The 43457-nt window shown below is 67.2% G+C and carries 40 protein-coding genes; 21 read left to right on the forward strand and 19 right to left on the reverse strand.

The genetic code is table 11. The features are described 5' to 3' along the window. The first annotated feature begins 57 nt into the window (after positions 1–57). Both recA and recX read left to right on the forward strand, forming a co-directional pair. Positions 58–1098 carry a recombinase RecA gene (recA, locus tag HMPREF2924_RS30355; RefSeq protein WP_003092260.1) on the forward strand — a complete coding sequence of 347 codons (1041 nt, stop codon included), beginning with the start codon at positions 58–60 and terminating at the stop codon, positions 1096–1098. Between the two features lie 5 nt (positions 1099–1103). After that, positions 1104–1565, forward strand: coding sequence for a recombination regulator RecX (recX, locus tag HMPREF2924_RS30360; RefSeq protein ID WP_003098485.1), 462 nt, complete (start codon positions 1104–1106; stop codon positions 1563–1565). A gap of 21 nt (positions 1566–1586) precedes the next feature. Here the strand turns inward: recX and HMPREF2924_RS30365 are convergent, their stop codons facing one another. Together HMPREF2924_RS30365 and HMPREF2924_RS30370 are read right to left on the reverse strand one after the other, a co-directional pair. After that, complete coding sequence (locus tag HMPREF2924_RS30365) at positions 1587–2657, reverse strand: LOG family protein (protein WP_003092255.1); 1071 nt, start codon at positions 2655–2657, stop codon at positions 1587–1589. Positions 2658–2739: 82 nt separating this feature from the next. Continuing rightward, on the reverse strand, positions 2740–4143 hold the full coding sequence (locus HMPREF2924_RS30370; RefSeq protein ID WP_003129952.1) for an MBL fold metallo-hydrolase RNA specificity domain-containing protein: 1404 nt from the start codon (positions 4141–4143) through the stop codon (positions 2740–2742). 179 nt (positions 4144–4322) lie between these two features. Between HMPREF2924_RS30370 and HMPREF2924_RS30375 the strand changes: the two genes are divergently transcribed. Further along, complete coding sequence (locus HMPREF2924_RS30375) at positions 4323–6728, forward strand: phosphoketolase family protein (RefSeq protein ID WP_003129954.1); 2406 nt, start codon at positions 4323–4325, stop codon at positions 6726–6728. A gap of 123 nt (positions 6729–6851) precedes the next feature. Here the strand turns inward: HMPREF2924_RS30375 and HMPREF2924_RS30380 are convergent, their stop codons facing one another. The 6 genes from HMPREF2924_RS30380 to HMPREF2924_RS30405 form a co-directional block, all read right to left on the reverse strand. Then, complete coding sequence (locus HMPREF2924_RS30380) at positions 6852–7073, reverse strand: DUF3820 family protein (RefSeq protein WP_003092249.1); 222 nt, start codon at positions 7071–7073, stop codon at positions 6852–6854. Between the two features lie 18 nt (positions 7074–7091). Further along, complete coding sequence (locus HMPREF2924_RS30385) at positions 7092–7502, reverse strand: quorum-sensing-regulated virulence factor family protein (RefSeq protein ID WP_003092248.1); 411 nt, start codon at positions 7500–7502, stop codon at positions 7092–7094. Between the two features lie 175 nt (positions 7503–7677). After that, the gene (locus tag HMPREF2924_RS30390) at positions 7678–8742 is read right to left on the reverse strand and encodes a polyamine ABC transporter substrate-binding protein (protein ID WP_003129956.1); all 1065 of its coding nucleotides are present in this window, start codon (positions 8740–8742) and stop codon (positions 7678–7680) included. An 88-nt stretch (positions 8743–8830) separates the two neighbouring features. Then, positions 8831–9601, reverse strand: coding sequence for an ABC transporter permease (locus HMPREF2924_RS30395; RefSeq protein ID WP_003129959.1), 771 nt, complete (start codon positions 9599–9601; stop codon positions 8831–8833). After that, positions 9594–10487, reverse strand: a complete 894-nt coding sequence (locus tag HMPREF2924_RS30400) for an ABC transporter permease (RefSeq protein WP_003092241.1) — start codon at positions 10485–10487, stop codon at positions 9594–9596. Before HMPREF2924_RS30400 ends, HMPREF2924_RS30395 begins: the two co-directional genes overlap by 8 nt. Positions 10488–10491: 4 nt before the next feature. Next, entirely contained in the window at positions 10492–11583 is a 1092-nt protein-coding gene (locus tag HMPREF2924_RS30405; RefSeq protein ID WP_003129962.1) for an ABC transporter ATP-binding protein, read from the reverse strand. Positions 11584–11841: 258 nt separating this feature from the next. Between HMPREF2924_RS30405 and HMPREF2924_RS30410 the strand changes: the two genes are divergently transcribed. Next, the gene (locus tag HMPREF2924_RS30410; protein WP_003129964.1) at positions 11842–12558 is read left to right on the forward strand and encodes a tRNA-uridine aminocarboxypropyltransferase; all 717 of its coding nucleotides are present in this window, start codon (positions 11842–11844) and stop codon (positions 12556–12558) included. A gap of 3 nt (positions 12559–12561) precedes the next feature. Here HMPREF2924_RS30410 and HMPREF2924_RS30415 read toward each other — a convergent pair whose 3' ends face one another. Beyond that, positions 12562–13488: a DMT family transporter gene (locus tag HMPREF2924_RS30415; RefSeq protein WP_003119360.1), complete on the reverse strand. Its 927-nt coding sequence runs from the start codon at positions 13486–13488 to the stop codon at positions 12562–12564. A 132-nt stretch (positions 13489–13620) separates the two neighbouring features. Between HMPREF2924_RS30415 and erdR the strand changes: the two genes are divergently transcribed. After that, positions 13621–14274, forward strand: coding sequence for a response regulator transcription factor ErdR (gene erdR, locus HMPREF2924_RS30420; RefSeq protein ID WP_003092229.1), 654 nt, complete (start codon positions 13621–13623; stop codon positions 14272–14274). A gap of 71 nt (positions 14275–14345) precedes the next feature. After that, positions 14346–14717, forward strand: coding sequence for a diacylglycerol kinase (locus HMPREF2924_RS30425; protein ID WP_003092226.1), 372 nt, complete (start codon positions 14346–14348; stop codon positions 14715–14717). Positions 14718–14786: 69 nt separating this feature from the next. Here the strand turns inward: HMPREF2924_RS30425 and HMPREF2924_RS30430 are convergent, their stop codons facing one another. Further along, positions 14787–16397 carry an FMN-binding glutamate synthase family protein gene (locus HMPREF2924_RS30430; RefSeq protein ID WP_003092223.1) on the reverse strand — a complete coding sequence of 537 codons (1611 nt, stop codon included), beginning with the start codon at positions 16395–16397 and terminating at the stop codon, positions 14787–14789. Positions 16398–16640: 243 nt separating this feature from the next. Here HMPREF2924_RS30430 and HMPREF2924_RS30435 point away from each other — a divergent pair, with 243 nt between their 5' ends. Together HMPREF2924_RS30435 and ykgO are read left to right on the forward strand one after the other, a co-directional pair. Then, positions 16641–16904 (forward strand): type B 50S ribosomal protein L31, encoded by a 264-nt coding sequence (locus HMPREF2924_RS30435; RefSeq protein WP_003092213.1) that lies wholly within the window; start codon positions 16641–16643, stop codon positions 16902–16904. Then, the gene (gene ykgO / locus HMPREF2924_RS30440) at positions 16904–17056 is read left to right on the forward strand and encodes a type B 50S ribosomal protein L36 (RefSeq protein ID WP_003092209.1); all 153 of its coding nucleotides are present in this window, start codon (positions 16904–16906) and stop codon (positions 17054–17056) included. Before HMPREF2924_RS30435 ends, ykgO begins: the two co-directional genes overlap by 1 nt. A 27-nt stretch (positions 17057–17083) precedes the next feature. Here ykgO and HMPREF2924_RS30445 read toward each other — a convergent pair whose 3' ends face one another. Further along, positions 17084–17869 carry a helix-turn-helix transcriptional regulator gene (locus HMPREF2924_RS30445; RefSeq protein ID WP_003092207.1) on the reverse strand — a complete coding sequence of 262 codons (786 nt, stop codon included), beginning with the start codon at positions 17867–17869 and terminating at the stop codon, positions 17084–17086. Between the two features lie 127 nt (positions 17870–17996). Here HMPREF2924_RS30445 and HMPREF2924_RS30450 point away from each other — a divergent pair, with 127 nt between their 5' ends. From HMPREF2924_RS30450 to HMPREF2924_RS30460, 3 genes are all read left to right on the forward strand, one after another. After that, entirely contained in the window at positions 17997–18812 is an 816-nt protein-coding gene (locus tag HMPREF2924_RS30450) for a carbon-nitrogen hydrolase family protein (protein WP_003092205.1), read from the forward strand. Between the two features lie 199 nt (positions 18813–19011). Continuing rightward, positions 19012–20334 (forward strand): APC family permease, encoded by a 1323-nt coding sequence (locus tag HMPREF2924_RS30455; protein ID WP_003129967.1) that lies wholly within the window; start codon positions 19012–19014, stop codon positions 20332–20334. An 89-nt stretch (positions 20335–20423) separates the two neighbouring features. After that, on the forward strand, positions 20424–21497 hold the full coding sequence (locus tag HMPREF2924_RS30460) for a bifunctional transcriptional activator/DNA repair enzyme AdaA (RefSeq protein WP_003119362.1): 1074 nt from the start codon (positions 20424–20426) through the stop codon (positions 21495–21497). Here the strand turns inward: HMPREF2924_RS30460 and HMPREF2924_RS30465 are convergent. Next, the gene (locus tag HMPREF2924_RS30465; RefSeq protein WP_003109708.1) at positions 21494–22903 is read right to left on the reverse strand and encodes an MFS transporter; all 1410 of its coding nucleotides are present in this window, start codon (positions 22901–22903) and stop codon (positions 21494–21496) included. The genes HMPREF2924_RS30460 and HMPREF2924_RS30465 overlap by 4 nt on opposite strands. A 218-nt stretch (positions 22904–23121) precedes the next feature. After that, positions 23122–24009, reverse strand: coding sequence for a LysR family transcriptional regulator (locus tag HMPREF2924_RS30470; RefSeq protein ID WP_003092195.1), 888 nt, complete (start codon positions 24007–24009; stop codon positions 23122–23124). A 113-nt stretch (positions 24010–24122) separates the two neighbouring features. Here HMPREF2924_RS30470 and HMPREF2924_RS30475 point away from each other — a divergent pair, with 113 nt between their 5' ends. From HMPREF2924_RS30475 to HMPREF2924_RS30500, 6 genes are read left to right on the forward strand one after another with little or no spacing between them, the layout of a single operon-like run. Further along, entirely contained in the window at positions 24123–25850 is a 1728-nt protein-coding gene (locus tag HMPREF2924_RS30475; RefSeq protein WP_003129969.1) for an acyl-CoA dehydrogenase family protein, read from the forward strand. Between the two features lie 38 nt (positions 25851–25888). Beyond that, entirely contained in the window at positions 25889–27076 is a 1188-nt protein-coding gene (locus tag HMPREF2924_RS30480) for a CaiB/BaiF CoA transferase family protein (RefSeq protein WP_003129971.1), read from the forward strand. A gap of 59 nt (positions 27077–27135) precedes the next feature. After that, positions 27136–27933, forward strand: a complete 798-nt coding sequence (locus HMPREF2924_RS30485; protein ID WP_023094562.1) for an enoyl-CoA hydratase — start codon at positions 27136–27138, stop codon at positions 27931–27933. After that, on the forward strand, positions 27930–29462 hold the full coding sequence (locus HMPREF2924_RS30490; protein ID WP_003129986.1) for a 3-hydroxyacyl-CoA dehydrogenase: 1533 nt from the start codon (positions 27930–27932) through the stop codon (positions 29460–29462). The genes HMPREF2924_RS30485 and HMPREF2924_RS30490 overlap by 4 nt, the downstream gene beginning before the upstream one ends. Positions 29463–29484: 22 nt before the next feature. Beyond that, positions 29485–30690 (forward strand): 3-oxoadipyl-CoA thiolase, encoded by a 1206-nt coding sequence (locus HMPREF2924_RS30495; RefSeq protein WP_003092185.1) that lies wholly within the window; start codon positions 29485–29487, stop codon positions 30688–30690. A 52-nt stretch (positions 30691–30742) separates the two neighbouring features. Beyond that, entirely contained in the window at positions 30743–31993 is a 1251-nt protein-coding gene (locus HMPREF2924_RS30500; protein ID WP_003129988.1) for an OprD family porin, read from the forward strand. 5 nt (positions 31994–31998) lie between these two features. Here HMPREF2924_RS30500 and metR read toward each other — a convergent pair whose 3' ends face one another. Then, the gene (gene metR / locus HMPREF2924_RS30505) at positions 31999–32919 is read right to left on the reverse strand and encodes a transcriptional regulator MetR (RefSeq protein ID WP_003092181.1); all 921 of its coding nucleotides are present in this window, start codon (positions 32917–32919) and stop codon (positions 31999–32001) included. Between the two features lie 298 nt (positions 32920–33217). On the opposite strand from metR, the gene HMPREF2924_RS30510 reads away from it, so the two are divergent. Next, complete coding sequence (locus HMPREF2924_RS30510; protein WP_003098462.1) at positions 33218–34204, forward strand: alpha/beta fold hydrolase; 987 nt, start codon at positions 33218–33220, stop codon at positions 34202–34204. 16 nt (positions 34205–34220) lie between these two features. Here HMPREF2924_RS30510 and HMPREF2924_RS30515 read toward each other — a convergent pair whose 3' ends face one another. From HMPREF2924_RS30515 to glpF, 5 genes are all read right to left on the reverse strand, one after another. After that, positions 34221–34550 carry a GlpM family protein gene (locus HMPREF2924_RS30515; RefSeq protein WP_003119370.1) on the reverse strand — a complete coding sequence of 110 codons (330 nt, stop codon included), beginning with the start codon at positions 34548–34550 and terminating at the stop codon, positions 34221–34223. Between the two features lie 132 nt (positions 34551–34682). Next, complete coding sequence (glpD, locus tag HMPREF2924_RS30520; RefSeq protein WP_003129991.1) at positions 34683–36221, reverse strand: glycerol-3-phosphate dehydrogenase; 1539 nt, start codon at positions 36219–36221, stop codon at positions 34683–34685. 277 nt (positions 36222–36498) lie between these two features. Further along, positions 36499–37254, reverse strand: coding sequence for a DeoR/GlpR family transcriptional regulator (locus HMPREF2924_RS30525; protein ID WP_003092173.1), 756 nt, complete (start codon positions 37252–37254; stop codon positions 36499–36501). Between the two features lie 205 nt (positions 37255–37459). Next, positions 37460–38977 carry a glycerol kinase GlpK gene (glpK, locus tag HMPREF2924_RS30530; protein WP_003092168.1) on the reverse strand — a complete coding sequence of 506 codons (1518 nt, stop codon included), beginning with the start codon at positions 38975–38977 and terminating at the stop codon, positions 37460–37462. 39 nt (positions 38978–39016) lie between these two features. Next, the gene (gene glpF, locus HMPREF2924_RS30535) at positions 39017–39856 is read right to left on the reverse strand and encodes a glycerol uptake facilitator protein GlpF (protein WP_003092166.1); all 840 of its coding nucleotides are present in this window, start codon (positions 39854–39856) and stop codon (positions 39017–39019) included. A 264-nt stretch (positions 39857–40120) separates the two neighbouring features. On the opposite strand from glpF, the gene ybaK reads away from it, so the two are divergent. The 3 genes from ybaK to HMPREF2924_RS30550 all read left to right on the forward strand — a co-directional run bounded on the left by ybaK (position 40121) and on the right by HMPREF2924_RS30550 (position 43120). Next, entirely contained in the window at positions 40121–40591 is a 471-nt protein-coding gene (gene ybaK, locus HMPREF2924_RS30540; RefSeq protein ID WP_003092163.1) for a Cys-tRNA(Pro) deacylase, read from the forward strand. A 63-nt stretch (positions 40592–40654) separates the two neighbouring features. Beyond that, entirely contained in the window at positions 40655–42139 is a 1485-nt protein-coding gene (glpK, locus tag HMPREF2924_RS30545) for a glycerol kinase GlpK (protein WP_003092161.1), read from the forward strand. 195 nt (positions 42140–42334) lie between these two features. After that, positions 42335–43120, forward strand: coding sequence for a PhzF family phenazine biosynthesis protein (locus HMPREF2924_RS30550; RefSeq protein WP_003129994.1), 786 nt, complete (start codon positions 42335–42337; stop codon positions 43118–43120). Positions 43121–43457: the final 337 nt, after the last annotated feature.

Genomic DNA, 43457 nt, shown 5'->3' on the forward strand with positions numbered 1-43457 from the left:
GTCTACTTATACAGTTGTTCGTGGCCGTCCGGCCGCCCTGACTTCGCGAGGACTTCAATGGACGAGAACAAGAAGCGCGCCCTGGCCGCGGCCCTGGGACAGATCGAACGCCAATTCGGCAAAGGCGCGGTCATGCGCATGGGCGACCATGAGCGCCAGGCGATCCCGGCCATCTCCACCGGCTCCCTGGGCCTGGACATCGCCCTCGGCATCGGCGGCCTGCCCAAGGGCCGGATCGTCGAGATCTACGGTCCGGAATCCTCGGGCAAGACCACCCTGACCCTCTCGGTGATCGCCGAGGCCCAGAAACAGGGCGCCACCTGTGCCTTCGTCGACGCCGAGCACGCGCTCGATCCCGACTATGCCGGCAAGCTGGGCGTCAACGTCGACGACCTGCTGGTCTCCCAGCCGGACACCGGCGAGCAGGCCCTGGAAATCACCGACATGCTGGTGCGCTCCAACGCGGTCGACGTGATCATCGTCGACTCCGTGGCCGCGCTGGTACCCAAGGCCGAGATCGAAGGCGAGATGGGCGACGCCCACGTCGGCCTGCAGGCACGCCTGATGTCCCAGGCGCTGCGCAAGATCACCGGCAATATCAAGAACGCCAACTGCCTGGTCATCTTCATCAACCAGATCCGCATGAAGATCGGCGTCATGTTCGGCAACCCGGAAACCACCACCGGCGGTAACGCACTGAAGTTCTACGCCTCGGTCCGCCTGGACATCCGTCGTACCGGTGCGGTGAAGGAAGGCGACGAGGTGGTGGGTAGCGAAACCCGCGTCAAGGTGGTGAAGAACAAGGTTTCCCCGCCGTTCCGCCAGGCCGAGTTCCAGATCCTCTACGGCAAGGGCATCTACCGTACCGGCGAGATCATCGACCTGGGCGTGCAATTGGGCCTGGTCGAGAAGTCCGGCGCCTGGTACAGCTACCAGGGCAGCAAGATCGGCCAGGGCAAGGCGAACGCCGCCAAGTACCTGGAAGACAATCCGGAAATCGGTTCGGTACTGGAGAAGACCATTCGCGACCAGTTGCTGGCCAAGAGCGGCCCGGTGAAGGCCGACGCCGAAGAAGTGGCTGACGCCGAAGCCGATTGAGGCCAATGGCGATCGTGCTCGATACGCCCGTCGCCGTGCGGCGGGCGGCCATGGATCTGCTGGCGCGCCGTGAGCACGGGCGCGCCGAGCTTTCCCGCAAGTTGCGCCAGCGTGGCGCGTCTGCCGAGTTGATCGATCCTGCCCTCGACCGCCTGGCCGAGGAAGGTCTGCTCGACGAATCCCGCTATCTCGAAAGCTTCATCGCCAGTCGCGCCCGTAGCGGCCATGGGCCGTTGCGCATCCGTGAGGAACTGGCGCAACGCGGTCTGCCGCGCGCCGATATCGAAAGGGCGCTGGGTGCCTGCGAGGTCGACTGGAGTGCGCAATTGCGCGAGGTCTGGCGCCGCAAGTTCGCCCGCCTGCCGCAGGACGCCAGGGAAAAGGCCCAGCAGGGCCGCTTCCTGGCGTACCGGGGTTACTCCATGGAGTCGATCAGCCGCCTGTTGAACGGTCGCAGCGACGATTGAGCGCGTGCCGGAGCGGCAGCTTCAGTCCCAGTTTTCCGGCAGGTTGATGTAGTCCAGCAATTCCCGCAGACGCCCCTGGTCGCGCCCGTTGAACACGAAGGCGAGGCGGGTCAGGTTGCGGAACTCCGGTTCGTCCTGTTCCTGCTCGCTGTAGGCCTGCTGCTGGAAGCCGCCGCTCAGGCAGAGGCTGGCGAAGTGTTCGTGCAGGTGCGCCAGCGCGGCTTCGTTCAGGGCGTGGTTCAGGCGAATAACGAAAGTGCCTTTCAGCCAGCGGCTGGAGTGGAAGTTGCGATAGAACTGGGCGATTTCCTTCACCGCGTCTTCGGCCGAATGCACCAGGCGCATCAGGCGCATGTCGGCCGGCAGGATATAGTGATTCTCCAGCAACTGTTCCTGCATGAACTCCAGGGCGTGTTCCCAGTAGCGGCCGCCCGGCTGGTCGAGCAGCACGATCGGCACCAGCGGGCTCTTGCCGGTCTGCACCAGGGTCAGCACTTCCAGCGCCTCGTCGAGGGTGCCGAAGCCGCCGGGGCAGAGCACCAGGGCGTCGGCTTCCTTGACGAAGAACAGCTTGCGCAGGAAGAAGAAGTGGAACGACAGCAGGTTGCCGCTGCCGTCCACCGTATGGTTGGCGTGCTGCTCGAAGGGCAGGGTGATGTTGAAGCCCAGGCTGTTCTCCAGCCCGGCGCCTTCGTGGGCGGCGGCCATGATGCCGCCGCCGGCGCCGGTGATCACCATCAGGTCGTAGCGGGCCAGTTCCTCGCCCAGCTTGCGCGCCAGGGCATAGACCGGATGTTCGACCGGCGTGCGCGCCGAGCCGAACACGGTGACCTTGCGCCGCCGCTTGAACTGCTCGAGGACGCTGAAGGCATGCTCCATCTCGCGCAGGGTCTGCAGCATGATCTTGGCGTCCCAGCGGTTGCGGTCGGCCTGGGCCATGCGCGTCACGGTGAAGAGCATCTCGCGGTAGAGCGCGAGATTGGGGCTGTCGCCGGGAGCCGCAAGGGCCGCCAGTTCGTCGACCTTCCGCGCCAGGTCGGTGCCGCTGGTCTGGAAGTGCCGGGAAAGATAGTCATCGGCTTCGTAGGGCATTCGCATACTCCTTCTACAACCACCCTGGACAGGCGGTCATCCGCATACTGCCACGGACTGCGTGACAGTTGCGGACGGCGGCTCAGATCTCGATGCGTTCGCCGGGTTCCGGTATCTCGGCATCCCAGTCGAGACGCTCGCGGATCGCGCCCTGCAGCGCTTCCATCTTTTCCCGCTCGCCATGTATCAGGTATAGCGCTGGACGGTGGGCGAAGTGAGCGACCCAGTCGAGCAGCTGTGATTGCCCGGCGTGGGCGGAGAAGCCGCCGAGGGTATGGATCTGCGCCTTGACCGCGATGCGCTGGTGGAACACGCGAACCGCGCTGGCGCCGTCGACGATGTTGCGACCCAGGGTGCCGCGCGCCTGGAAGCCGGGGAATACCACATGGCATTCCGGGCGCCAGAGGTTGTGCTTGAAGTGATGGACGATACGGCCGCCGGTGCACATGCCGCTGCCGGCGATGATGACCGCGCCGCTCTTGATCCGGTTGATCGCCATCGACTCGTCGGCGCTGCGGGTGACGCGCAGGACCGGCAGCCATTCCTCCAGGCGGGTGGTGCCGGTGCCGCGAATGTACTCGCGGTCGCGGTCGTCGAACTCGTTGCTGTGGCGCAGGTAGATGCCATTGGCACGGGCGGCCATCGGGCTGTCGAGGAATACCGCCTGTTGAGGCAGGCGGCCCTCCTGGTAGAAGCGGCCGAGGTAGTAGAGCAGGTCCTGGGTGCGACCGACGGCGAACGACGGGATCAGCACGTTGCCGCCGTCGCGATGCGCCTGGTCGAGAATCGCCGCCAGTTCCTCCAGGGTGTCGTTGCTGTCGCGGTGATCGCGATCGCCGTAGGTGGATTCGAGCATCACCACGTCGGCCCGGCTCAGCGGCGAGGGCGCGCGCATCAACGGCGAGCAGGTGTTGCCGAGGTCGCCGGAAAACACCAGGCGGCGCGGTTGCACCTGGTCGTGGAATTGCACTTCGACGATCGACGAGCCGAGGATGTGCCCGGCGTTGTGAAAGGTCACCCGCACGCCGCGAGCGACCGCCACTGTGCTGCCGAGGCTGATCGGCCGGCGCAGCTTGAGCGCGCGTTCGGTGTCGGCCTGGGTATACAGCGGCTTGATGCTCGGCTTGCCGATCCGGTTGCGCCAGCGGTTCTCCCACTCGGCGTCCTTTTCCTGGATGTGCGCGGAGTCCAGCAGCATGAGTTCCAGCAGTTCGCAGGTGGCCTCGGTGGCGAAGATCGGGCCCTTGAAGCCCTCGGCCGCCAGGCGCGGCAGCAGGCCGCTGTGGTCCAGGTGGGCGTGGGAGATGACCACCGCGTCGATGCTCGCGGGATCGAAGGGGAAGGGCGCGCGGTTGCCGTTGTCGGCTTCGCGGCGCCCCTGGCGCATGCCGCATTCGAGCAGGACCTTCACGCCATCGAGGGTTTCCAGCAGATAACAGGAGCCAGTGACCTCCTGGGCGGCGCCTAGAAACGTCAGTGATGCCATCGAGCCTCCTCCGTCAGAGCTCTGTCGACACCCCGATACCTTTCGGGGATCGTGGAATGCCATGGAACCTTCGTACAGGGCCAGGGTGAACGAATCGGGGGCGGGGTGCTTGATGCAGGTCAGCGCCCTTTGCCGTGTGCTGCCTAGACTGCAAGGCACCACTAGGGAGGCTACCCACCATGAGTCAGATTCTGCCCAGTCAGGACGAGTTGCTTGCCCATGCGGCGGCCGAGCCGGCGTTTGCCGCGTGGCTGCAAGGCCATGGTCCGCTCCAGCATAGCGCAGAGACCCGCGCCGCCGTGTTCCGCACCGCTCATCAATTGGTCCAAGCCGGGCTGCAACCGGACCTGGGCAGCGTCTACCAGCTGTTCCGCGCCCTCGACCGGCTGACCGCCAGCGCCCTGCGCATCGTCGTGCACATGACCTACGCCCGGCGCATCCGCCTGGACGGCCAGCCGTTGCAGGCCGAGGATTTCAAGACACAGCCCGAGGGCCACACCGGCGGAGCCCTGAACATGGTCCCGGCCTACGCCGGCTATCTGGCACTCAACGTCCTGACCGGCAAGACTCGCGCCTGGCTGATGGGCCAGGGCCATTGCGTGGCCGCCATCGACGCGCTGAACGTCCTCACCGGCAACCTGCACCCGGAGCAGGAGCGCGCCTATGCCGACGGCGAGGAAGGGCTGAACCGCTTGCTGCAGGACTTCTACGGCTACGCCCAGGCCCCCAACGGCGCACCGGCGGCGCCACTGGGCAGCCACGTGAATCCGCATACCGCCGGCGGTATCGCCGAGGGCGGCTACCTCGGCTTCGCCGAATTGCAGTATGCGCACATGCCGCTGCCCGGCGAGACCCTGGTGGCGTTCCTCTCCGATGGTGCCGCCGAGGAACAGCGCGGCAGCGACTGGATTCCGCGCTGGTGGCGAGCCGAGGATTGCGGGGCGGCGCTGCCGGTGATGATCGCCAATGGCCGGCGCATCGAGCAGCGCACCGAACTGGGCACCCATGAGGGGCTGGAGGGCTTCAAGCTGCATCTGCGCCGCTGCGGCTTCGATCCGATCAGCTTCGATGGGCGCGACCCGGCCGCCTTCGTCTGTACGCTCTGGGAGATGGAGCAGCGCCTGGAGCGGCGCGTGCAGGAGAAGAACAGCGGCATCCTCCGCTACCCGCTGCCGATTCCCTACGGCATCGCCGAGACGGTCAAGGGCTTCGGCTTCTATGGCGCCGGCAGCAACGCCGCGCACAACCTGCCGCTGCCGGGCAATCCGCATAACGACGAACAGGCCCGGCAACTGTTCAACCAGCATGCAAATGAACTCTGGGTCGAGCCTGAGGCTCTCGAATTGGCCCGCCGGCTGTTCGCCGAGCAGCGCGGCGAGCGTCCCCTCGAACGGGACAACCCGCTGGCCCTGCGCCATCCCATCGAACCGATCATCCCGCCGCTTCGCTATCGCGACGACGCGTGCTCGCCGATGGCCGCGCTGGACCGCTTCTATACCGAACTGGTGGAGGCCAACCCCGACCTGCGCGCCCGGGTCGGCAATCCCGACGAATTGGCCAGCAACCGCCTCGGCGGCGTGCTCAAGGCGCTCAAGCATCGGGTCAGCGAGCCGGAGAGCGAACTGGAATCGGTGAGCGGTCGGGTCATCACCGCGCTCAACGAGGAGGCGGTGGTGTCCGCCTGCCTGGCCAACCAGGGCGGACTCAACCTGGTTGCCAGCTACGAGGCGTTCTGCGTGAAGATGCTCGGCGCGGTGCGCCAGACCCTGATCTTCGCCCGCCAGCAGAAGGAAGTCGGGCGTCCGGCCGGCTGGCTGGGCTGGCCGCTGGTCGCTACTTCGCATACCTGGGAGAACGGCAAGAACCAGCAGTCGCACCAAGACACCACCTTCTGCGAGGCCCTGCTTGGCGAGATGAGCGACATGGTCCGGGTGCTCTTCCCGGCCGATCACAACAGTGCCCTGGCGCTGCTACCGACGATCTACCGCAGCCGGGGGCAACTGGCCTGCCTGGTGATCCCCAAGCGCGACCGGCCGATGGCGTTCGACGCCGTCCAGGCCGAGCGCCTGGCCCGCGACGGCGCGATCCTGGTCGAGGAGCGCTGCGGCTCCGATCCGCTGCTGCTGATCGCCAACGGCAGCTACCAGCTCGAACAGATGCGCCGCGCCGCGCAGCGCCTGGCCGAGGCCGGGCAGGCCTACCGGCTGGTCTACCTGCAGGAGCCGGGACGCTTCCGCGCGCCGCGCGATCGCTGGGAGGTCGAGGCGGTGGCCGACGAGGCGTTGGTGGAACGACTGTTCCCGGATAGCCATGAGCGCCGCGTGCTACTCACCCATATGCGCGCGGAAGTGGCGCGCGGTCATCTTTGGCCGATCCTGCCGGATGCCCGGCGCACCTCGGTACTCGGCTATCGCAACCGCGGCGGCACCCTCGACGAGGCGGGCATGCAGTTCGCCAACCGCGCCTGCTGGGGCAACGTGCTGGCGGCTTGCGCCCGCTTGATGGAGGTGCCGCGCACCGCGCTGCTGACCCCGGAGGAAGCGGCGGCGGTGGCCGGCAAGGGCGATCCGGCGTTGTTGCGCTGAGTTCGGCTGCGTATCGGCGGATAGCGTCTGTGGCGTTATTCGCCCTGCCGAACGGGGGCGGGTGTCTGGCGAAGGCAGGGTGTGGGCGGGGTATCGGCGGATAGCGTCGGCGACGTCATTCGCCTACGGAGCGGGGGGACGAAGCGGCTTGAGCAGCCCGTCCAGCCCGTCGATCTTCAGCTCCAGGGTCAACTGCATCAGCCGCCCGAGTTCACCGGGCGGGAAGCCTTTCTTGTAGAACCACAGCAGGTACTCCTCCGGCAGGTCGACCAGCATCCGTCCCTGGTACTTGCCGAACGGCATCGGCGTCCTGGCGATCTTCAGCAGATGCTGCTTGTCCAGCATGGCGACCGCGCGGCGCGCTTACTTCTTGCCCTGGATGCGGCAGCTGCCGGCATCGAAGCGTTCGGTGGCGACCGGCTGGTTGGTCTTGTACTCGGTGAAGCTGTAGGTGAGGATCGCGCCGCGGGCGAGCAACTGGCGATAGCCGGTGTTGCTGCACACGCTATCGCCGAGCTGGCTGCGCACGCTGTCCGGGTTGGAGCGCATGCGCTCGGCGTGGCTGGCGCGTACGCTGAGGTGATTGATCAACTGGTTGCCTTCGACGGTGTAGCCCTGGTCGAGGATGTCTTCGTTGATGGCGCGGGGAGTGCCTACGCTGCTTTCCTTGGCCACTTTCTCCAGCATCTTGCTCAGTTCGAAATCCTTGAGCGAGGCGGCATGGGCGGCGGTGGGCAGGACGAAACAAAGGGCAAGGGCCATGAAGCGCGACATCGAAGATCTCCTGGGGCAATAAGCGGATTCGACCGATGGAGGGGGCGAATTGTTTCCGTCGGCCCATTCCCGGGACGGACGGTGGCGAATGGGCGCCATGTTACCGCGTTCGGGGCGGGGCACGGAAACGCAAAAGGGCGACCGAGGGTCGCCCTTTCGTCGATAGCGGTGCGGATCAGCGCAGCTTGATCTCGGTCCAGAGCTTGTTCAGGGCGCGTCGCTGGCGCGAGTTCAGGTCCTTCAGCGGCTCCAGCCTGGCCTGGGTGGCGGCGTCCGGGAACAGGGCGGCGAGCGTCTTGATTTCCGGCCTGATGAAGGGCAGGGCGGCGGCGTTGGGCGTGCCGGTACCGATCTGGTTGGTCAGCTCGGAAGCGTTCCGACCGTCGAGCATGAAGTCGATGAAGCGGTAGGCCAGGTCGGGGTTCTTCGAGCCCTTGTGGATCACCATGTTGTCGATGGCCAGTACCGCGCCCTGGCGGGGCAGGGCGAAGTCGACCTTGAAGGCGCGGCCGGCAGCCTCCGCGTCGGCCCTGGCCTGGTACATGTCGCTGGAGTAGCCATGGGCGACCCAGATGTTGCCCAGGGTCAGCTCCTTGATATAGCTCGACGAGTTGAATGCGGCCCAGTACGGCTTGGCCGCGAGGATCAGCGCCTGGGCTTCCTTCCAGTGCTGCGGGTCGGTGTCGTTGGCGGAGTGGCCGAGGTACTTCAGGGCGGCGCCGAACAGTTCCTGCGGGTCGTCCATCACCGTGACCCTGCCCTTGATCTTCTCCAGGACCGCCGGGTCGAAGATCACCGACCAGTCGGCGGGGTCGATGCCCAGTTTGTCCAGCTCGGTCTTGTTGTAGCCGACCAGGGTGGTGGTGAAGGCGTAGGGCAGGGAATAGCGGTTGCCCTTGTCGAAATCCTTGTCGAGGTAGCCCGCGGCCTCGTTGCTCAGGTTCGCCAGGCGACTCTTGTCCAGCTCCAGCAGGTCGCCCTTGCGGATCAGCGCCTCGACCGCGTTCTGGGTCGGGATGATCACGTCGTAGCCGCTGGCCCCGGCGGCCAGCTTGGCCATCATTTCCTCGGTGCCGGAATAGAACTCCTGCACCAGCTCGCAGCCACATTGCTGCTCGAAGCGTTTCAGCGTGTCCTCGGCGATGTAGTCGTTCCAGTTGAACAGATACAGCTTCTCGGCGGCGGTGGCCTGGGCGGCTCCTGCCATGAGGGTTGCGACGAGCAACAGCTTTTTCATCATGGTTCCTTGTTACGGGGTGGCAGGGCTCCGGAAACCGGAGCAGGGCAAGGCCGCGGGCCTCTCCGGGAGGCCCGCGGGTTTCGGCGGATCAATGGCCCTTGATGGCGCTGGGGGAGAGTTTCGAGGCGATCACGATCAGCACCAGGGTGAGCAGCATCAGCAGGGTGGAGACTGCGTTCACTTCGGGCGTCACGGCGATCTTGATCATGGTGTAGATCTGCGTCGGCAGGGTGGCGAAGCCGCCGCCGGCGGTGAAGAAGGTGATCACGAAGTCGTCGATGGACAGGGTGAAGGCCATCAGCGCGCCGGCGACGATGCCCGGCATGATCAGCGGCAGGGTCACCAGGCGGAAGCTCTGCCAGGGCGTGGCACCGAGGTCGCGGGCCGCCTCGGTGAGGCTTTCGTCCATGCCCGACATGCGCGCCTGCACCACCAGGGCGACGAAGCCGACCGAGAAGGTGATGTGCGCGAGGGTCACCGAGAGCATGCCCAGGCTCATGTTCAGGCCGATGAAGAAGATCACCAGCGAGACCCCCATCAGGAGTTCCGGAATGGCGATCGGGGTCAGCACCAGCAGGGGCAGCACGCGCAGCTTGAAGCGATGCAGGGCGACCCCGGCGAGGGTGCCGAGCAGGGTCGCCACGCTGGCCGAAACCAGCGCGATGACCAGCGAGTTGGCGGCGGCCTGGAGCATGTCGCGGTTGCCGAACAGCTTGCGGTACCAGTCCAGGGTGAAGCTCACCCACTCGGCGTTCAGCCGCGAGTCGTTGAAGGAGTACAGCACCACGATCACCAGCGGTACGTAGAGGAACAGGTACACCAGCGCGGTGGCGCTCCAGAGCAGGTAGGGCCTACGCATGGGCGCCTCCCTTGCGGGCGCGCGCGGCGCCCATGCCGAGGGCGACCAGCAGCAGGATGCAGCCGGTCAGGGCGATCGACAGCGCGCTGCCGAACGGCCAGTCGCGGGAGTCGAGGAACTGGCTCTTGATCAGGTTGCCGATCATGATGCCGTCGGTACCGCCGACCAGGTCGGGGATGGCGAACATTCCCAGCACCGGGATGAATACCAGTGCCGCGCCGGCGGCCACGCCCGGCAGCGAGAGCGGGAAGGTCACCCGCCAGAAGCGTTGCCAACGACCGGCGCCGAGGTCCTGGGCGGCGTCGAGCAGGGCCGGGTCGTGTTTCTCCAGGTTGGCGTAGAGCGGCAGGATCATGAACGGCAGGTGCACGTAGACCATGCACAGGATCACCGCGAACGGGGTGAACATCAGGCTGATCGGCTGCGCGCCGAACAGGTCCAGCGCGGCGTTGATCCCGCGGGTCAGGGCACCGGACGGCGAGAGGATGATCATCCAGGCGTAGACGCGTACCAGCAGGTTGCTCCAGAACGGCAGGATCACCAGCAGGATCAGCAGGTTGCGCCACTTCGCCGGGGCCCGGGCGAGGGTGGTCGCCACCGGGTAGGCGAGCAGCAGGCAGGCCAGGGTGGTGACCAGGGCGTAGCCGAAGGATTTGACGAACAGTTGCAGGTACACCCAGCTCTCGGTGAGCCGGGTGTAGTTCTCCACGCTGAGGTCGTAGACGGTCTGCCCGTCCTCGCTGTACATCCAGGGCGCCAGGCCGCCGTAGTCGCCGGGAAAGCGGAACGAGGCGAACAGCATGATCAGCGCCGGAACCAGGAAGAAGAACAGCAGATACGCTTGCGGCGGCCAGACCAGCAGCCACTTGCCGAGGTTCTTTCTCATCGTCTCAGGCCCTGACCAGGTGGCCGGCATCGAAGCGCCAGGCGGCTTCCACCGCGTCGCCCACCTCGAAGAACTTGGCCCGGCCGGGCGTGGCGTTGGGCAGCAGGGTTTCCAGGCGCTCGCCGTTCTCCAGCTCGACGATGTACAGGGTCACGTCGCCCAGGTAGAGCAGTTCGGCGACGCGGCCGCGGAAGTGCACCTCGTCGCTGTCGGCGGTGACGCTCTGCGCCAGGCGGATCTTCTCCGGCCGCAGGGTCAGCACGCAGGCCTCGCCGGGCTGGGCGTCGAAGGATTTCAGCGCCTGGACCTCGCCCAGGCCCCGGAGATCGATGCGCACGCGTTCGCCGTCGACCGCCTCGACTGTGGCGTCGAGCAGGTTGCACTGGCCGATGAAGTCGGCGACGAAACGACTGCGCGGGAAGCTGTAGATGGTTTCCGGGGTGTCCAGCTGCTCCACCCGGCCCTGGTTCATCACCGCGATGCGGTGCGACAGCGCCAGGGCTTCGCCCTGATCATGGGTGACATAGACGAAGGTGATGCCGACGTCCTTCTGCAGGTTGATCAGTTCGATCTGCATTTCTTCGCGCAGCTTGGCGTCCAGCGCCGACAGCGGTTCGTCGAGCAGCAGCAGGCGCGGCCGGTTGACCAGCGCGCGGGCGATCGCCACGCGCTGGCGCTGGCCGCCGGAAAGCTGTGTCGGCATGCGCCCGCCCTTGTCCGCCAGGCGCACGTCCTTCAGGGCTTGTTCGACGCGGGCGTCGATCTCGCTCTTCGCCACTCCGGCCATCTTCAGCGGGAAGGCGATGTTCTGCGCCACGCTCATGTGCGGGAACAGCGCGTAGCTCTGGAACACCGTATGCACCGGGCGCTTCTCCGGCTCGACGCCGGCGAGGTCCTGGCCGTTGAGGCGGATCTCGCCGCTGTCCGGCTGGTCGAAGCCGGCGAGCATGCGCAGGAGGGTGGTCTTGCCGCACCCGGAAGGGCCGAGGAGGGTGAAGAATTCGCCGGTGTTGATCGTCAGGCTGACATTGTCGACGGCGGTGAAGTCGCCGAAGCGGCGGGTCACGTTGCGGATCTCGAGCAAGGGGGGCGTCACTCGTCTGGAGAGGCAGTAAGGTCAGCGGGCGGAGCCGGCTGCCCGGTGTCGAAAAAGGGGGCGGATTATAGGGATCGCATCCCGCTCTAACTAGACGTCTGAGGCCCCTGTGAAGAATTTTTTTTCGCGGCCTCGGAAGTTGTCCGACAAAGCAGGAGCCACGCGGGCTCTGATAGAATTTCGCGGTCGCTTTCCAGCCCGTTTCCTCGAGTCTTCGATGTTCCTTCGCCCGTCCTTTCCGTATCGGGAGCCTGCCCGATGAGCCATGCCGTTTCCCGCTTGCGCCAGGAGCGCCTGGCGCGCAGCCTGAAACCCTTCGTCGCGCGCGGTTCGCGCATGCCGCGCTGCGAAGGCTGTCGGCTGCTGCCGAGCTATTGCATGTGCGCCTGGCGGCCGCGGGTCGAGGCGCGCGCAGGCATGTGCCTGGTCATGCACGACATCGAGGCGCTGAAACCGACCAACACCGGCTGGCTGATCGCCGATACCGTGGCCGACACCTTCGCCTTCGGCTGGTCGCGCACCGAGGTCGACCCGCGCTTGCTGGAGTTGCTGGCCGACCCGCAGTGGCAGCCATACCTGGTGTTCCCCGGCGAATACGTGGCGGCGGAGCGGGTGGTGAACGAGGTCGCCCCGCTGGCGGAAGGCAAGCGACCGCTGTTCATCCTGCTCGACGCGACCTGGACCGAGGCGCGCAAGATGTTCCGCAAGAGTCCTTACCTGGAGCCGTTCCCGGTGCTCAGCCTGCTGCCCGAGCAGCTCTCGCGCTATCGCCTGCGTCGCTCGACCCGTGGCGAGCACCTGTGCACCGCCGAAGTGGCGGCGCTGTGCCTGGACCTTGCTGGCGACGAGGCTGCGGGCGAGGCGCTCGGCGCCTACCTGGAGGTGTTCAGCGAGCGCTACCTGGGCGCCAAGCGGCACATTCCGCTGGACGAGGCCAGCCCGGCGCACCGTGCCCTGGCGCCGTTCCGTGGCTGAGTGTCAGGCCGGGCGCGCTTCGGCGGCGAGCTTGCGCGGCCACAACTGCGCCACCAGCATGCCCGCCAGCATCAGCGCGCAACCGAAATAGCCGCGCAGGTGCAGGGTCTCGGCGAGGAACAGGGCGCCGGCGATGGCGGCGAACACCGCTTCCAGGGACAGGATGATCGCCGCATGGGAAGCGATGGCGTGCTTCTGCGCCACCACCTGCAGGGTGAAGCCGGTGCCGACGCCGAGCAGGCCGCCGTATAGCAGGGCGGGACCGGCCTGGACGATGGCGTCCCAGTGGATTTCCTCGAAGACCAGTGCCAGCAGCAGGCTGACCGCCGCGCAGGTGGCGAACTGCAGGAAGGCCAGGCGGATCGGGTCGTAGCGGCTGGCGAACAGGCCTACCAGCAGGACGTGCGCGCCCCAGACCACCGCGCCGGCCAGTTGCAGCCAGTCGCCGGAAGCGACCTGGAAGCCCGGGCCGATGCTCAGCAGGGCCATGCCGAGCACCGCCAGCGACGCCCCCAGCCAGGTGCCCGCGCCGGTGCGCTGGCCGAACAGCAGGCCGAGCAACGGCACGACGATCACGTAGAGCCCGGTGATGAAGCCGGAGTTGGTCACGCTGGTGAACAGCAGGCCGACCTGTTGCAGGTTGATCCCGGTGGTCAGGGCGACGCCGAGGATCACACCGGCGAGCAACTGTCCGCGATTGAAGGGTTGCGCGCCGTCGCGTCGCGAGCGCAGCATCAGCAGTGGCACCAGCACCAGGGCACCGAGGACGAAGCGCAGGCCGGTATAGAGGAACGGTCCGATGGCGTCCATCCCCAGGCGCTGGGCGACGAACGACACCCCCCAGATCATGGCGGTGATCAGCATCAGGACATCGGCACGCAGGGCTTGGCTTCGCATGGCTCGCTCGACGGGGCGGGGAGGGTCCGCCACTCTGCCAGCAAGCCGGGGTGTTTGAAAAGACGAACGCGGTGTACGAGGTATCCCTCATTCGGCTTGACCGGTCCGCCCTCGGTCGGCATCCTGAGCGCCGCCTCGGCTGGGCCGAACAAACTAGGACATGTCATGGCTTCTTACGAGATCCTGATCGCCGACGATCACCCCCTGTTTCGCAGCGCTTTGCACCAGGCCCTCACCCTCGGGCTGGGCCCCGACGTGCGCCTGGTGGAAGCCGCCAGCATCGCCGAACTGGAAGCGCGGCTGAACGAGAAGGCCGATTGGGATCTGGTCCTGCTGGACCTCAACATGCCGGGGGCCTATGGCTTCTCCGGCCTGGTGCTGTTGCGCGGGCAATACCCGCAGGTGCCGGTGGTGATGATCTCGGCACAGGAGGAGGCCGCGGTGGTGCAGCGCTCCCGCGAGTTCGGCGCCAGCGGCTTCATACCCAAGTCCAGTCCGCTGGAAACCCTGCAGCAGGCGGTGCGCGCGGTGCTCGACGGGGACACCTGGTGGCCGCCGCAGGATGCCGCCGCCGAAGCCCTCAGCGAGGAGGCCAAGGCCGCCAGCGCCGGGCTCGCCAGCCTCACCCCGCAACAGTTCAGGGTGCTGACCATGGTCTGCGAAGGGTTGCTGAACAAGCAGATCGCCTACGACCTGAACGTTTCCGAGGCGACGGTGAAGGCCCACGTCACGGCGATCTTCCGCAAGCTCAACGTGCGCACCCGGACCCAGGCCGCGCTGCTGCTGCAACAAATGGAGACGGTTCCCGCTTCTCATTGAGAGACGGCTTAACGCTTTTTTGACCAGCCGGCGGCTAGACTGCCGGCCTTCCGAATCGATGAGAACCCGACGTGTCGCCTTCCCCCTTCAAAGGCCAGACCGGCCTCAAGCGTATCCTCAACGCCACCGGCTATTCCCTCGCAGGTTTCCTCGCCGCCTTCCGCGGTGAAGCCGCCTTCCGCCAACTGGTGCTGCTCAACGTGGTGCTGATCCCGGTGGCCTTCCTCCTCGACGTCAGTCGCGGCGAACGCGCGCTGATGATCGCGGTGTGCCTGCTGGCGCTGATCGTCGAGCTGCTCAACTCGGCGATCGAGGCCACCGTCGACCGCGTCTCGCTGGAACGCCACCCTCTGTCGAAGAATGCCAAGGACATGGGCAGCGCCGCGCAGTTCGTGGCCCTCACCGTGATCACCGTGACCTGGGCGACCATCCTGCTGGGCTGATCTACGCGGACATGAAAAAGCCGGAGGCAGCGATGCCTCCGGCTTTTTCTTGCGTGCGAGGGCGGCGGCTCAGGCCGCCGCGTCGAAGCTGTCGGCCCGCGCCATGTTCCACATGCGCTCGTAGAACTCGCCCTCGATCTTGCCGGAAAGCAGTTCGCCCGGCTTGAGGAAGTAGTGCAGCTGCGAGAACAGGCGGATCTCGGTGTCGGTGATGCGCCGCACCAGGTGCTTGGCTTCGAGCTGCGAGGGATGTTCCAGGCCCGCCGCGGCGAGCATCTCGGCCAGGCCCTTGAGGGTGTTGCGATGGAAGTTGCGCACCCGCTCGGCCTTGTCCGGCACCACCAGCGCGCGCTGGCGCAGCGGGTCCTGGGTGGCGACGCCGGTCGGGCACTTGTTGGTATGGCAGCTCTGCGACTGGATGCAGCCGATGGCGAACATGAAGCCGCGCGCCGAGTTGGCCCAATCCGCGCCGGTGGCCAGGACGCTGGCGATATCGAAGGCGCTGACGATCTTGCCGCTGGCGCCGACCTTGATCTTGTCGCGCAGGTTGAGGCCGACCAGGGTGTTGTGGACGAACAGCAGGCCTTCGCGCAGCGGCACGCCGATATGGTCGGTGAACTCCAGCGGCGCCGCGCCGGTGCCGCCTTCCTTACCGTCGACGACGATGAAGTCGGGGAGGATGCCGGTCTCCAGCATGGCCTTGGCGATGCCCATGAACTCCCATGGATGGCCCAGGCAGAACTTGAAGCCGACCGGCTTGCCGCCGGACAGTTCGCGCAGCTGGGCGATGAACTGCATCAGCTCGATCGGCGTGGAGAAGGCGCTGTGGCGCGACGGCGAAACGCAATCCTCACCCATCGGCACGCCACGGGTGGCGGCGATCTCGGGGGTGACCTTGTGCTTGGGCAGGATACCGCCGTGTCCCGGCTTGGCGCCCTGGCTGAGCTTGATCTCGATCATCTTCACCTGCGGGTCGAGGGCCTGGGCGGCGAAGCGCTCAGGGTCGAACTTGCCATCGCGGGTGCGGCACCCGAAGTAGCCGCTGCCCAGTTCCCAGACCAGGTCGCCGCCGTTCTCGCGGTGATAGGGGCTGATGCTGCCCTCGCCGGTGTCGTGGTAGAAGTTGCCCATCTGCGCGCCACGGTTCAGCGAGCGAATGGCGTTGGCGCTGAGGGCGCCGAAACTCATCGCCGAGACGTTGAACAGCGAAGCGGAGTACGGCTTGCTGCATTGTGGCCCGCCGATGTCGACGCGGAACTCGCAGGGATCGCTGAGCGGCGCCGGACGCATCGAGTGGCTGATGAATTCGTAGCCTGCGGTGTACACGTCGATCAGGGTGCCGAAGGGCTTCTCCGAACTTTCGTTCTTCGCCCGCGAGTAGACCAGCGAGCGCTGGGCGCGGGAGAAGGGCAGGGCGTCGCCGTCGGCTTCCAGCAGGTACTGGCGGATCTCCGGGCGGATGCCTTCCACCAGATAGCGGATGTTGCCCAGGATCGGATAGTTGCGGCGCACCGCGTGGGGCGTCTGGATCAGGTCGAACAGGCCGAGCAGGCTCAGGGCCACGCCCAGGAGGGTGAACGGCCAGAGCCATTCGGTGCTGCCGAGGAACGGCAGGCTGAGCAAGGTGAACAGGGCGATACAGGCGAAAAACGCATAGCGACTGAGTAGCGACAGATTCATCATGTCTCCAATCTTCAGGCTTCGGTTCAAAATGGTAGTCACCTTCTTCGAGGCGTCTACGACGGGTTCCCCCCGCGCTAACCAAGCGGTGATTATGGGAAACAAACGGGGATAGAAAGCAAGCTAATAATTGTGTCTGGATGGTCGAGCAGCCGAATGGTCGCCGGGAACTCTTTCCGGAGTTGCGAATTATTCTTATCGGAGTAATATGTAACTATATAACATTATGTAGGAGGCATCCCCATGAAACCCGGCATCCATCCCGAATACCGTCCCGTCCTGTTCCATGACACCTCGGCCGACGTGTACTTCCTGATCGGCTCCACCGCGGAGACCGACAAGACCCATACCCATACCGACGGCAAGACCTATCCCTACGTGACGCTGGACGTTTCCAGCGCCTCGCACCCGGTCTACACCGGCGAACAGCGCAAGACCAAGAGCGAAGGCCGCGTGGCCGGGTTCAACAAGCGTTTCGCCGGCTTCGTCGGCGGCAAGGGGGCCTGATGAAAGTCCTCGCCTCGCTGAAACAGGCCAAGCTGCGCCATCGCGATTGCCAGGTGGTGAAGCGCCGTGGCCGGCTCTACGTGATCTGCAAGTCGAATCCGCGCTTCAAGTGCGTGCAGGGCCGGCCGAAGCCGAAGATCAAGCGCCGCTGAGCGGCGACGGGACGGTCGCCCGTCCCGTCAGCCCTGGGCCTGGAGGAACAGGCCGAACAGCTCGGACTGCGACTTGATGCCGAGCTTGCCGTACATGTGCTTGCGGTGGACCTTCACGGTTTCCGCCGAGATCGCCAGCTTGCGGGCGATCTCCTTGCTTGAGCAGCCGCTGAGCATCAGCCTGCCGACCTCCAGTTCGCGCGCCGTCAGCGGCGTGCCCATCTGCTCCGCGACCTTCTCCAGCGAACCCTGCCAGCCCGGCTCCGGCGCCGCGGGGCTGTTCAACACTTCGTCCTCGAAGGCCAGGCGCTGGCGCATCAGCCCGGCCACCCAGGGCCGCACCAGACCGAGCACGGCGAGTTGCTCGGGGGTGAAGCGGCGCCGCGAGCCGAGCGACAGGCAGAGGGTGCGTTCGCCGGAGAGCTGGACGTTGATCTGGATTTCATCGGCCACCACGTTGAGGCGGAAGTAACGCTGGTAGTAATCGGTCTGCTCGAAGCATTCCGGTGCCACGTCGGCCAGACGGAACAGGCCGCTGCACGGGTTCTCGCGGCTGGCGATGTAGAACGGGTCGAGCAGGTAGAGGCCTCGCAGGTAGTCCTGGAACAGCGGGTCCGGCCCGCCGTCGGCGCCCGGGCATTCGGCGAACACCTGTGGCCGGCCCTGGCTGAACAGCAGGGCCACCCAGCTGTCGAACGGAACGTACTGTTCGAGCAGGCGTACCAGGCGAATCCAGAAGTCCGGCGCATCCAGCGCCTCGACCAGTTGCCCGACGGAGCGGTGCCAGGCGATGTCCTGCAAGGTGAAACTCATCTTCTACCCCTGTTGGGTTAACCCTCGGACGTAATTATCGGCGCGGGGAACGCCAAGCATACTGTGCCGACCCCTGCATACGAACAGCGCGCGTGCCGAACAGCGCCGAGAACAACAAGGAATTCCGATGAAAGTCGAACTCGTCCAGATCGCCGGTCGCGATGGCGACACCGCGCACAACCTGGAACGCGCCCTGGCGGCCATCGCCGACTGTGCGGCGGACACCGAACTGGTGGTGTTCCCGGAAACCCACCTGACCGGCTTCCCCAGCGAAGACAACATCGCCGCCCTCGCCGAGCCGCTCGACGGCCCGACGGTCAGCGCGGTGCAGCGCGTCGCCCGTGAACGTAACGTTTCGGTGGCGATCGGCATCGCCGAGGCGGACGCCGGCCGCTATTACAACACCACCCTGCTGATCGCTCCCGACGGCATCGCCCTGAAATACCGCAAGACCCACCTGTGGGCCTCCGACCGCGGCATCTTCACGCCTGGCGACCGCTACGCCACTGCCCTGTGGAACGGCATCCGGGTCGGCCTGCTGGTGTGCTTCGACATCGAGTTCCCGGAAAGCGCGCGGGCCCTCGGCCAACTGGGTGCGGAACTGATCATCGTGACCAATGGCAACATGGACCCCTATGGCCCGACCCATCGCACTGCGATCATGGCCCGCGCCATGGAAAACCAGGCCTACGCGGTGATGGTCAACCGCGTCGGGCATGGCGACGGCGGGCTGGTCTTCGCCGGCGGTAGCGCGGTGGTCGATCCCTATGGCCAGTTGCTCTGCGAGGCCGGGCGCGAAGAATGCCGGCAGATCGTCGAACTGGACCTCGGCCGGTTGCAGGATGCGCGTCGGGACTACCGTTACCTCGAAGAGCGTCGCCTGGTCCTGCCCGGCGAGCGCCGCGAGCACCCGGACGGCCTGCGCGAGCTGCTGATTCCCTGATTCACCACGGCGCGACAGGAGCGTCGCGTCGTCCTCCGTCCGCCAGCGAGCGGGCGAGGATCGGCCCGGAAAGCCGTAGCACAACGATGGGCGCCCGAGCGTCCGCCGGTCTCCCGGGTGAGGGGAGGCCCCTGCGCCCCGCGGCCCGGCCGGCTGCGGGCCACTGCCATAACAAACGATAATTCCGGAGTAAGCAGTAATGGCCAGACTCAAGCGCACCCTGTCGCTGGGTTCCGTGGTGCTGTTCGGCATCGCCTACATGACCCCCATCATCGTCCTCGGGACTTTCGGCATCCTCGCCGAGACCACCCAGGGACACGTCCCCGCCGCCTACATCGCCGCTTCCCTGGCGATGCTCTTCACCGCCCTCAGCTACGGGCGCATGGCCGCGGCCTTCCCCGTGGCCGGCTCGGCCTATACCTACGTGCGCAAGGCCATCGATTCCCGGCTCGGCTTCATCGCCGGCTGGGCGGTGCTGCTCGACTACCTGTTCCTGCCGATGGCGATCTGGCTGATCGGCGCCGCCTACCTGCACTCGGCCTTTCCCGCGGTACCCAACGCGGTCTGGGTGCTGGCGTTCATCGGCGTGACCACGACGATCAACATCGTCGGCCTGCGCCTGGCGAAGAACGTCAATGGCCTGCTGATGCTGGTGCAGTTCCTGGTCCTCGGCGCCTTCGTCGCACTCTGCGTGCACTACGTGCTGGGCGACCCGGGAAAGCCGTTATGGTCACTGCAACCGTTGCTCGGTGGCGACCTGCAGGTGCCGCTGGTGATGAGCGGTGCGGCGATCGCCTGCTACTCGTTCCTCGGTTTCGACGCGGTCAGTACCCTGACCGAGGAAACCCGCGACCCGCGGCGCAACATCCCGCGGGCGATCCTGCTGATCACCCTGCTGGGCGGGTTGATCTTCATCGTCACCTCGTACTTCGTGCAACTGGCGCACCCGTCGTTCGCCTTCGACAGCGCGGACTCGGCGGCCTACGAGATCGCCCGCAACATCGGTGGCGACCTGTTCGTGACCTTCTTCCTGGTCGGCCTGATCGTCGGCCAGTTCACCTCCGGTCTCTCGGCCCAGGCCAGCGCCTCGCGCCTGCTCTTCGCCATGGGCCGCGACGGCGTCCTTCCGCGGCCGTTCTTCGGTCGTCTCGGCAAGCGCTTCGAGACGCCGGCGAACAGCATCGTCCTGTGCGGTGTGGTGGCCTTGCTGGCGCTACAGATGGACGTGACCACCTCCACGTCGTTCATCAACTTCGGCGCCTTCCTCGCCTTCAGCCTGGTCAACCTGTCGGTGGTCTTCCACTACTACCTTGGCGCCGAGCGCCGCGGTCCACGGGAAACCCTGTTGTTCCTGGTATTCCCTGGCATCGGCCTGGTCGCCGACCTGTGGTTGATGGCCAGCCTCGACCATCTGGCGATCATCCTCGGCCTCTGCTGGCTGGCGCTGGGCGCGGTGTACCTGGCGGCGATCACCCACGGTTTCCGCGAGCAGCCGCCGGAGATGCGTTTCGAGGAGGGCTGAGAAAGAATCGACGCCCGTTTCGCGGCGGCAAGGCGCAGGCTCCTGGCCTAGAGTGGCTATCCATCGCCTCCCTGGTTCCGGAGCCGGCCATGTCCGACGCAGCGTTGTTCCTTCCCCTTCCCGATGACGACACCCTGTATGCCGCGCTGTTGGCGCGCGACCCCGCCTACGATGGCTTCGCCTTCGTCGGGGTGAAGAGCACCGGGGTGTTCTGCCGCCTGACCTGCCCGGCGCGCAAGCCGAAGCGCGAGAACACCCTGTTCTTCGATTCGATCAAGGGCTGCGTCGAGGCCGGCTTCCGGCCCTGCCTGCGTTGCCGGCCGCTGGAGCGGCTCGGCACGCAGGGGCCGCTGGTCAGCGACCTGCTCCAGCGCCTCGGTCGGCAACCGCAGCGGCGCTGGTTCGAAGACGACCTGGCGGCGCTGGGCTATGACCCGTCCACCGTGCGCCGTGCCTTCAAGCGCGAGTTCGGCGTGACCTTTCTGGAAATGGCTCGCCTGCGCCGTCTTGGCCAGGTCGCCGAGCGGCTGTCCTCGGGCGCGCGGGTGATCGACGCGCAACTGGATGCCAGCTTCGACTCCGACAGCGGCTTCCGTAGCGCCTTCGCGCGCCTGCTGGGCGAGCCGCCGTCGCAGTTGCGCGGGCGCGAGCTGCTCAAGGCGGACTGGCTGCAGACCCCGCTCGGCGCCATGCTCGCGGTGGCCGATGCGCAGGCCCTGCACCTGCTGGAATTCTTCGACCGCCCGGCGTTGAGCGGGGAGCTGAAACGCCTGCAGAAGAGCAGCGGATCGAGCATCGGTTTCGGCCGTTTCGCCTCCATCGACAGGATCGAGGCGGAACTCGCCGACTACTTCGGCGGTACTCCAGTGCGCTTCCAGACCCCGTTGGCGCTGAACGCCTCGGCCTTCACCCGCACGGTCTGGCAGGCGCTGCGCGAGGTACCGTGCGGCAGCACGCAGAGCTACGCCGGGCTGGCCAGGTCCATCGGCTCGCCGTCGTCGGTGCGCGCCGTGGCCCGCGCCAACGGAGCCAACCAGATCGCCATCGTGATTCCCTGCCACCGCGTCATCGGTTCGGACGGTTCCCTGACCGGCTATGGCGGTGGCCTGTGGCGCAAGCGCTGGTTGCTGGAGCACGAGCGGCGCATGGGCGCTGCCGGCTAGCCGGGATCGCCGCCCAGAAGCCGGGCGGGGGCGCGCAACACCGGTTCCCGCTCGACCGCTGCGGGCCGCTGCAAGTCCTCGGCGTCGGCGCGCTCGGCGGTCGACAGGTCGCTGGCGTGGAACCCGGTGATCCGCAACAGGGCCAGGGTACAGGCCAGCGAGACCAGCGCGTAGCAGGCCGAGGCCAGGGCCACGCCGACGATGCTGCCGGTACTGTTGAGAATCCACTGGGCCAGTACCGGCGTACCGCCGCCGACCAGCAGCGAGCAGAGCTGGTAGGCCAGCGACAGGCCGGTGTAGCGCACCCGCGCCGGGAAGGCTCGGGCGAGGATACCGCCCACCGCGCCGTAGAACATCGCGTGCGGCACCGTGGCCAGGCACATGCCGGCCGCGGCGATCCAGTAGACCTTGGTTTCCACGGCGAAGAACATCGCCGGCATCAGGATGAACTCCGGCAGCACCATCAGGCATGCCGCCTTGCGCATGTCGATGCGCGAAGTGAGCAGCGCCCCCAGCGGCTGGCTGAGGAACTGCACCACCAGCGCGACCACGATGATGCTGAGGAAGGTGCCCTGGCTGTAGCCGAGGGTCTTGGTCGCCCAGGAGAGGGCGAAGGTGCTCTTGAAGTAGGTGACGTGGATGATCGGCAGCACGCCGGCGCCGAGCAGGACGATCTTCCAGTGCTTGCCCAGCACCTCGGCGAGCGGCAGCTTCACCGTGCGCTTCTGCGCCAGCACACGCTTCATGTCTTCCGACTCCTCCAGCTTCAGGCGGATCACCATGCCGACGATGACCAGCACCGCAGAGAGCAGGAACGGCGCGCGCCAGCCCCAGAGAATGAAGTCCGAGGCGGGCAGGGCGCTGAGGGCGAAGAACGCCAGGGTCGCCAGCAGGTTGCCGGTGGGCGAGCCCTGCTGGGCGAAGGCGGCGTACAGGATGCCCTTGCCCTTGGGCGCGCTTTCGCTGGCGATCAGGATCGCGCCGCCCCACTCGCCGCCGACCGCGATGCCCTGGACGATACGCAGCGCCACCAGGGAGATCGGCGCCCAGATGCCGATCTGCGTATAGACCGGCAACAGGCCGATGCAGGTCGTGGCGATGCCCATCATGATCAGGGTGATCACCAGGGTGGTTTTGCGGCCGATGCGGTCGCCGAGATGGCCGAAGATGATCCCGCCCAGCGGGCGAGCGATGAAGCCCGACCAGAGGGTGACGAAGGACAGCAGGGTGGCCAGGCCCGGATCCATGTCGGCGGGGAAGAATACCTTGCCGAACACCAGGGCGGCGGCCAGGCCGTAGATGTAGAAGTCGTACCACTCGATGGTGGTGCCGATGAAGGAGGCGATACCGGCCCTGCGGGCCTTCTTGTGCAGGTCGGCGTCTTCGGGAGAGGGCGTGCGCGGCATGGGTCGAGTCCTGTTTATTGTTGTTCTCGCCGACACGCCGCTCCCTACCGCCCTTCGCTGAAAGGCGGGGCGGAAACGCTGGTTTCCGTGGAGGGAGAGCGTGCGTCGGTGTTGACCCGGGTGCCTCGGAGTCTAGGTGGCACCCCCGCAAATCAATAGTCTTTTAATCTTATGGCTCGATAAGGGATTCCATATCGACGTTTTCCGTCAGCCCTCGCTCAGGCGTCGTCCAGGCCGCTCTTCAGCGTCGCCAGGAACGCCTGCGCCGCCCGGGAAGGTTCGCTGGCCGGAAGGATCGCGTGGATCTCCGAACGCGCGCCGGCCGGCTCGATCTCCAGGTAGCGCACCTCGTTCCGCCAGGCCAGGCAGAGGGTCTCCGGGATCAGCGCGACGCCCATGCCGAGACCGACCATGGCGGCGACGGTCTGCCACAGGCGCGCCTCGTGGCGGATGCGCGGGCTGAAGCCGGCGTCCACGCAGCGGGCGATGATCAGGTCGTGGTAGTGCGGGGAGACATGGCGCGGGAAGAGGATGAAGTCTTCGTCGCGCAGTTCGGCGAGGTCCAGACGCGCCTGGCCAGCCAGGCGGTGCCCGGCGGGCAGGCAACAGAGGAACGGGTCGCTGATCAAGGGTTCGGAGACGATTTCCGCCGGCAGCCTGCCCCAGTGCACGAAGCCCAGGTCGATCTGCCCGCGCTGCAACGCCTGGGCCTGCTCCGCGCTGTTCATTTCGCCGAGCACCACCTCCATGTTCGGGTGCTCCCGTTCGAAGCGGGACATGGCCCTGGGCAGGCCGCGGTAGAGCATGGAATTGACGAAGCCGACGCGCAGTTGGCCGACGTCGCCCTCGGCGGATAGCTGGGTCAAGCGTTTCACCTTCTCTGCCTGCAGCAGCAGGTTGCGCGCTTCCACCAGCAGGACCTGGCCGGCGCCGGTGAGCTTCACCGACTTGTTATTGCGTAGCAGCAATTGGGTTCCGAGCTGTTCCTCCAGCTTCTTGATGTCGAAGCTCAGCGCCGGCTGGGAGATGAACAGGCGAGCCGCGGCGCGTCCGAAATGCAGTTCCTCGGCGACCGCGATGAAGTAGCGAAGCTGTCTGAGATCCATGGCAGGCACCTGGTTCTACGATCTGTTTTTCTTATCGTCGATGATTTTTTTTGTATTGGATGCTTATCGAACCACTCGCCTAGTCTCGGCGCAAGACAAGCAGGAGCCGCGCCATGACCGCCATGCCCGAAGTACCTCGCGAAGATACGCTGAACATCCCCGACAGCCGTGGGCTGAATCTCTACACCTGCGATCCGGCCCTGGAGCGGCTGCTGGAGGTATACCTGCCGCCGGCGTTGCTCGCCGAATGGCGGCCGCTCCTCGAACGGCTCGGCGCCCGTGCCGGCGGCGAGCTGGACGTGCTGGCGCTGGCGGCGGACAAGAACCCGCCGGTGCTGGCGTCGCGCACCCGCCGCGGCGAGGATTTGCAGAGCATTCGCAAGCATCCGGACTACGTCGCCCTCGAACGGGTGGCCTATGCCGAACTCGGCCTGGCTTCCATGAGCCATCGCCCGGACGGCCCACCGCCGCTGGTCAAGTATGCGCTCACCCACCTGTTCGTACAGGCCGAGTTCGGCCTTTGCTGCCCGGTCAGCATGACCGACTCGCTTACCCGCACCCTGCGCAGGTTCGGCGCGCCGGAACTGGTCGAGCGCTACCTGCCGTCCCTCGCCTCGCGGGATTTCGACGAGCTGTTCCAGGGCGCCATGTTCATGACCGAGCAGGCCGCCGGCTCCGACGTGGCGCGGACCCGTACCGTGGCGCGGGAGCAGGGCGGCGAGTGGAAGCTCTACGGCGACAAGTGGTTCTGCTCCAACCCGGACGCCGACCTGGCGATGGTCCTGGCCCGCCCCGAAGGCGCGCCGGAAGGAATGAAGGGCGTGACCCTGTTCCTGTTGCCGAAGGTCCGCGAGGACGGTACGCGCAACGCCTATCGCATCGTCCGCCTGAAGGACAAGCTGGGCAGCCGCTCCATGGCCAGCGGCGAAGTCCGCCTGGAAGGCGCCAGCGCCTACCTGATCGGCGAGATCGGCCGCGGCTTCCAGCAGATGGCCGACATGGTCAACATGTCGCGCCTGTCCAACGGCGTGCGCGCCGCCGGGCTGATGCGCCGGGCGCTGAGCGAGGCGCTGTTCGTCGCCCGCCATCGGCGCGCCTTCGGCAAGCACCTGATCGACATGCCGCTGATGCAGAAGCAGTTGCTGAAGATGATGCTGCCCACCGAACAGGCGCGCTCGATGTTCATGCAGATCGCCACGCTGCTGCCGCGCGCCGATGGCGGCGAGGTCGAGGCGCAGAAATGCGTGCGGATCCTCACCCCGCTGATCAAGTTCCGCGCCTGCCGCGATGCGCGACGGGTCACCGGCGACGCCATGGAGGTGCGCGGCGGGGTCGGCTACATCGAGGAGTGGAGCGACCCGCGCCTGGTGCGCGACGCCCACCTGGGGTCGATCTGGGAGGGCACCAGCAACATCGTGGCGCTGGACGTCGCCCGTGCGGTGAGCCGCGAACAGGCGCTCGAACCCTTGCAGCGCCACCTGCGCCGGCTGCTGGATGACAGCGATCTGCCAGGGGACGCCCGCGACCTCTTCGACGAACTGCTGGTGCGAGTGGTCGCGACCATGGCCGACGTCGCCGAGCGCCGCCAGGACGAGCAGGTGCGCCAGGCCGGCAGCGCCCTCTACCACCTGTGCACGGCGATCTTCATGGCCTGGGAAGCCAGCCGCCAGGCACCCGACCAGCGCCGCCTGGCCCTGGCCTTCCTGGTCGCCCGGCACAAGCTGCTGCCGCGCGACCCGCTGCACCTGGAGGGCTGGACCGACCAGGCCGAACTGCTGGCCAGGGTGGTCGGCGAGGTGCCGCTGAGCCAGGCCGAAGCCATGCAATTGCTGCCGGCCTGACTGCCCGCATTCCCGCTCACAACAACCAGAGAGTCGCCATGACCAATCAGACGGGCGCCCTGCGTGGCCTGAAAATCATCGATCTCAGCCGGGTCCTCGGCGGACCCTACTGCTCCCAGGCGCTGGCCGACCACGGCGCCGAGGTGATCAAGCTGGAACCCCTCGGCGGCGACGAGACCCGTGGCTGGGGGCCGCCCTTCGAGGGCGACACGGCGTCCTACTTCAAGGGCGTGAACCGCAACAAGAAGGGCATCGCCGTCGACCTGGCGACGGCGGAGGGCATCGAGCTGCTGCTGCGCTTGCTGGAGGACGCCGACGTACTGCTGGAGAACTTCAAGCCCGGCACCCTGGCGCGCTGGGGGATCGGCTACGAGGAGGTGCTTTGCCAGCGCTTCCCGCGGCTGGTCCACTGCGCGGTATCGGGCTTCGGCGCCGACGGCCCGCTCGGCGGCCTGCCCGGCTACGACGCGGCGATCCAGGCGATGGCCGGACTGATGAGCGTGAACGGCGAGGCCGGCGGCGAGGCGTTGCGCATCGGCCTGCCGATCGTCGACATGGTCACCGGGCTGAACGCCATGGCCGGCATCCTCCTCGCCCTCCACGAGCGCCAGGTCAGCGGGCGCGGGCAGTCGGTGGACATCGCCCTGTACGACTGCGGTATCTCCCTGCTGCACCCGCACCTGCCGAACTACTTCGCTTCCGGACGTACGCCCCGGCGTAGCGGCAACGCCCACCCGAACATCGCGCCCTACGACAGCTACCGCACCGGTACCGAGCCGATCTTCCTCGCCGTCGGCAACGACCGCCAGTTCGCCCGCCTGTGCGAGTACCTGGGAGCGGATGAACTGCCGGGGGACCCGCGCTTCGCCGACAACGGCAAGCGCTCGGTCAACCGCGAGGCGCTGAAGCGCGCCTTGGAGGACTACCTGGCGGCCCACGACGGTCGCGAGCTGGCCGAGCGGCTGATCCGTCTCGGCGTGCCCTGCGGAGCCATCGCCACGGTGGATCGGGTGGTGGAGCACCCGCACACTCGCCATCGCGGGATGGTCGTCGAACTCGAGGGCTATCGCGGCATCGCCTCGCCGGTGAAGCTTTCGCGCACCCCGGCCAGCTACCGCGCCGCGCCGCCGGTGCTGGGCGGAGACACTCGGGAAGTCCTGGCGGAACTGGGATTGAGCGCCGAGGCGATCGACGCGCTGGTCCGGCGCGGCATCGTCCGCGCCTGAAACCCCTCACGGCACGGCCTGCGCCGTGCAACTCAATCCCCGGGCAATTGGAGATGGCCATGGATTCCTCCCCTGGGGCGGTGCGCCCCGAACTCGTGCTGCTGGAGCGGCCGGAGCAGGGTGTGGCCCTGTTGCGACTGAACCGCCCGGCAGTGCTCAACGCCCTGAACATGCGCCTGCGCGAGGCTCTGGCGGAGCACGTACGGCGCCTCGACGAGTGCGCCGATACCCGGGTCATCGTCCTCACCGGAAATGGCACGGCGTTCGCCGCCGGCGCCGATCTCAACGAACTGGCGGAGGCGTCCGCGCTGGAGATCCAGCAGCGCGGGGTGGAGCGCCACTGGCAGGCGCTCGCCACCTGCCGCAAGCCGCTGATCGCCGCCGTGGAGGGCTATGCCCTGGGCGGAGGCTGCGAGTTGGCGATGCACTGCGACCTGATCGTCGCCGGTGCCTCGGCGCGCTTCGCCCAGCCGGAAGTTCGTGTCGGCGTGATGCCCGGCGCCGGCGGCACCCAGCGCCTGGTGCGAGCGGTGGGCAAGTTCCAGGCGCTGCGCATGCTGTTTACCGGTTGCACGGTACGGGCGCCGGAGGCCCTGGCCATAGGGTTGGTCAGCGAGGTGGCGGCGGATGGCCAGGCATTGGATCGCGCCCTCGAACTGGCTCGCCAGATCGCCGGCCTGCCGCCGCTGGCGCTGGCGCAGATCAAGGAAGTGGTCCTGGCCGGCGCCGACCTGCCGCTGGACCAGGCCCTGGCGCTGGAGCGCAAGGCCTTCCAGTTGCTGTTCGACAGCCACGACCAGAAGGAGGGCATGCGTGCCTTCCTGGAAAAACGCACAGCGGAGTACCTGGGAAAATGAGCGAGCCACCGATCGTTCTCATCGGTATCGTCGGTACCGGTGCCATGGGCCAGGGCATCGCCCAGCTCGCTGCCTGTGCCGGGCTGTCGGTGCTGCTCTACGACAGCCGCCAGGGGGCGGCGCTGCAAGCGCGCGAGCAGATCGCCACGGTCCTTGCCCGGCAGGTGGAGCGGGGCCGGCTGGAGGCGGAGGCTGTCGAGCGCGCGATGGGCAATCTGCGGGTGGTCGAGGACTTGTGGGTCCTACGCGGCTGCCAGTTGGTGATCGAGGCGATCGTCGAGAACCTGGAGGCCAAGCAGGCGTTGTTCCGCCAATTGGAAGAGGTGGTCGGCGACGAAGCGATCCTCGCCAGCAATACCTCCTCGCTGTCGGTTACCGCGATCGCCTCGGCCTGTCGCGATCCCGGCCGGGTCGCCGGTCTGCACTTCTTCAATCCGGTGCCGCTGATGCGTCTGGTGGAGGTGATCGACGGTCTCGCCACCCGCACCGGCATCGCCGAGCGACTGTGCGCCCTGGTGGCGACCTTCGGCCACCAGTCGGTGCGTGCCACGGACAGCCCCGGCTTCATCGTCAACCATGCCGGACGGGCCTTCGGCACCGAGGCGCTGCGTATCCTCGGCGAGGGCGTGGCGCCGGTGGCGGCGATCGACGAAGTCCTGCGCGAGGGCGCCGGCTTCCGCATGGGCCCGTTCGAGCTGTTCGACCTGGTCGGGTTGGACGTCAGCCTGCCGGTGATGGAGTCGATCTACCGGCAGTACTACGAAGAGCCGCGTTATCGTCCGCATCCCTTGCTGCGCGAGATGCTCGCCGCCGGCCGCCTGGGGCGCAAGAGCGGCCAGGGCTTCTACCGCTACGACGGCGCTGGGCAGGTGCCCGCCGCCGCCCCGGCGGTTGCGCCAGGCGCGGCGTTGCCGCCGGTGTGGCTGGGCGTCGACGACGAACATGACCGCGCGCCATTGCTGACGTTGCTACAACGTCTGGGCGCCGAGGTGGAGAGCGGCGAGCGTCCTTCCGGGGCGGCGTTGTGCCTGCTTGCGCCACTGGGCGCCGACGTCAGCGCCGCAGCGCGGCGGTTCGCCGTCGATCCGACGCGCAGCCTGGCCATCGACGTGCTGTCGGACCTGGAGCGACACCGCTGCCTGATGGCCTGCCCGGCGACCCGAGCGGAGCTGCAGCAGGCCGCTCGCACCCTGTTCGCACGGGACGGCGTGGGCGTCACGCTGATTCGCGACAGCGCCGGGTTCATCGTCCAGCGCACCCTCGCCTCGATCGTCAATCTCGCCTGTGACATCGCCCAGCAGGGTATCGCTTCGGTGGAGCACATCGACCTGGCGGTGCGCCTCGGTCTCGGCTATCCGCTGGGGCCGCTGGAGTGGGGCGACCGAATGGGCGCCGGGCGCGTGCTGCGCATCCTCGAACGCCTGCATGCGCTCAGCGGCGACCCGCGCTATCGCCCCAGTCCCTGGCTGCGCCGGCGCGCCCAACTGGGCCTTTCCCTGCGCCAGCCGGACAGCCCGTTGGCCTCCTGATCCCTTCGCGGAGAAACACACCATGCTCGATGCCTATATCTACGCCGGCCTGCGTACGCCTTTCGGCCGGCATGCCGGTGCACTCTCGACGGTGCGTCCGGACGACCTGGCCGGCCTGCTGCTGGCGCGTCTCGCGGAAACCTCCGGGTTCGCCGTCGACGACCTGGAGGATGTGATCCTCGGTTGCACCAACCAGGCTGGCGAAGACAGCCGCAACCTGGCGCGCAACGCGCTGCTCGCAGCCGGCCTGCCGGCGCGGCTGCCCGGGCAGACGGTCAACCGCTTGTGTGCCAGCGGACTGTCGGCGGTGATCGACGCGGCGCGCGCGATCAGTTGCGGCGAGGGCCGGCTGTACCTGGCCGGCGGCGCCGAAAGCATGTCCCGGGCGCCGTTCGTCATGGCCAAGGCGGAGAGCGCCTTCAGCCGCACGCTGGAGGTCTTCGACAGCACCATCGGCGCGCGCTTCGCCAACCCCAGGCTGGTCGAGCGCTATGGCAACGACAGCATGCCGGAGACCGGCGACAACGTGGCCCGCGCCTTCGGCATCGCCCGCGAGGACGCCGACCGTTTCGCCGCTTCTTCCCAGGCGCGCTACCAGGCTGCGCTGGAGGAGGGCTTTTTCCTCGGCGAGATCCTTCCGGTGGAGGTGCGTGCCGGACGCAAGGGCGAGACGCGGCTGGTGGAGCGCGACGAGCATCCGCGGCCGCAGGCCGACCTGGCGGCCCTGGCGCGCTTGCCGGCGTTGTTCGCCGGCGGGGTAGTGACCGCCGGCAATGCCTCGGGGATCAACGACGGGGCGGCGGTAGTGCTGCTGGGCGACCGCGCGATCGGCGAGCGCGAGGACATCCGGCCGCTGGCGCGGATTCTCGCCAGCGCCAGCGTCGGCGTCGAGCCCCGGCTGATGGGCATCGGCCCGCAGCAGGCGATCCTCCGCGCGCTGCAACGCGCCGGCATCGACCTGGACGAGGTCGGCCTGATCGAGATCAACGAAGCCTTCGCGCCGCAAGTCCTGGCCTGCCTGAAGTTGCTCGGCCTGGACTACGAGGACCCGCGGGTCAATCCCCATGGCGGCGCCATCGCCCTCGGCCATCCGCTCGGCGCCTCCGGTGCGCGCCTGGTGCTCACCGCCGCCCGCGGGCTGCAACGCATCGAGCGGCGCTACGCGGTGGTCAGCCTGTGCGTCGGGCTCGGCCAGGGCGTGGCGATGGTGATCGAGCGCTGCCGATGAGACACCGTTCCCCCTAGAAAAAGAGGCGCCCAGGCGCCCGTTCGGAGTGCGTATGAACAACAACAAGAAATGCGCGTTTTTCCTGCTGCCGATCCTTGCCGGCGATAGCGTTCCCGCCCTGGCCGAGGGCTTCCTCGAAGACTCGCGGGCCAGCCTGGCCTTGCGCAACTTCTACATGAACCGCGACTTCCGCGATGGCGTGGGGCGTGCGAAAAGCGAGGAGTGGGCCCAGGGCTTTCTCTTCGACTACCGCTCGGGCTATACCAAGGGCACCCTCGGCGTGGGTCTCGACCTGCTGGGCAAGCTCGGCGTCCGGCTCGATTCCGGCGCGGGGCGTAGCGGCACCGGCCTGCTTCCGCTTCGCGACGATGGCAGCGCGGCGGGCGACTACGCGCGGCTGGACGCGACCGCCAAGCTGCGCCTGTCGCGCAGCGAGCTGAAGGTCGGCGGCCTGGTGCCGAAGCTACCGACCATCCAGCCCAACTACGGGCGGCTATTCCCCCAGGTGTTCCAGGGCGCGCTGCTGACTTCCGGCGAACTGAGCGGACTGAGCCTGAACCTGGGACGGCTGACCGAGGTCAGCCAGCGCAACGAGGCGGGCACCAGCGACCTGGCGCTGTTCAACCGCAACCGGCGTTTCGCCGGCGCGGCGCAGGCGGACCGTTTCGACCTGGCTGGCCTGGACTACCGTATCACCCCGGACTGGACCGGCAGCTACCACTATGGCGAACTGGAGCAGGTCTACGCCCAGCATTTCCTCGGTCTCAAGGGGCGCATCGGCGTCGCCGCGGATAGCCTGGAGAGCGACTTGCGCCTGGCGCTCAGCCGGGATACCGGCGGCGCTCGCGGCGGGCGCATCGACAACCGTTCCTTCAGCGGGTCGCTCACCTACCGCCTGCGCAACGGCCAGGCCTTCGGCCTGGGCTACCAGCGGATGAGCGGCGACCACGGTTTCCCTTACCTGGAGGGGACCGATCCGTACCTGGTCAATTTCGGCCAGTACAACGACTTCGCCGAGGCTGGCGAGTCCTCCTGGCAACTGCGCTACGACTGCGACTTCGCGCCGCTCGGGGTGCCCGGCCTGAGCCTGATGACGCGCTATTTCAGCGGCCACGGCGCGAAACCGAAGGGCGCCGACGGCAGTCGCGAGTGGGAACGCGACAGCGACCTGCGCTACGTGTTGCAGGGCGGTCCGCTGAAGGGACTGGGGCTGGTCTGGCGCAACGCTACCTACCGTTCGGCCTTCAGCCGCGACATCGACGAGAACCGCCTGTACCTGACCTATGAGCTGCCGCTGTTCTGAGCCGCTCAGCCCTTGGCGGCGCTGACCCCTTCGAGGGTGGCGAAGGAGGTGTCCTTGGCGGTGAGCAGGAAGTCGCGCATGAATGGCGCATCGAACATGTCCGTGCGGATGGCGGCGAAGAGCGTGCAGTACAGGCCCTTTTCACCGAGGCGCCGGGCCGTCACGTAGCCGCGCGAGCTGTACTCGTGCAGGGCCCAGTTCGGCAGGCAGCAGACGCCGCGACCGGAGGCCACCAGCTGCATCATCATCACGGTCAGCTCGGCTATGCGCACCTGCGCCGGCTCCACGTCGGCGGGGTCGAGGAAGCGGGTGAAGACGTCGAGACGATCGCGTTCCACCGGATAGGTGATCAGGGTTTCCCGCTCCAGGTCCTCCGGGACGACGTACGGTCGACCAGCCAGGGCATGCTGGTTGGCCACCGCCAGCAGCGCTTCGTAGGTGAACAGTGGCACGTAGGTGATGCCGGGCAACTCGACCGGGTCGGCGGTCACCACCAGGTCGAGGTCGCCGCGGGCCAGGGCCGGCAGCGGCGCGAAGGAGAAGCCCGAGGCCAGGTCCAGTTCGACTTCCGGCCAGGCGTCGCGGAACTGGTCGATGGTCGGCATCAGCCACTGGAAGCAACTGTGGCATTCGATGGCCATGTGCAGGCGTCCGGCGGTACCGCCGGCGAGCCGCGCCAGGTCGCGCTCGGCGGTGCGCAGTTGGGGCAGCAGCGAGTCGGCCAGTTGCAGCAGGCGCAGCCCGGCGCTGGTGAAGCGTACCGGCTTGGTCTTGCGCACGAACAACTGCATGCCCAGGCGCTCTTCCAGTTCCTTGAACTGGTGCGACAGCGCCGACTGGGTAAGGTGCAGGCGCTCGGCGGCTTCCACCAGGCTGTCGGCTTCGCGCAGCGCGTGCAGGGTCTTGAGGTGGCGAAGTTCGAGCATGGCGGCCTCTGTATGAGCAAAACTTGATAGCGGTGCGGATTCGTTGAGTTTGTCTCATACGCCAGGGGCTGTCGACAAGCGATGGCCTCGATCCCGCAGAGCGCGCGATCGTGGAGCGACGGGGAGAATAGCCCGGCACACGGGACGGCGGCCCGGAGCAGCGGCGCAACGCCGCAGAGCCACAACGCCACGACCGCCTGGCGGCATTCATCAAACTGTCACGCTACTGTGGCAGCGCGCTGGACGAAATTTAATCAGAATCGCGCTCCACTGGGGTTTTGCGTTCTGGGTTTTCTTCATGCGTGCTTTCATCTTCCTGGCCGCCTTGTTGTGCAGCCTCTCCTCCTTTGCGGCGGCGCGTTGCGACGCACGCGTACCTACCGAGACGGTCGAACTGGGCGACGTGCGCCTGGCCTACCAGAGCATCGGCCGCGACAGCGATCCGGCCCTGCTGCTGGTGATGGGCCTGGGCGGGCAACTGATCCACTGGCCGGACGAGGTGGTCAGCGCCCTGTGCGAGCAAGGCTTCCGGGTGATCCGCTACGACAACCGCGACGTCGGCCTGTCGGCCTGGAACGTGCCGGTGCCCAGCTCGCGGCTGACCTACGAAGTGGTGCGTTATCGCCTCGGCCTGCCGGTCAGCGCGCCCTATACCCTCACCGACATGGCCGGCGATGCCCTGCATCTGCTCGACGCGCTGGATATCCCCCAGGCCCATGTGCTCGGCGCCAGCATGGGCGGGATGATCGCCCAGCACATCGCCGACATGGCGCCGCAGCGCCTGCTCAGCCTGACCCTGGTGATGACCAGCTCCGGCGCCGAAGGCCTGCCGGCGCCCAGCGAGTCGCTGCTGCGCCTGCTGGCGCGGCGCGAGGCGGCCAGCCGCGAGCAGGCGGTCGAGCAGCAGGCCGACCTGCTGGCGGCGCTGGGCAGCCCGGAAGTGCGCGACGATCGCCAGCAGCTCCTGTTGCAGGCCGCACGTTCCTACGACCGCGCGTTCAACCCGGAAGGCGTGCAGCGGCAATTGCTGGCAATCCTCGCCGAACCCAGCCGGGTGCCGCTGCTGAACCGTCTGCAGGTGCCGACCCTGGTGATCCATGGCACCGCCGATCCGCTGCTGCCGGTGATGCACGGCGTGCACGTGGCGGCGCATATCCGTGGCTCGGAGCTGAAGCTGATCCCCGGTCTCGCCCATCGCTTCCAGGAAGCCTTCAAGGAGCCGTTGCTGGCGGCGGTGGTGCCTTACCTGAAGGCCCATCGGCAGGCCAGCGTCGTCCAGCTCTGAAGCCGCGCTCGCGGTCTCAGGCGTGCAGGCGTACCCAGAGGCCCACCAGCACGCTTGCCGCCACCAGCCAGGCCAGCGCCGCCAGGGCCAGCGAGGTCTCCAGGCGGAAGCGCTCGACCAGCAGGTAGAGCGCGGCGAGATAGACGAAGTAGGGGATGATCGACCACATGCCGAAGACGATGGTGGTCTTCAGGTCGTCCAGCGAACGGCCCTTGCCGACGATGTAGTGGGCAATCAGGGCGAAGGTGGGAAACAGCGGCACCAGGCCGGCGATGTAGTAGTTGCGGGTCTTCGACAGGACGGCGAGGAGCACGACCACGGCGGCGCCGATCAGCGCCTTGAACATCAGGTCCACGGGATTCTCGACTGCGGCGGCGCCACCGGCTTGGTGGCGTCGCGCATTATGCCCGGATCGTCCCGTACCCTTCCATAACGAACGAGGCCCGCAAAAGCGGGCCTCGACGTTTCTGGCTGGCGATCAGGCCGCATGCACCCGCGGGCGATGCGGATGCTCGCTCTGCAGGTACTGGCCGAGGCGCACCTGCTGGCTCGGCGAGAGGAACAGGCCGAGCTTGCTGCGGCGCCAGAGGATGTCCTCGGCGTCCTGGGCCCACTCGTGCTTGCACAGGTAGTCCACTTCGCGGGCATACAGGCCGCCGCCCAGGTGCTCGCCGAGATCGGCTTCGCCATTGACCCCGTCCAGCAGGCGCCACACCCGGGTGCCGTAGGTGCGCGCCCAGCGCAGCGCCAGTTCGCGGTCGAGCCAGGCGTAGCGGTTGGCCAGTTGCTCGGTGAGCGCCTCGACGCTCTGCATCTGCTCGCCGCCCGGCAGCGGTGCCTTGGCGGTCCAGGTCGGGCCGAGATTGGCGAAGAACGGCTGGAGCTGCGCCAGCGCCGATTCGGCCAGCTTGCGGTAGGTGGTCAGCTTGCCGCCGAACACCGAGAGCAGCGGCGGCTCGCCGTTGCCGGCGGAGAGCGACAGGGTGTAGTCGCGGGTGATCGCCGAAGGCTCGTCGGACTCGTCGTCGCACAGCGGACGCACGCCGGCGAAGCTGTGCAGGATGTCGGCGGCCGCGAGTTGCTGCTTGAAGTGGGCGTTCACCACTTGCAGCAGGTAGGCGGTTTCCTCTTCGCTGATCGCCACCTTGGCCGGGTCGCCCTGGTACTCGCGATCGGTGGTGCCGATCATGGTGAAACGGTCCAGATAGGGGATGGCGAAGACGATGCGGCGGTCTTCGTTCTGCAGGATGTAGGCGTGCTCGCCTTCGTACAGCTTCGGCACGATGATGTGGCTGCCCTGGATCAGGCGGATACCGTAGGGCGACTTCTGTTTCAGGTCGTCCTGGATGAAGCGCGCCACCCAGGGGCCGGCGGCGTTCACCAGGGCGCGGGCGCGGATCGAATACAGGCTGCCGTCGCTGCGCTCCAGGTGCAGGTGCCAGAGTCCCTTGCTGCGACGGGCGCTGACGCAGCGGGTGCGGGTATGGACGTGGGCGCCGTGCTCGCGGGCGGAGATCGCGTTGAGCACCACCAGGCGCGCATCGTCCACCGCGCAGTCGGAGTACTCGAAGCCACGGCGGATCTCGGCCTTCAGCGGGCTGCTGCCGGTGAAGCGCAGGCCGCGCGAGGCGGGAAGCTTCTCGCGCTTGCCGAGGTGATCGTAGAGGAACAGGCCGGCGCGGATCATCCAGGCCGGGCGCAGGTGCGGACGGTGCGGCAGGACGAAGCGCAGCGGCTTGACGATGTGCGGCGCCTTGGCCAGCAGGACCTCGCGCTCGGCCAGGGCTTCGCGGACCAGGCGGAATTCGTAGTGTTCGAGGTAGCGCAGGCCGCCGTGGATCAGCTTGCTGCTGGCCGAGGAGGTGTGCTGGGCCAGGTCGTGCTGTTCGCAAAGGAACACGGACAGGCCGCGCCCGGCTGCGTCGGCGGCGATCCCTACACCGTTGATGCCACCGCCGACCACGGCGACATCGTAGACTTCGGCGAGTGGAGCGGAGGGGGTGTGCGCTTGACTCATGTGAAAGGCCCTGAAGTCGAAAGTGAACGTAGTTTTGTTCGAATTCGAAAATAGCTTAGTCGATTGCGCAGTTATTGACCAGCCCGATTCACCAGGCTTTTTCAATTTCGAAGGGTTGCCCGGGCGCTACCGGTTTGCCCGTCCGCGCGGGAACAGCCCCTCTTCCGCATGCGGGAAAGCGGCCGCCGAGGATCGCGGCGCATGGATGGGGGCGGCAGGTGGTTTTTCTGAAACGAACATTCACGGCGCCGAACGGCGCCGTGGCAGGGGAAATGCCTCAGACCAGGTCCAGGTGAACCTTGTGCTGTGCCATCAGGCGGGCGATGGCGGCGGGCGGCGGGCTGTCGCTGATGACCCGGTTGACCAGCGAGATCGGTCCCAGGCGGACCACCGCGTTGCGCCCGAACTTGCTCGAGTCGGCGGCCAGGAACACTTGCCGCGCGTTGTCGATGATCGCCTGGGATACGCGCACTTCCTGGTAGTCGAAGTCGAGCAGGCTGCCATCCTCGTCGATGCCGCTGATGCCGACCAGGGCGAAGTCGACGCGGAACTGCTGGATGAAGTCCACCGCGGCCTGGCCGACGATGCCGCCGTCGCTGCGTACGGTGCCGCCGGCGACCAGCACTTCGAAGTCTTCCTTGGCGCTGAGGGTGGCGGCCACGTGCAGGTTGTTGGTGATGATCTTCAGATTGCGGTGGTTGAGCAGGGCGCGGGCGATGGCCTCGGTGGTGGTGCCGATGTTGATGAACAGCGAGGCGTTGTCCGGCACCAGGCTGGCCACGGCTTCGGCGATGCGCTGCTTCTCGTCGCGCATCTGGTCGGCGCGCATGGTGTAGGCGGTGTTCTCGATGCTCGAATCGTAGGCCGCACCGCCGTGGTAGCGGCGCAGCAGTCCCTGTTCGGCGAGCTGGTTGATGTCGCGGCGGATGGTCTGCGGGGTGACCGCGAACATCTGCGCCATCTCCTCGATGCTCAGGTAACCGCGCTCGCGGACCTCCTCGATGATGCTTTGCTGTCGGGGGGGCAGGTTCATGGGTTGTTCTCGTGCTGCCGGGCCGGGACCCTGGAAAGTCGCCAAGAATGCCGCACGCGGGGGGCCGTTGTCAGCCGTGCATGAGTCGTAGAGGGCGCCGCGGCGGCACCCGGCCGCCGCGCGCAAACGTTACCCAGGGCATGCCAGAGCGGCGCCGGGGAACACGCCATTCGCCGCATCGCGGCGGACGAATGGCGCCAGTTCGTCACAGTTCGCCGTCGTCCCAGCCGCGAGTGCGCTCCACTGCTTTCTTCCAGCCGGCATAGAGCTTTTCGCGCCGGGGCTCGTCGCACTCCGGCTCGAACACCCGCTCGATCACCGCCTTGCTCTTCAGCTCGTCGAGGCTGCTCCAGAAGCCGCAGGCCAGGCCGGCCAGGTAGGCGGCGCCGAGGGCGGTGGTCTCGCGCATCACCGGACGTTCCACGCGGGTGCCGAGGATGTCGGCCTGGAACTGCATGAGGAAGTTGTTGGCCACCGCCCCGCCGTCGACGCGCAGAGCGCGCAGGCGTTCGCCGGCATCGCGCTGCATGGCGTCGAGCACGTCGCGGGTCTGGTAGGCGATGGATTCCAGGGTGGCGCGGATCAGGTGGTCGGCCTTGACTCCACGGGTCAGGCCGAACACTGCGCCGCGCGCATAGGGGTCCCAATAGGGCGCGCCGAGTCCGGTGAAGGCCGGTACCAGGTAGACGCCGTTGCTGTCCTTGACCTTGGTGGCGAAGTATTCGGAATCGAAGGAGTCGTTGATCACCTTCAGTTCGTCGCGCAACCACTGCACCGTGGAGCCGCCGTTGAACACCGCGCCCTCCAGGGCGTAGCCGACCTCGCCGCGCGGACCGCAGGCGATGGTGGTGAGCAGGCCATGGGTGGACTTCACCGCCTTGTCGCCGGTGTGCATCAGCAGGAAGCAGCCGGTGCCGTAGGTGTTCTTCGCCTGGCCCGGTTCCACGCACATCTGGCCGAACAGGGCGGCCTGCTGGTCGCCGGCGATCCCGGCGATCGGCAGCTCGCCGCCGCCGACCCCGCCGATCCGGGCGTTGCCGTAGACCTCCGAAGAGTTGCGCACCTCGGGCAGCATCGAGCGGGGAATGTCGAGCACCTCGAGCATCCGTGCGTCCCAGTCGAGGCTGTGGATGTTGAACAGCATGGTCCGCGAGGCATTGGTGTAGTCGGTGACGTGGACCTTGCCTTCGGTGAGCTTCCAGATCAGCCAGGTGTCGATGGTGCCGAACAACAGGTCGCCGTTGCGCGCGCGTTCGCGGGCGCCTTCGACGTTGTCGAGGATCCACTTCAGCTTGGTCCCGGAGAAGTACGGGTCGGTGACCAGCCCGGTGGTTTCGCGGATGTAGTCTTCCAGCCCGTCGCGCTTGAGCTGCGCGCAGATCGCCGCGCTGCGCCGGCACTGCCAGACGATGGCGTTGTGGATCGGCCGACCGCTGTGACGGTCCCAGACCACCGTGGTCTCGCGCTGGTTGGTGATACCGATGGCGGCCACCTGGTCGTGCTCGATGCTGGCCTGGGCGAGGGCCTCGACCAGGGTCGAACTCTGCGTGGCCCAGATTTCCATCGGGTCGTGCTCGACCCAGCCGGCCTGCGGATAGAACTGGGCGAACTCGCGCTGGGCCTGGCTGACCACGTTGGCATCGCGGTCGAAGACGATGGCGCGGGAGCTGGTGGTGCCCTGGTCCAGGGCGACGACGTATTTCTTGTTGTGCTTGTCGGTCATGGCTGTGGCCTTGTGGCTATGGCAGGAAAGAGCGGGCGGTCAGGAAGCGCGAACCTTCTCCGGCTCGGCTTCGGCGGGCGCCGCGGCGCTCGGCAGATGGCGCGCGATCAGTACACGATAGCCGCCGGCGCCGAGGCAGGCACCGAGGATCGGGGCGAAGATCGGCACCAGGAAGTAGGGAATCTCGCGGCCGCCGGTGAAGGCGATGGGCCCCCAGCCGGCCAGGTAGGTCATCAGCTTGGGGCCGAAGTCGCGCGCCGGGTTCATCGCGAAACCTGTCAGCGGGCCCATGGCGCTACCGATCACGGCGATCAGCAGGCCGATCAGCAGCGGCGCCAACGGACCGCGCGGCAGGCCGTTGCCGTCGTCGGTAAGGGCCATGATCACCGCCATGAGGATGGCCGTGATCACCACTTCGACGAGGAACGCCTGGCCGACCGACAGCGCCGGGTGCGGATAGGTGGAGAACACCGAGGCCAGGGCCAGGCTGTCCTGGCTGCCGCGGACGATGTTCTGCGCCTGTTCGAACTCGATGAACAGGCTGCTGTAGAGGGTGTAGACCAGCGCTGCGGCGCAGAACGCACCGGCCACCTGGGCGGTGATGTAGAACGGCAGCTTGCGCCCCTCGAAGCCGGCGAACAGCCACAGCGCGATGCTCACCGCCGGGTTCAGGTGGGCGCCGGAGACGCCGGCGCTGAGGTAGATCGCCATGCTCACGCCGACCCCCCAGATGATGCTGATTTCCCACAGGCCGAAGCTGGCGCCGGCGACCTTCAGGGCCGCGACGCAACCGGTGCCGAAGAAGATGAGGAGGGCGGTGCCGAGGAACTCGGCCAGGCATTGGCCAAACAGGGATGGGGTCGGGGCGGCGGTGGTCATGGGGCCTCTCTTGTCTGTTCTTGTAATTATGGCGGGCAGCCGTGAAAATTGTTCAGTTTCGAAAAAATATATTCACAAAGGAATGCTGTCAAAGCGCGAAGATGAACGTTTGTCCGAAAAACGACCCTCCGGTTTCGTTTTCGCGGCCAATCGAATATCGCTACCGAGGCACGCGGGCCGCGGCATCGGCGCCCGTGCAGCAAGGGCGGCGATGGCTTAAGGTAGGCGCCGGTTTTCAGCCAACGTTCTTCTCCGGGAGTGACCATGACCCCTGCCATCGACCTGCTGAAAAAGGCCCGCGCCGAGCACAAGGTGCTCAGCTACAGCCACGACCCCAAGGCACCTTCCTATGGCCTGGAGGCCGCGGAAAAGCTCGGTCTGGACCCGCAGCGGGTGTTCAAGACGCTGCTCGCCGCCACGGAGAAGGGCGAGCTGCTGGTGGCGGTGGTGCCGGTGATCGGCAGTCTCGACCTGAAGGCCCTGGCCCATGCGGCGGGGGCGAAGAAGGCCGACATGGCCGATCCGCAGGCGGCGCAGCGGGCCACCGGCTACCTGGTGGGCGGGATCAGCCCGCTGGGGCAGAAGAAGCGCCTGCGTACCTTCATCGATGAAAGCGCGCGGCAGTACCCGAGCATCCATGTCAGCGCAGGACGGCGCGGGCTGGAAGTGGAGCTGGCGGCCGAGGTGCTGGCCCAGCTGACCCAGGGTTCGTTCGCCGCCATCGGCCGCGAATGAGCCGCTAATCCCGCCGGCCTAGCGGTCGGCATTCGTCTTACTTTTCAATCTGTCAGGTTTTCCATGTCCCACTATCTCCTCGCCATCGACCAGGGCACCACCAGCTCCCGCGCCATCGTGTTCAGTGCCCAGGGCTTGCCGGTGGCGAGCTGCCAGCAGGAATTCAAGCAGTACTTCCCGAAGGACGGCTGGGTGGAGCACGACGGCGAGGAAATCTGGCTGACCACCCTCCAGGTCTGTCGCGACGCGCTCGCCCGCAAGGGCTTGCGCGCGGCCGACATCGCCGCCATCGGCATCACCAACCAGCGCGAGACCACGCTGGTCTGGGACGCCGCCAGCGGCGACCTGATCCACCCGGCCATCGTCTGGCAGGATCGTCGTACCGCCGACTACTGTGCCGAACTCAAGGCCGCCGGCCACGAGGCGAACGTCAGCGCGCGTACCGGGCTGCTGATCGATCCGTATTTCTCCGCCACCAAGCTGCGCTGGATCCTCGACAACGTGCCCGGCGCCCGCCAGCGCGCCGAACGCGGCGAGCTGCGCTTCGGCACCGTCGACTGCTTCCTGCTCTGGCGCCTGACCGGCGGCCGCTCCCATCGCACCGACGCGACCAACGCTTCGCGCACCCTGCTGTTCAACATCCACAGCCAGGACTGGGACGAGGAATTGCTGGCGCTGTTCGAGATCCCGCGCAGCCTGCTGCCGGAGGTACTCGACTGCGCGGCGGAGTTCGGCGTCAGCGAGCCGTCGCTGCTTGGCGCGGCGATCCCGGTGCTGGGCATGGCCGGCGACCAGCAGGCCGCGCTGATCGGCCAGGCCTGCTTCCAGCCGGGCATGGTGAAGAGCACCTACGGCACCGGCTGCTTCATGATCCAGAACACCGGCGAGCAGCCGGTGACCTCGAAGAACCGCCTGCTTACCACGGTCGGCTACCGTCTGGACGGCAAGGTCAGCTACGCGGTGGAGGGCAGCATCTTCGTCGCCGGCGCCGCGGTGCAATGGCTGCGCGACGGCATCAAGCTGATCGACCACGCCCACGAGAGCGAAGCCCTGGCGATCCAGGCCGGCGACTCCAACGGCGTCTACCTGGTGCCGGCCTTTACCGGCCTCGGCGCGCCCTACTGGGACCCGAAGGCGCGCGGCGCGATCTTCGGCCTGACCCGCGACACCGGAATCAAGGAGATCGTCACCGCCGGTCTGCAATCGGTCTGCTACCAGACCCGCGACCTGCTCGAAGCGATGCGCCAGGACGGCACGCCGCCCAGCGCGCTGCGGGTGGACGGCGGGATGGTGGTGAACAACTGGGTGATGCAATTTCTCACCGACATCCTTGGCGTCACCGTGGAGCGCCCGGAAGTCACCGAGACCACCGCCCTCGGCGTGGCCTACATGGCCGGGCTGAAGGCCGGCTTCTATCGCGACCTGGACGACATCGCCAGCCACTGGCACCTGCAGCGCCGCTTCGCCGCACACATGGCCGAGGAGCGCCGCGGCGAACTCTACGCCGGCTGGCAGAACGCGGTGCGACGGGTGCGCAGCGAGGCCTGAGCGGCGTTTCGCGGAAAAAGGCGGCGTTTTTGCCGGCGGCTTCACAACGCCGGCAGGTCGCCGCAAACGCCCGCTCGGGCAATGGGTCGAAGGCAGGGCGAAGTCCCACTGTTACGATCGGAAAAGATCGCACTGTATCGCCCATCCCGGAGCCTGCGGCGGCATGCTGTGGCGATCGTTCCCAGGAGGTCTGCCATGCAGCTCGAGTTCCACCAGGTCGACGCGTTTTCTTCCCGCCCGTTCAGCGGCAATCCCGCCGTGGTCTATCGCCTCGACGCCTGGCTGGCGGACGAGCTGATGCAGATGATCGCGACCGAGCACAACCTCTCCGAGACCGCCTTCGTCGTTCGTGAAGGCGAGGCCTGGCGGATCCGCTGGTTCGCCCCGAGCGTCGAGGTGGCGCTCTGCGGCCACGCCACACTGGCTGCGGCCCACGTACTGTTCGAGGTCTACGACGAGCCGGGCGAGCGCCTGGAATTCATCTCGCGCTCCGGTGCGCTGCGGGTCAACCGCGAGGACGAGCGGCTGGTCCTGGATTTCCCCGCGCAGTATCCGAGCGAGGTCGGTAGCACCGTCGAGCTGGAGCAGGCCCTGGGCCTGCCGCCGGTGGACGTGCTGGGCTCCACCGACAAGCTGCTGGTGCTGCTCGAGTCCGAAGAGGCGGTGCGCGCCTGTCGCCCCGACTTCGCGGCCCTGGCGCGGCTGCCCTGGCGTGGAGTGATCGTCACCGCGCGGGGCCAGCAGAAGGATTTCGTCTCGCGCTTCTTCGCCCCGGCGATGGGCGTCGACGAAGACCCGGTCACTGGCTCCGCGCATTGCAGCCTGATTCCCTACTGGGCCCAGCGCTTGAACAAACTGTCGCTGACCGCCCAGCAGTGCTCGGCGCGCGGCGGCGAGCTGTGGTGCCGGTTGGAGGGCGAGCGGGTGAGTATCGCCGGGCATGCGGTGCTGGTGGCGAGCGGAAGGATTCGATTGGGCTGAGGGGCGCTTCAGGAGGGGGGATGACCTCGTGCATGCCAGACCTCCACATACCGAAGCCCTGATCCGTAGGGTGAATAACTGCTTGCGGTTATCCGCCGCTTATCCGGGGTATCGGCGGATACCGCCTGTGGCGGTATTCGCCCTACAGGCCCTAGAAACGCCGGACAGCTCCCCCGGACATTTCCGCAGGCTCTCTCAGAAGCCCGGGAATTGGATAAAAACCCAGTAGGAGGATGATGGAGGGGCCGGCAAATCCATCCCGCAGGGACAGGACGAACGGCACTGCCCTCTGTTTTTGAGGGCGGAAAGACGCGGGCCGCAGGTGGTGGAACACCTA

Origin of the sequence: Pseudomonas sp. HMSC063H08 (genome assembly GCF_001813645.1) — a bacterium.
GTDB classification, from domain to species: Bacteria; Pseudomonadota; Gammaproteobacteria; order Pseudomonadales; family Pseudomonadaceae; genus Pseudomonas; species Pseudomonas aeruginosa.

Bases quoted from the DNA above. Each gene is read 5' to 3' on its own strand.
- HMPREF2924_RS30465 (WP_003109708.1), bottom strand. From the start codon at position 22,903: ATGCCGCGCACGCCCTCTCCCGAAGACGCCGACCTGCACAAGAAGGCC.
- HMPREF2924_RS30430 (WP_003092223.1), bottom strand. From the start codon at position 16,397: ATGAATCTGTCGCTACTCAGTCGCTATGCGTTTTTCGCCTGTATCGCC.
- HMPREF2924_RS30525 (WP_003092173.1), bottom strand. From the start codon at position 37,254: ATGAACCTGCCCCCCCGACAGCAAAGCATCATCGAGGAGGTCCGCGAG.
- HMPREF2924_RS30450 (WP_003092205.1), top strand. From the start codon at position 17,997: ATGAAAGTCGAACTCGTCCAGATCGCCGGTCGCGATGGCGACACCGCG.
- HMPREF2924_RS30485 (WP_023094562.1), top strand. From the start codon at position 27,136: ATGGATTCCTCCCCTGGGGCGGTGCGCCCCGAACTCGTGCTGCTGGAG.
- HMPREF2924_RS30480 (WP_003129971.1), top strand. From the start codon at position 25,889: ATGACCAATCAGACGGGCGCCCTGCGTGGCCTGAAAATCATCGATCTC.
- metR (WP_003092181.1), bottom strand. From the start codon at position 32,919: ATGCTCGAACTTCGCCACCTCAAGACCCTGCACGCGCTGCGCGAAGCC.
- HMPREF2924_RS30490 (WP_003129986.1), top strand. From the start codon at position 27,930: ATGAGCGAGCCACCGATCGTTCTCATCGGTATCGTCGGTACCGGTGCC.
- recA (WP_003092260.1), top strand. From the start codon at position 58: ATGGACGAGAACAAGAAGCGCGCCCTGGCCGCGGCCCTGGGACAGATC.
- HMPREF2924_RS30515 (WP_003119370.1), bottom strand. From the start codon at position 34,550: ATGTTCAAGGCGCTGATCGGCGCCGCCGTGGTCGTGCTCCTCGCCGTC.
- HMPREF2924_RS30510 (WP_003098462.1), top strand. From the start codon at position 33,218: ATGCGTGCTTTCATCTTCCTGGCCGCCTTGTTGTGCAGCCTCTCCTCC.
- HMPREF2924_RS30370 (WP_003129952.1), bottom strand. From the start codon at position 4,143: ATGGCATCACTGACGTTTCTAGGCGCCGCCCAGGAGGTCACTGGCTCC.
- HMPREF2924_RS30390 (WP_003129956.1), bottom strand. From the start codon at position 8,742: ATGATGAAAAAGCTGTTGCTCGTCGCAACCCTCATGGCAGGAGCCGCC.
- HMPREF2924_RS30470 (WP_003092195.1), bottom strand. From the start codon at position 24,009: ATGGATCTCAGACAGCTTCGCTACTTCATCGCGGTCGCCGAGGAACTG.
- glpD (WP_003129991.1), bottom strand. From the start codon at position 36,221: ATGAGTCAAGCGCACACCCCCTCCGCTCCACTCGCCGAAGTCTACGAT.
- HMPREF2924_RS30400 (WP_003092241.1), bottom strand. From the start codon at position 10,487: ATGAGAAAGAACCTCGGCAAGTGGCTGCTGGTCTGGCCGCCGCAAGCG.
- HMPREF2924_RS30550 (WP_003129994.1), top strand. From the start codon at position 42,335: ATGCAGCTCGAGTTCCACCAGGTCGACGCGTTTTCTTCCCGCCCGTTC.
- HMPREF2924_RS30410 (WP_003129964.1), top strand. From the start codon at position 11,842: ATGAGCCATGCCGTTTCCCGCTTGCGCCAGGAGCGCCTGGCGCGCAGC.
- HMPREF2924_RS30380 (WP_003092249.1), bottom strand. From the start codon at position 7,073: ATGCTGGACAAGCAGCATCTGCTGAAGATCGCCAGGACGCCGATGCCG.
- ykgO (WP_003092209.1), top strand. From the start codon at position 16,904: ATGAAAGTCCTCGCCTCGCTGAAACAGGCCAAGCTGCGCCATCGCGAT.
- glpK (WP_003092168.1), bottom strand. From the start codon at position 38,977: ATGACCGACAAGCACAACAAGAAATACGTCGTCGCCCTGGACCAGGGC.
- erdR (WP_003092229.1), top strand. From the start codon at position 13,621: ATGGCTTCTTACGAGATCCTGATCGCCGACGATCACCCCCTGTTTCGC.
- recX (WP_003098485.1), top strand. From the start codon at position 1,104: ATGGCGATCGTGCTCGATACGCCCGTCGCCGTGCGGCGGGCGGCCATG.
- HMPREF2924_RS30475 (WP_003129969.1), top strand. From the start codon at position 24,123: ATGACCGCCATGCCCGAAGTACCTCGCGAAGATACGCTGAACATCCCC.
- ybaK (WP_003092163.1), top strand. From the start codon at position 40,121: ATGACCCCTGCCATCGACCTGCTGAAAAAGGCCCGCGCCGAGCACAAG.
- glpK (WP_003092161.1), top strand. From the start codon at position 40,655: ATGTCCCACTATCTCCTCGCCATCGACCAGGGCACCACCAGCTCCCGC.
- HMPREF2924_RS30455 (WP_003129967.1), top strand. From the start codon at position 19,012: ATGGCCAGACTCAAGCGCACCCTGTCGCTGGGTTCCGTGGTGCTGTTC.
- HMPREF2924_RS30395 (WP_003129959.1), bottom strand. From the start codon at position 9,601: ATGCGTAGGCCCTACCTGCTCTGGAGCGCCACCGCGCTGGTGTACCTG.
- HMPREF2924_RS30375 (WP_003129954.1), top strand. From the start codon at position 4,323: ATGAGTCAGATTCTGCCCAGTCAGGACGAGTTGCTTGCCCATGCGGCG.
- HMPREF2924_RS30495 (WP_003092185.1), top strand. From the start codon at position 29,485: ATGCTCGATGCCTATATCTACGCCGGCCTGCGTACGCCTTTCGGCCGG.
- HMPREF2924_RS30445 (WP_003092207.1), bottom strand. From the start codon at position 17,869: ATGAGTTTCACCTTGCAGGACATCGCCTGGCACCGCTCCGTCGGGCAA.
- glpF (WP_003092166.1), bottom strand. From the start codon at position 39,856: ATGACCACCGCCGCCCCGACCCCATCCCTGTTTGGCCAATGCCTGGCC.
- HMPREF2924_RS30365 (WP_003092255.1), bottom strand. From the start codon at position 2,657: ATGCCCTACGAAGCCGATGACTATCTTTCCCGGCACTTCCAGACCAGC.
- HMPREF2924_RS30435 (WP_003092213.1), top strand. From the start codon at position 16,641: ATGAAACCCGGCATCCATCCCGAATACCGTCCCGTCCTGTTCCATGAC.
- HMPREF2924_RS30460 (WP_003119362.1), top strand. From the start codon at position 20,424: ATGTCCGACGCAGCGTTGTTCCTTCCCCTTCCCGATGACGACACCCTG.
- HMPREF2924_RS30385 (WP_003092248.1), bottom strand. From the start codon at position 7,502: ATGTCGCGCTTCATGGCCCTTGCCCTTTGTTTCGTCCTGCCCACCGCC.
- HMPREF2924_RS30500 (WP_003129988.1), top strand. From the start codon at position 30,743: ATGAACAACAACAAGAAATGCGCGTTTTTCCTGCTGCCGATCCTTGCC.